Annotated in this window: 43 protein-coding genes; 24 read left to right on the forward strand and 19 right to left on the reverse strand. The window is 70.9% G+C overall.

Annotated features, from left to right (window positions below):
- Nucleotides 1-288 precede the first annotated feature (288 nt).
- Both ACFC0D_RS24285 and ACFC0D_RS24290 read left to right on the forward strand, forming a co-directional pair.
- Nucleotides 289-1,875, forward strand: coding sequence for an MFS transporter (locus ACFC0D_RS24285; RefSeq protein ID WP_376439590.1), 1,587 nt, complete (start codon nucleotides 289-291; stop codon nucleotides 1,873-1,875).
- A 209-nt stretch (nucleotides 1,876-2,084) separates the two neighbouring features.
- Nucleotides 2,085-5,390, forward strand: coding sequence for a BTAD domain-containing putative transcriptional regulator (locus tag ACFC0D_RS24290; RefSeq protein WP_376439593.1), 3,306 nt, complete (start codon nucleotides 2,085-2,087; stop codon nucleotides 5,388-5,390).
- A gap of 458 nt (nucleotides 5,391-5,848) precedes the next feature.
- Here the strand turns inward: ACFC0D_RS24290 and ychF are convergent, their stop codons facing one another.
- Nucleotides 5,849-6,937, reverse strand: coding sequence for a redox-regulated ATPase YchF (gene ychF / locus ACFC0D_RS24295; protein WP_376439596.1), 1,089 nt, complete (start codon nucleotides 6,935-6,937; stop codon nucleotides 5,849-5,851).
- 172 nt (nucleotides 6,938-7,109) lie between these two features.
- Between ychF and ACFC0D_RS24300 the strand changes: the two genes are divergently transcribed.
- Complete coding sequence (locus ACFC0D_RS24300) at nucleotides 7,110-7,715, forward strand: DUF6542 domain-containing protein (RefSeq protein WP_376439598.1); 606 nt, start codon at nucleotides 7,110-7,112, stop codon at nucleotides 7,713-7,715.
- 57 nt (nucleotides 7,716-7,772) lie between these two features.
- On the opposite strand, the gene ppgK is transcribed toward ACFC0D_RS24300, so the two are convergent.
- Nucleotides 7,773-8,516: a polyphosphate--glucose phosphotransferase gene (gene ppgK, locus ACFC0D_RS24305; RefSeq protein ID WP_376439601.1), complete on the reverse strand. Its 744-nt coding sequence runs from the start codon at nucleotides 8,514-8,516 to the stop codon at nucleotides 7,773-7,775.
- Nucleotides 8,517-8,579: 63 nt separating this feature from the next.
- The gene (locus ACFC0D_RS24310) at nucleotides 8,580-9,608 is read right to left on the reverse strand and encodes a 4-hydroxy-3-methylbut-2-enyl diphosphate reductase (RefSeq protein ID WP_376439604.1); all 1,029 of its coding nucleotides are present in this window, start codon (nucleotides 9,606-9,608) and stop codon (nucleotides 8,580-8,582) included.
- Nucleotides 9,609-9,689: 81 nt separating this feature from the next.
- Here ACFC0D_RS24310 and ACFC0D_RS24315 point away from each other — a divergent pair, with 81 nt between their 5' ends.
- The 4 genes from ACFC0D_RS24315 (at nucleotide 9,690) to ACFC0D_RS24330 (ending at nucleotide 13,348) form a co-directional block, all read left to right on the forward strand.
- Complete coding sequence (locus tag ACFC0D_RS24315; protein WP_376439607.1) at nucleotides 9,690-11,033, forward strand: APC family permease; 1,344 nt, start codon at nucleotides 9,690-9,692, stop codon at nucleotides 11,031-11,033.
- Nucleotides 11,034-11,118: 85 nt separating this feature from the next.
- The gene (gene xseA / locus ACFC0D_RS24320; protein ID WP_376439610.1) at nucleotides 11,119-12,339 is read left to right on the forward strand and encodes an exodeoxyribonuclease VII large subunit; all 1,221 of its coding nucleotides are present in this window, start codon (nucleotides 11,119-11,121) and stop codon (nucleotides 12,337-12,339) included.
- Between the two features lie 10 nt (nucleotides 12,340-12,349).
- Complete coding sequence (locus ACFC0D_RS24325) at nucleotides 12,350-12,583, forward strand: exodeoxyribonuclease VII small subunit (RefSeq protein WP_376439613.1); 234 nt, start codon at nucleotides 12,350-12,352, stop codon at nucleotides 12,581-12,583.
- A gap of 174 nt (nucleotides 12,584-12,757) precedes the next feature.
- Nucleotides 12,758-13,348 (forward strand): malonic semialdehyde reductase, encoded by a 591-nt coding sequence (locus tag ACFC0D_RS24330; RefSeq protein WP_376439616.1) that lies wholly within the window; start codon nucleotides 12,758-12,760, stop codon nucleotides 13,346-13,348.
- 83 nt (nucleotides 13,349-13,431) lie between these two features.
- Here ACFC0D_RS24330 and ACFC0D_RS24335 read toward each other — a convergent pair whose 3' ends face one another.
- Nucleotides 13,432-13,965 carry a DUF4245 domain-containing protein gene (locus ACFC0D_RS24335; RefSeq protein WP_376439619.1) on the reverse strand — a complete coding sequence of 178 codons (534 nt, stop codon included), beginning with the start codon at nucleotides 13,963-13,965 and terminating at the stop codon, nucleotides 13,432-13,434.
- 117 nt (nucleotides 13,966-14,082) lie between these two features.
- Between ACFC0D_RS24335 and glpX the strand changes: the two genes are divergently transcribed.
- Nucleotides 14,083-15,114, forward strand: coding sequence for a class II fructose-bisphosphatase (gene glpX / locus ACFC0D_RS24340; protein WP_376439622.1), 1,032 nt, complete (start codon nucleotides 14,083-14,085; stop codon nucleotides 15,112-15,114).
- A 93-nt stretch (nucleotides 15,115-15,207) separates the two neighbouring features.
- Here the strand turns inward: glpX and ACFC0D_RS24345 are convergent, their stop codons facing one another.
- Both ACFC0D_RS24345 and ACFC0D_RS24350 read right to left on the reverse strand, forming a co-directional pair.
- On the reverse strand, nucleotides 15,208-15,579 hold the full coding sequence (locus tag ACFC0D_RS24345) for a WhiB family transcriptional regulator (RefSeq protein ID WP_376439625.1): 372 nt from the start codon (nucleotides 15,577-15,579) through the stop codon (nucleotides 15,208-15,210).
- A gap of 173 nt (nucleotides 15,580-15,752) precedes the next feature.
- Complete coding sequence (locus tag ACFC0D_RS24350) at nucleotides 15,753-16,451, reverse strand: DUF1707 domain-containing protein (protein ID WP_376439629.1); 699 nt, start codon at nucleotides 16,449-16,451, stop codon at nucleotides 15,753-15,755.
- A 91-nt stretch (nucleotides 16,452-16,542) separates the two neighbouring features.
- Between ACFC0D_RS24350 and ACFC0D_RS24355 the strand changes: the two genes are divergently transcribed.
- The 4 genes from ACFC0D_RS24355 (at nucleotide 16,543) to ACFC0D_RS24370 (ending at nucleotide 20,606) form a co-directional block, all read left to right on the forward strand.
- Nucleotides 16,543-16,908 (forward strand): DUF1304 domain-containing protein, encoded by a 366-nt coding sequence (locus ACFC0D_RS24355; RefSeq protein WP_376439632.1) that lies wholly within the window; start codon nucleotides 16,543-16,545, stop codon nucleotides 16,906-16,908.
- Nucleotides 16,905-17,471 carry a TetR/AcrR family transcriptional regulator gene (locus ACFC0D_RS24360; RefSeq protein ID WP_376439634.1) on the forward strand — a complete coding sequence of 189 codons (567 nt, stop codon included), beginning with the start codon at nucleotides 16,905-16,907 and terminating at the stop codon, nucleotides 17,469-17,471. The genes ACFC0D_RS24355 and ACFC0D_RS24360 overlap by 4 nt, the downstream gene beginning before the upstream one ends.
- A 143-nt stretch (nucleotides 17,472-17,614) precedes the next feature.
- On the forward strand, nucleotides 17,615-19,282 hold the full coding sequence (locus ACFC0D_RS24365; RefSeq protein ID WP_376439637.1) for a fumarate hydratase: 1,668 nt from the start codon (nucleotides 17,615-17,617) through the stop codon (nucleotides 19,280-19,282).
- 697 nt (nucleotides 19,283-19,979) lie between these two features.
- Entirely contained in the window at nucleotides 19,980-20,606 is a 627-nt protein-coding gene (locus ACFC0D_RS24370; RefSeq protein ID WP_376439640.1) for a lipoprotein, read from the forward strand.
- A 173-nt stretch (nucleotides 20,607-20,779) separates the two neighbouring features.
- On the opposite strand, the gene ACFC0D_RS24375 is transcribed toward ACFC0D_RS24370, so the two are convergent.
- Nucleotides 20,780-22,318: a ricin-type beta-trefoil lectin domain protein gene (locus ACFC0D_RS24375; RefSeq protein WP_376439642.1), complete on the reverse strand. Its 1,539-nt coding sequence runs from the start codon at nucleotides 22,316-22,318 to the stop codon at nucleotides 20,780-20,782.
- A 105-nt stretch (nucleotides 22,319-22,423) separates the two neighbouring features.
- Between ACFC0D_RS24375 and ACFC0D_RS24380 the strand changes: the two genes are divergently transcribed.
- From ACFC0D_RS24380 to ACFC0D_RS24390, 3 genes are all read left to right on the forward strand, one after another.
- Nucleotides 22,424-23,896, forward strand: coding sequence for a class II fumarate hydratase (locus tag ACFC0D_RS24380; RefSeq protein WP_376439645.1), 1,473 nt, complete (start codon nucleotides 22,424-22,426; stop codon nucleotides 23,894-23,896).
- Nucleotides 23,897-23,940: 44 nt separating this feature from the next.
- Entirely contained in the window at nucleotides 23,941-24,606 is a 666-nt protein-coding gene (locus ACFC0D_RS24385; protein WP_376439648.1) for a DUF402 domain-containing protein, read from the forward strand.
- A gap of 485 nt (nucleotides 24,607-25,091) precedes the next feature.
- Nucleotides 25,092-27,167 carry a SpoIIE family protein phosphatase gene (locus ACFC0D_RS24390; RefSeq protein ID WP_376439703.1) on the forward strand — a complete coding sequence of 692 codons (2,076 nt, stop codon included), beginning with the start codon at nucleotides 25,092-25,094 and terminating at the stop codon, nucleotides 27,165-27,167.
- A 180-nt stretch (nucleotides 27,168-27,347) separates the two neighbouring features.
- On the opposite strand, the gene ACFC0D_RS24395 is transcribed toward ACFC0D_RS24390, so the two are convergent.
- Nucleotides 27,348-29,522, reverse strand: coding sequence for a transglycosylase domain-containing protein (locus tag ACFC0D_RS24395; protein WP_376439650.1), 2,175 nt, complete (start codon nucleotides 29,520-29,522; stop codon nucleotides 27,348-27,350).
- Nucleotides 29,523-29,797: 275 nt separating this feature from the next.
- Between ACFC0D_RS24395 and ACFC0D_RS24400 the strand changes: the two genes are divergently transcribed.
- Genes ACFC0D_RS24400 through ACFC0D_RS24410 form a run of 3 tightly spaced genes read left to right on the forward strand, consistent with a single transcriptional unit; the run spans nucleotide 29,798 to nucleotide 33,347 of the window.
- A complete protein-coding gene (locus ACFC0D_RS24400) occupies nucleotides 29,798-30,322 on the forward strand; it encodes a PadR family transcriptional regulator (RefSeq protein ID WP_329116555.1) in 525 nt (174 codons plus the stop codon).
- Nucleotides 30,319-31,002 carry an ABC transporter ATP-binding protein gene (locus tag ACFC0D_RS24405; RefSeq protein ID WP_376439654.1) on the forward strand — a complete coding sequence of 228 codons (684 nt, stop codon included), beginning with the start codon at nucleotides 30,319-30,321 and terminating at the stop codon, nucleotides 31,000-31,002. Before ACFC0D_RS24400 ends, ACFC0D_RS24405 begins: the two co-directional genes overlap by 4 nt.
- On the forward strand, nucleotides 30,999-33,347 hold the full coding sequence (locus ACFC0D_RS24410) for an FtsX-like permease family protein (RefSeq protein ID WP_376439657.1): 2,349 nt from the start codon (nucleotides 30,999-31,001) through the stop codon (nucleotides 33,345-33,347). The genes ACFC0D_RS24405 and ACFC0D_RS24410 overlap by 4 nt, the downstream gene beginning before the upstream one ends.
- Nucleotides 33,348-33,400: 53 nt before the next feature.
- On the opposite strand, the gene ACFC0D_RS24415 is transcribed toward ACFC0D_RS24410, so the two are convergent.
- Nucleotides 33,401-34,342, reverse strand: coding sequence for a hydrogen peroxide-inducible genes activator (locus ACFC0D_RS24415; protein ID WP_376439706.1), 942 nt, complete (start codon nucleotides 34,340-34,342; stop codon nucleotides 33,401-33,403).
- Between the two features lie 166 nt (nucleotides 34,343-34,508).
- Between ACFC0D_RS24415 and ACFC0D_RS24420 the strand changes: the two genes are divergently transcribed.
- Nucleotides 34,509-35,063: a peroxiredoxin gene (locus ACFC0D_RS24420; protein ID WP_376439660.1), complete on the forward strand. Its 555-nt coding sequence runs from the start codon at nucleotides 34,509-34,511 to the stop codon at nucleotides 35,061-35,063.
- Nucleotides 35,064-35,069: 6 nt separating this feature from the next.
- Entirely contained in the window at nucleotides 35,070-35,603 is a 534-nt protein-coding gene (locus ACFC0D_RS24425) for an alkyl hydroperoxide reductase (protein ID WP_329116564.1), read from the forward strand.
- Nucleotides 35,604-35,664: 61 nt separating this feature from the next.
- Here the strand turns inward: ACFC0D_RS24425 and ACFC0D_RS24430 are convergent, their stop codons facing one another.
- From ACFC0D_RS24430 to ACFC0D_RS24450, 5 genes are all read right to left on the reverse strand, one after another.
- Entirely contained in the window at nucleotides 35,665-36,372 is a 708-nt protein-coding gene (locus ACFC0D_RS24430) for a hypothetical protein (RefSeq protein ID WP_376439664.1), read from the reverse strand.
- Entirely contained in the window at nucleotides 36,369-37,904 is a 1,536-nt protein-coding gene (locus ACFC0D_RS24435; RefSeq protein WP_376439668.1) for an AI-2E family transporter, read from the reverse strand. Before ACFC0D_RS24435 ends, ACFC0D_RS24430 begins: the two co-directional genes overlap by 4 nt.
- Nucleotides 37,905-38,019: 115 nt before the next feature.
- A complete protein-coding gene (locus ACFC0D_RS24440; RefSeq protein WP_376439671.1) occupies nucleotides 38,020-38,709 on the reverse strand; it encodes a transglycosylase SLT domain-containing protein in 690 nt (229 codons plus the stop codon).
- Nucleotides 38,710-39,085: 376 nt separating this feature from the next.
- Nucleotides 39,086-40,408 (reverse strand): PhoH family protein, encoded by a 1,323-nt coding sequence (locus tag ACFC0D_RS24445; RefSeq protein ID WP_376439674.1) that lies wholly within the window; start codon nucleotides 40,406-40,408, stop codon nucleotides 39,086-39,088.
- A 351-nt stretch (nucleotides 40,409-40,759) separates the two neighbouring features.
- A complete protein-coding gene (locus ACFC0D_RS24450) occupies nucleotides 40,760-41,521 on the reverse strand; it encodes an isoprenyl transferase (RefSeq protein WP_376439677.1) in 762 nt (253 codons plus the stop codon).
- A gap of 110 nt (nucleotides 41,522-41,631) precedes the next feature.
- On the opposite strand from ACFC0D_RS24450, the gene mgrA reads away from it, so the two are divergent.
- Nucleotides 41,632-42,669 carry an L-glyceraldehyde 3-phosphate reductase gene (gene mgrA / locus ACFC0D_RS24455; RefSeq protein ID WP_376439680.1) on the forward strand — a complete coding sequence of 346 codons (1,038 nt, stop codon included), beginning with the start codon at nucleotides 41,632-41,634 and terminating at the stop codon, nucleotides 42,667-42,669.
- A 444-nt stretch (nucleotides 42,670-43,113) separates the two neighbouring features.
- Here mgrA and ACFC0D_RS24460 read toward each other — a convergent pair whose 3' ends face one another.
- On the reverse strand, nucleotides 43,114-43,467 hold the full coding sequence (locus ACFC0D_RS24460; RefSeq protein WP_376439682.1) for a winged helix-turn-helix transcriptional regulator: 354 nt from the start codon (nucleotides 43,465-43,467) through the stop codon (nucleotides 43,114-43,116).
- Between the two features lie 77 nt (nucleotides 43,468-43,544).
- Here ACFC0D_RS24460 and ACFC0D_RS24465 point away from each other — a divergent pair, with 77 nt between their 5' ends.
- A complete protein-coding gene (locus ACFC0D_RS24465; protein WP_376439685.1) occupies nucleotides 43,545-44,693 on the forward strand; it encodes a winged helix DNA-binding domain-containing protein in 1,149 nt (382 codons plus the stop codon).
- Between the two features lie 235 nt (nucleotides 44,694-44,928).
- On the opposite strand, the gene ACFC0D_RS24470 is transcribed toward ACFC0D_RS24465, so the two are convergent.
- Both ACFC0D_RS24470 and ACFC0D_RS24475 read right to left on the reverse strand, forming a co-directional pair.
- On the reverse strand, nucleotides 44,929-46,473 hold the full coding sequence (locus ACFC0D_RS24470; protein ID WP_376439688.1) for a DUF2079 domain-containing protein: 1,545 nt from the start codon (nucleotides 46,471-46,473) through the stop codon (nucleotides 44,929-44,931).
- 11 nt (nucleotides 46,474-46,484) lie between these two features.
- On the reverse strand, nucleotides 46,485-47,372 hold the full coding sequence (locus tag ACFC0D_RS24475) for a prepilin peptidase (RefSeq protein ID WP_376439691.1): 888 nt from the start codon (nucleotides 47,370-47,372) through the stop codon (nucleotides 46,485-46,487).
- 40 nt (nucleotides 47,373-47,412) lie between these two features.
- On the opposite strand from ACFC0D_RS24475, the gene ACFC0D_RS24480 reads away from it, so the two are divergent.
- Entirely contained in the window at nucleotides 47,413-47,796 is a 384-nt protein-coding gene (locus tag ACFC0D_RS24480; protein WP_376439694.1) for a DUF192 domain-containing protein, read from the forward strand.
- Here the strand turns inward: ACFC0D_RS24480 and ACFC0D_RS24485 are convergent.
- Together ACFC0D_RS24485 and ACFC0D_RS24490 are read right to left on the reverse strand one after the other, a co-directional pair.
- A complete protein-coding gene (locus tag ACFC0D_RS24485; RefSeq protein WP_376439697.1) occupies nucleotides 47,768-48,874 on the reverse strand; it encodes a glycosyltransferase family 39 protein in 1,107 nt (368 codons plus the stop codon). The genes ACFC0D_RS24480 and ACFC0D_RS24485 overlap by 29 nt on opposite strands.
- A 116-nt stretch (nucleotides 48,875-48,990) precedes the next feature.
- Nucleotides 48,991-49,356, reverse strand: coding sequence for a hypothetical protein (locus ACFC0D_RS24490; protein ID WP_376439699.1), 366 nt, complete (start codon nucleotides 49,354-49,356; stop codon nucleotides 48,991-48,993).
- Between the two features lie 269 nt (nucleotides 49,357-49,625).
- On the opposite strand from ACFC0D_RS24490, the gene ACFC0D_RS24495 reads away from it, so the two are divergent.
- On the forward strand, nucleotides 49,626-50,405 hold the full coding sequence (locus ACFC0D_RS24495) for an endonuclease domain-containing protein (RefSeq protein ID WP_376439701.1): 780 nt from the start codon (nucleotides 49,626-49,628) through the stop codon (nucleotides 50,403-50,405).
- The last annotated feature ends 1,406 nt before the right edge of the window (nucleotides 50,406-51,811 follow it).

The following is a 51,811-nucleotide window of genomic DNA, read 5'->3' on the forward strand; positions in this document are numbered from 1 at the left end:
ATTCACGATCCCGGGCACCCGCACCCCGTTTTCGCGTTGCACCGCCGGTACCGAGAGGGGACCGAGAGCGGACCGAGAGAGCACCGCGAGCGGCACCGCGCACCGTATGAGGTGCACGAACCGAGCCCGAGGGTCCGCGGCCGAGGCCATGGTCGACCAACTCGCGTGGTGGGGCCACGCCTTGCGCGACGACCGCGCCCTGCAGCCGTATCCCGCCCAGCGCAGCCCATCGACCGAGCCCGCACCCCACCACGTCGGATCACGCACCAGACTCGAGGAAGGAATTCCATGTCATCGAACGCCCCCGAGGCACCTGCCCTGAAGGCCGGGACCCGGGAATGGGTGGGACTCGCGGTGCTGGCCCTGCCGACCCTGCTGATCTCTCTCGATCAGAGCGTGCTGTACCTGGCACTGCCCCACCTCGCCGAGGGGCTGAAGCCGACCGGCACACAGACGCTGTGGATCATGGACATCTACGGCTTCCTGATCGCCGGCTTCCTCATCACCATGGGCACGCTGGGCGACCGGATCGGCCGCCGCAGACTGCTGATGATCGGCGCGACGGCCGTCGGCATCACCTCGGTGGCGGCCGCCTGCTCCACCAGCGCGGAGGCCCTGATCGTCACCCGCGCCCTGCTCGGCGTCGCCGCCGCAACGCTGATGCCGTCCACCCTCGCCCTCATCAGCAACATGTTCGAGGACCCGTACCAGCGCGGCCGCGCCATCGCGGTGTGGGCCGGCTGCTTCATGGGAGGCACCGCTCTCGGCCCGGTCATCGGCGGCGCGATGCTGGAGTCCTTCTGGTGGGGCTCGGTGTTCCTGCTCGGGGTGCCCGTCATGCTGGTGCTGCTGATCGCCGCGCCCCTCGTGCTGCCGGAGTACAAGAACCCCCGCGCCGGCAGGATCGACCTGTTCAGCGTCGTGCTGTCGCTGGTGTCGATCCTGTCGATCATCTACGGACTGAAGGAACTCGCGCGCTACGGCTTCGAGTCGGTACCGGTCGTCGCGATCGTCGTCGGCGTGGCCGTCGGCGCCGTGTTCGTGTCGCGGCAGGGCAAGCTGGCCGATCCCCTGCTGGACCTGAAGCTCTTCAAGGTCGGCGCGTTCACCGCTGCGCTGTTGATCCTGATGGTCTCGATGCTCGGGACCGGCGGCGGCTATCTCTTCATCACCGGGTTCGTCCAGATGGTGGAGGGCTATTCGCCGATGGAGGCGGGTCTGTGGATGGTGCCCGCGGCCGTCGCGTCGATCGTCGCCGCGCAGCTGGCGCCGATCTTCGCCGAGCGGCACCCGCTCAGCACCGTCATCGGGGTGAGCCTGCTCATCGGCATGACCGGCTACCTGCTGCTCGTCTTCGTCGGCCCGGTCGGCGGGATGCCGTTGCTGCTGGCAGGCTTCGTGATCACTTTCATCGGCGTCGGCACCTTCGGGGCACTCGGCACCAACCTGGTCGTCGGGTCCGTTCCGCCGGAGCGGGGCGGCTCCGCGGCGGCGCTCTCCTCCATCAGCGGTGACCTCGGCACCGCGCTCGGCATCGCCACGCTCGGCAGCCTCGGCACCGCCGTCTACCGAAGCTCGCTCGACGTGCCCGACGGCACCCCGGCGGCCGCCGCCGACTCCGCCGCGGGAAGCATGGAGGGCGCCGTCACTGCCGCCCGGAGCCTCTCCGCCGAGGCCTCCGACGGACTGCTGACCGCCGCCAGGGACGCGTACACCAGCGGGCTGAACTCGATCGGTGTCGCCTGCGCCGTCGTCACCGCGATCAGCGCGACCATCGCGTTCACCTTCCTGCGCAAGAGCCACGGGGCCACGCCGTCCGGCGACGCCCCGAAGCAGCGGGAGGCCGAGGCCGAGGGCTCGTTCTCGACCACCTGACGCCTCTCCGCCCGACACCTCCGACAGGAACGAGCGGCAAGAACGCCGGCTCGGGCCCGCAGCCCGCGCCGGCGTTCTTCCGGACTTTCCAGTTCCCTTCGGGTGCGTAACTCCCCTGACGACGACGCCGTGCACACACGTGTCATCAGGCTGACCGCCGGGCCGATACCGCGCTGCCATCGCCCGCCGCACTGGGCTAGCGTGATCACATGCGTTTCGGGATTCTCGGTTCGTTGGGGGTGTGGACGGAGGACGGACGACCGGTCCGGGTGCCCGAGCTCAAAGTCCGCGCTCTGCTGGCCAGCCTTCTGGCGCACCAGGGAAGACCGGTCTCCGCGGACAGGCTGATCGACGACCTGTGGGGCACGAGGCTGCCCAGCAACCCGGTGGGCGTGCTGCAGAACAAGGTGTGGCAGCTGCGGCGGGCACTCGAGGACGCCGAGCCGGGCGGTCGGGACCTCGTGGTGTCCCTCTCGCCGGGATACCAACTGCGGCCCGGAGCCGACGCGGTGGACGCGGACCGGTTCCTCGGCCTGATGACGCGGTCGCGGGCGACCGACGACTCCCGGGTGCGCGCCGCTCTGCTGGCGGACGCGCTGGCAGTGTGGCGTGGGCCCGCGTTCGCCGACTTCGCCGACGAGGAGTTCACCCGCGCCGCGCGGGACCGGCTGGAGGAGCAGCGGCTGACCGCGCTGGAGGAGCAGGCCGAGGCACGGCTGAACCTCGGCGAGCACGCGTTGGTGGCCGACGAACTCGGGGACCTGGTCGCCCTGCACCCCCTCCGGGAACGACTGCGGGCCGCTCAGCTGCGCGCGCTCTACCGTGCGGGCCGACAGAGTGCGGCGCTCAGCAGCTACGCCGACCTGCGCGGACGCCTGGCCGAAACTCTGGGCCTGGATCCCAGCCCCGAACTGGCAGCCCTGCACCAGGCGATCCTCACCCAAGATGCGTCGCTGACCGCCGTCCCCTGTCCCGACACCGCCGCGGCCCGCCCACCGACGAACGTGCCCACCTCTCTCACCGGCCTGATCGGCAGGGCGGAGGCGATCGGTGAACTCCGGGAGCTGCTGGGCACGAACAGACTGGTGACGCTCATCGGCTCGGGCGGGGTCGGCAAGACGCAGCTGGCCCTGGCGACCGCGGCGCAGGTCGGCGCCGAGTTCCCGGGGGGCGTACGGCTGGTCGAATTCGGTGCGCTCGACCCGTCCCCGTCGGACGACACCCGGGGACAGGGCACCGTGGCTTCGTCGGTCGAGGTGCACGAGGTGCTCGGCGCGGTACTCCGCGTCCGGGACGACACTGCTTCGGGACTCGGATCCGGGGGTGTGCCACCCTCGCTGACCGACCGGGTCGCCCAGGCGCTGGGCGACCGGCCGGCCCTGTTGGTGTTCGACAACTGCGAGCACGTGGTCGGCCCGGTCGCCGAGTTGACCGAGCGGCTGCTCAAAGCCGTACCCGCCCTGAGGATCCTGGCCACCAGTCAGGTCCCGTTGGGCATCACCGGTGAACACCTCCAGGAAGTGCCCCCACTGCGACGACCAGGACCCACGACGGAGCTCAGCCCCGCGTCCGTACACCGCTACAGCGCGGTGGAGCTGTTCGTGGCACGGGCGACCGCGGCGGCACCGAACTTCGTACTCGACGCGACCAACGTCGAGGCGGTCGTCTCGATCTGCCGGCGGCTCGACGGCATTCCGCTCGCCCTGGAGATGGCCGCCACCCGGGTACGGGTGCTGGGGGTACGTGAGTTGGCCGCGCGCCTCGACGACCGGTTCCACCTCCTCGCGGTGGGCGCGCGCAGCGCCCCGGCACGGCAGCGCACCCTGAGGGCGGTGATCGACTGGAGCTGGGAGCTGCTCGGCGAGCAGGAGCGGGTGGTGCTCCGGCGGCTGGCCGTGCACGCCGACGGCTGTACTCTCGCCGCCGCCGAGGAGATCTGCGCCGCGGACGGCCTGGACCGTACGGACGTACTCGACGTGGTCGCCCGGCTGGTGGACTGGTCCCTGGTGGTCATGACGGACGGCACGGACGGGCCCCGGTACCATCTGCTCGAATCGGTCACCGCCTACTGCGTCGAACGCCTCCACGAGGCGGGCGAGTTCGAAGAACTCCGGCGCAGGCACCGCGACCACTACACCGGTCTGGCCGAGCGGGCCGACCCTCACCTACGGGGTCATGGCCAGCGGCAGTGGCTGCACCGCCTGGACACCGAAGCCGCGAATCTGCGTACCGCGTTCGATTGTGCGGTGCAGCTCGGTGACGCCGACTGCGCGTTGCGCCTCGCGAATGCGCTCAGCTGGTACTGGTACCTGCGCGGCCGGAGCAACGAGGCCAAGCGGTCCCTGACCGTGGCGCTGTCGCTCGACGGCGCGCCGCCCGCCGCGGCGGCCGAGGCCACGGCCCTGCTGGGCGGCTTCAAGCTGGTGCTCGGCGGCATCGCCGATCCGGTGGCGGAGTACCGCACCGCGTTGCAGCCGTACGAGGAGCTGGACGACCCGGGCGGGCGTGCCCGGGCCCAGTGGTTCCTCGGATCCAGCCTCTACGGCATCGGCGACCTGGGGCCGAGCGAGGACCTGGTGCACCGGGCACTGACGACGTTCAGGGCACTCGACGATCGCTGGGGCATGGCCGCGGCCCTGGGCAGCCGGACCTTCCACGCCAATCAGAGGGGCGATCTCGGCGCGTTGCGGCGGGACGGTGAGCAGAGCCTGGAGCTGTTCCGCGAACTGGGCGACCAGTGGGGGCAGCTGCAGGCCTCGGTGCCGCTCGGGACGCTGGCCGAGACCGTCGGGGACTACGAGCGGGCCGGGCGACTGTACCGGGAAGGACTGCGGATGGCGGAGGACCTGGGGCTGTGGCCCCAGGCCTCCTTCCAGCTCTCGGGACTCGGCCGGGTCGCGCTGCTCACCGGGGACCTTCCACGGGCCGAGGAGTTCCACGAGCGCGCCGCACGGCTCGCTGCCGAGCAGTCGGACCGCTTCGGGGAGCAGTACGCCGAGATCGGCCTCGCGCTGGGGGCGCGCCGGGCGGGTGACCTCGACGCGGCCGAGCGGCATCTGGTCCGGGTGCTCGACCTGCACCGTCAGATGGGTTACGAGCCGGCCAGGCCCTCGGTGATCCTGGTCGAGCTGGGGTTCGTCGCGGAGTGCAGGGGCGACGCGCCGGCCGCACTGGCGCTGCAGCTGGAGGCCTGCACGGCGGCCGGCGAGACCGGCAATCCACGGGCGGTCGCGCTGGCTCTGGAGGGCCTGGCGGGGGCGCAGTCACTGGCCGGCCACTCCGAGCACGCGGCCCGGTTGCTGGGGGCGGCCACCGCGGCCAGGCAGTCGGTCCAGGCACCACTGCGGGGTGGCGAACGCTTCGACGTGGACCGCATCGCCACCCGGCTCAGGGACGCACTGGGCGAGGCCCACTACGACGCGGAGTTCGCGCGGGGCGGCGCACTGAGGCCGGAGGAACTCCTGCAGACCCCGGAACGCGGAAAGCCGGACTCGGCGGAGCCCTTGAGCACATGACGCAGCCGCTGCCCATAAAGTCCATCCGCGATGTGCGTGCCCACCTCGCCGAGGTCGTGGAGCGCGCCGAGCGCTTCCGACGCAGTACTTGACGTACGTCTGGAAGGACTCGGCCGCCTCGCCGGAGTGCGCCTTGCTCGCGGTCAGGGCATAGGTCTGCGCGTCTTCCAGGAACCGCTGCATGAGCGATCCCGCATGCCGCCAGGACGTGGCGACATCGCGGATCTTCTCGGTCGAGCCCCGGAATCGGTCGCTCCGCCCCGCCGGAGCGTACTTGTCGTACCAGGCGCTTTCGCCGACCACCTCGGGAAGCTCCTGTCCGAGGCCGAGGTAGTTCTCCGTGCAGTCGGCCCCTGGATCGCCCATACCCACCGCGGGCCCGAGTTCTGCGGACCGCCGCGGACAGCAAGACGCCCTGACCCGCGTTCTCGCGGGTCAGGGCGCCTCTGCCGGTCCGGTCAGACGTTGAAGCGGAACTCCACCACGTCGCCGTCCTGCATCACGTACTCCTTGCCCTCCATGCGGGCCTTGCCGGCCGCGCGGGCGTCGGCCACCGAGCCCGTTTCCACGAGGTCGGCGAAGGAGATGACCTCGGCCTTGATGAAGCCCTTCTGGAAGTCGGTGTGGATCACACCGGCCGCCTCCGGGGCCGTCGCGCCCTTCTTGATCGTCCAGGCGCGGGATTCCTTCGGGCCGGCCGTCAGGTACGTCTGGAGGCCGAGGGTGTCGAAGCCGACACGGGCCAGGATCGCCAGGCCCGGCTCCTCCGCGCCCACGGACTGGAGGAGCTCCATGGCGTCCTCCTCGTCCAGCTCGGCGAGGTCCTGCTCCAGCTTGGCGTTGAGGAAGATCGCCTCCGCCGGGGCGACCAGCGCGCGCTGCTCGTCCTTGAAGGAGTCGTCGGTCAGCTCGTCCTCGTCGACGTTGAAGACGTACAGGAACGGCTTCGTGGTGAGGAGGTGCAGGTCGTGCAGGAGCTCGGCCTTGTCCGAGCCCTGGAGGATGCCCTGCGAGAAGAGCGTGTCGCCCCGCTCCAGGATCTCCTTCGCCGCCTCGACCGCCGCGACCTTCGGGGCCACGTCCTTCTTGATACGGGCTTCCTTCGCCAGCCGCGGCAGGACCTTCTCGATGGTCTGCAGGTCGGCGAGGATCAGCTCGGTGTTGATCGTCTCGATGTCGTCCTTCGGCGAGACCTTGCCGTCGACGTGCACGACGTTCTCGTCCTTGAAGGCGCGGATGACCTGGCAGATCGCGTCCGACTCGCGGATGTTCGCCAGGAACTTGTTGCCCAGGCCCTCACCCTCGCTCGCGCCGCGGACGATGCCCGCGATGTCCACGAAGTCGACCGTCGCCGGCAGGATCCGCTGCGAGGCGAAGATCTCCGCCAGCTTCGTCAGACGAGCGTCGGGAACACCGACGACGCCGACGTTCGGCTCGATCGTGGCGAACGGGTAGTTGGCCGCCAGGACGTCGTTCTTGGTCAGGGCGTTGAACAGGGTCGACTTGCCGACATTCGGCAGACCGACGATTCCGATCGTGAGCGACACGGTGGCGACTTCCTGGAGTACGGATGGGGGTGCGGTGGTGGGCCGATCCCCCAGTTTACGGGGGGTCCGAACCGGCCTGCGACGCCGACCTTCGGCCGATCTCGACGGCAACGTCACCCAAAGGGCGTGTCCTGTACCGTCCCTGCGCCCCTTCCCGACCTACGTTGGTGTAGTGGAGCAGCAACGGACAAGTCAGCCTCAAGGCCGCCGACGGCCCCAAACACCTCTCACGCCGCCCGGCGCGCTCGTGGAGGGCGCCTCCGTCTACCGCGTCGCCGCCCATCCGGGCCGCCCCGGCAGCGGCCGGGTCGAGCGGGCCGTGCCCGTACGCCGGCCCGCGCCGCCCGTCGTCGTCGCGCTGCGGCGGCTGCCCAACCCGCGGCTGACCGGCCTCGGCGCCGGGCTCTTCGCCTCCGCCACCATGCTGATGCTCGGCCTCCTCGACCAGCTGCTCCTCGACGGCTCCCCACTCGCCTACGGCCTGCTGTTCCTGCCCGTCAGCGCCCTCACGGCGCTCTGGGTCCGTACCGCCGACCTCGTCACCGCACCGATCAGCGTGCCCATCGCCTTCGCGGTCGGTGTCGTGCCGATCGCCGGCGGCACCGGGGGCTTCGGCGGGCAGGCGATGGCCGTCGTCACGGCCCTCGCCGTGCAGGCCGGGTGGCTGTACGGCGGCACCCTCGTCGCCGGTCTGATCACCTGCGTCCGGAAGGTACAGCACATGGCTCGCCGCCAGCGCCTCGCGGCCCGCGCGCCCCAGAGGGTCCGCCGCCCGTAGTCCGCAGAGCCCCGCAGGGGCCCGCCGCCGACTCGCCGCCCTCAGGCGCCGAAGTCTCTACCGCGCCCGCGCCGCCATCGCCGCGCCCACGATCCCCGCGTTGTTCTCCAGCTCCGCCGGCACGATCTCCGCCTTGATGCCCTCGATCAGCGGCAGGAACTTGTCCGCCTTCCGGCTCACTCCCCCGCCGATGATGAACAGCTCCGGCGAGAACAGCATCTCCACATGGGCCAGGTACTTCTTCACCCGCCGCGTCGCCCAGTGCTCCCAGCTGAGGTCCTCGTCCTCCTTGGCCTTCGTCGAGGCCCGCTTCTCGGCATCGTGGCCCTTCAGCTCCAGATGGCCCAGCTCCGTGTTCGGCACGAGCCGGCCGTCCACGAAGAGCGCCGATCCGATGCCCGTACCGAACGTCAGCAGGATCACCGTGCCTTTGCGGCCCCGGCCCGCGCCGAAGGTCATCTCGGCCACACCGGCCGCGTCCGCGTCGTTCAGGATCGTCACCGGGAGCCCGCCCAGGCGTTCGCCGAGCAGCCTGCCCGCGTCGACGTCGATCCAGGACTTGTCGACGTTCGCGGCGGTACGGATCGTGGAGCCCGTCACGACACCCGGGAAGGTCACCCCGACCGGGCCGGACCAGCCGAAGTTCTCGACGACCTCGACGACACATCCCGCCACACCTTCGGGTGTGGCGGGATGCGGGGTCAGTACCTTGTGGCGGGGCTCGGCGAGCTCTCCTCGCTCCAGGTCCACCGGAGCGCCCTTGATGCCCGAGCCGCCGATGTCCACTCCGAAGACGTTCATGGACCCCACGGTAAGGGCTGTGGCCGGGAGTTACTCCTTGAACGCCACCCTCGGAGGAGTGTCCTACTCCTGTACGAGCTTCGCCGCCTCGGCGCGCAGGTCCTTGTTCCGGAGCTCCTTCGGGAGCGAGAAGGTCAGCGACTCGTCGGCCGTCTTGACGATCTCCACGTCCGCGTAGCCACGCTCGGTGAGCCAGGCCAGGACCTCCTGGACGAGGACGTCCGGGACGGAGGCGCCCGACGACAGGCCGACCGAGGTGACGCCCTCCAGCCAGGCCTCGTCGATCTCGCTCGCGAAGTCGACCAGGTACGCGGCCGGCACGCCGGCCTGCTTGGCGACCTCGACCATGCGGATCGAGTTCGAGGAGTTCTTCGAGCCGACGACGATCACCAGCTCGGCCTGGCCGGCGAGCTCCTTGATGGCCAGCTGCCGGTTCTGCGTGGCGTAGCAGATGTCGTCGGACGGCGGGGAGATCAGGTTCGGGAACTTCTCCTTCAGCGCGTCGACCGTCTCCATCGTCTCGTCGACCGAGAGCGTGGTCTGCGAGAGCCAGACGACCCGGTCCGGGTCGCGGACCTCGACCTTGGCCACGTCGCCGGGGCCGTCGACGAGCTGGATGTGGTCGGGAGCCTCGCCGGAGGTGCCGATGACCTCCTCGTGGCCCTCGTGACCGATCAGGAGGATGTCGAAGTCCTCCTTGGCGAACCGGACGGCCTCCTTGTGCACCTTCGTAACCAGCGGGCAGGTCGCGTCGATGGTCTTCAGGCGACCCTCGCGGGCCTCCTCGTGCACGGTCGGGGCCACGCCGTGCGCGGAGAACATCACGATGTTGCCCGCCGGCACCTCGGTCGCCTGGTCGACGAAGATCGCGCCCTTCCGCTCCAGGGTCTGGACGACGTACTTGTTGTGGACGATCTCGTGGCGTACGTAGATCGGCGCGCCGTACTGCTCCAGGGCCTTCTCCACGGCGATCACGGCACGGTCCACGCCCGCGCAGTAGCCGCGGGGAGCGGCGAGCAGGACACGCTTCGGGCGGTTCGTCGTGGTCGCGGTCTCGGGCGTCGACGCGGGCGTAGCAGTCATGCGTCCCATCGTAAGGCCGCGTGATACCGCGGTCGGCTACGGCCGCGTCGGTGCGGCAGCTGATCCGGACCGTGGCCGAGACTTGTGCGCATGGCCGAGGAAGCACAGGTGGCGGCACACACCGGACTGCGGCGGACCCTCGGGTTCCGCGACCTTGTCGTCTACGGGCTGCTCTTCATCGCACCGATGGCTCCTGTCGGCGTCTTCGGCACTCTCGACGCCAAATCGCACGGCGCGGTGGCGCTCGTCTACATCGTCGCCACCGTCGCGATGGCCTTCACCGCTTTCAGCTACGCACAGATGGTGCGGGTCGCCCCGCTGGCCGGCTCGGTCTTCACGTACGCCCGCAAGGGCCTGGGCGAGGGGCCGGGGTTCGTCGCCGGGTGGATGGCGATGCTCGACTACATGCTGATCCCGGCCGTGGCCTACCTCTTCGCGGGCATCGCGATGGAGGCGCTGGTCCCGGAGGTGGACCGGTGGGTGTGGACCGCGATCGCGGTGGTCGTCACGACGCTGCTCAACCTCTGGGGCGTACGGGCGGCCGCCCGGGTCGGCTTCGCGGTGCTCGCCATGGAGATCGTGGTGCTGCTGATCTTCGTTGTGTCGTCGGTGGTCGTCCTCGTCCAGGACGGGGCACGGCGCGACTGGTGGTCACCGCTGGGCGGGGACGGGACGTTCTCGACGGCGGCCGTGGTGGGCGCGGTGTCGGTCGCCGTGCTCTCGTACCTGGGCTTCGACGCGATCGCCTCGTTCGCGGAGGAGGTCACCGGAGGGTCGGAGAAGGTGGCGCGGGCGGTGCTGTTCTGCCTGGCGCTGGCGGGCATGCTCTTCGTGGCCCAGACGTACCTGGTGGCACTGCTGGAACCGCTGTCGTCGGCCGAGCTCGCGGCCGATCCGGGGAAGCAGGGGTCCGCCTTCTACGACGCGGTGGACGTCTCCGTGGGTACCTGGCTGCACGACCTGGTGGCGGCGTCGAAGGCGATCGGCGCGGCGTTCGCGGCGCTCGCCGGGCAGGCGGCGGCCGGACGACTGCTCTTCGCGATGGCCCGGGAACGACGGCTTCCGCATCTGCTGGCCCGTACCGACTCGGGCGTACCGCGGGTGGCGCTGCTCCTCGCCGCGGCGGTGACGATGGTGGCGGCGGTGTGGGCGGCACAGCGCGACGACGGTCTCGACCACCTGGTGTCGGTGGTCGACGTCGGGGCCCTGACGGCCTTCGTGCTGCTGCACGCGAGCGTGGTGGGGTGGTTCGCGGTGCGCCGGATGGAGGGGCCGCCGCACTGGCTGTGGCATGTGGTGATGCCGGTGGTGGGCGCGACGATCCTGATCGCCGTGATCGTGGAGGCGTCGGTGTCGGCACAGCTGGTGGGCGTGATCTGGCTGGGGGTGGGGCTGGTGGTGCTCGCGCTGCAGGGGACGACGCGGGTGCAGTGACCCCCTAGGTCGCGGGCATTCGTTTCGCCGGCGCGGAACGGGTGGGCACAACGGAGTGTCCGTGTCCGCCGCTAGTCTCGGCCGCATGGGTCTCAATACGTCCGCCGAAGCGCCGCTGCCCGTCGGGGAGGTCTCCCGGCTGATCGGGGGGTGGATCGACCGGCTCGGTGCCGTGTGGGTCGAGGGGCAGATCACGCAGTTGTCCCGGCGGCCCGGGGCCGGGGTCGTCTTCCTGACGCTGCGGGATCCCTCGTACGACATCTCCATCGGCGTGACCTGCTACCGCCAGGTCTTCGACGCCGTCGCCGATGTCGTCTCCGAGGGCGCCCGGGTCGTCGTGCACGCGAAGCCCGAGTGGTACGCGCCGCGCGGGCAGCTGTCCCTGCGGGCCGTGGAGATCAAGCCGGTCGGCATCGGGGAGCTGCTGGCCCGACTGGAGCAGCTGAAGCGGAGCCTGGGCGCCGAGGGGCTCTTCGCGCTCGACCGCAAGAAGCCCCTGCCGTTCCTCCCCCAGCTCGTCGGCCTCGTCGTCGGCCGCGCCTCGGCCGCCGAGCGGGACGTCCTGGAGAACGCGCGGCGCCGCTGGCCCGCCGTCCGCTTCGAGGTCCGTAACGTCGCCGTGCAGGGCGTGAAGGCCGTGCCCCAGGTCGTCCAGGCGGTGAAGGAGCTGGACGCGCACGACGGGGTGGACGTGATCATCGTGGCGCGGGGCGGCGGCAGCGTGGAGGACCTGCTGCCGTTCTCGGACGAGCAGCTGATCCGGACGGTCGCCGACTGCCGTACGCCGGTGGTCTCCGCGATCGGCCACGAGCCGGACTCGCCACTGCTCGACCTCGTCGCCGACCTGCGCGCCTCCACGCCGACCGACGCCGCCAAGAAGGTCGTACCGGACGTCGGCGAGGAGCTGGACCGGGTGCAGGGCCTGCGGGACCGGGCGCTGCGGACCGTACGGGGGTTGCTCGACCGCGAGGAGCGTGGGCTCGCGCACGCGCTGGCGCGGCCCGTCATGGAGCATCCGCAGCGGATGGTGGAGCTGCGCGAGGACGAGCTCGACGCGCTGCTCGCCCGCAGCCGGCGGACGCTCGGGCATCTGCTCGACCGGGCCGACTCGGAGCTGTCGCACACCCGGGCGCGGGTCAGGGCCCTGTCGCCCGCCGCGACGATGGAGCGTGGGTACGCCGTGCTCCAGCGGGCGGACGGATCGGTCGTGCGCTCCCCGGAGGAGGTCGCGGTGGGCGAGGAGCTGCGGGCCAGGGTCGCGGCGGGCGAGTTCGCGGTGCGGCGCGTTGTCGGACCGGACGCATAGGGTGGTTTCCATGGCAGCCACCACGGAAGAGGCGCTCGGTTACGAGCAGGCACGCGACGAGCTGATCGAGGTCGTTCGGCGTCTGGAGACGGGCGGAACGACCCTGGAGGAGTCGCTCGCGCTCTGGGAGCGTGGAGAGGAATTGGCAAAGGTCTGCCGGCGTTGGCTGGAAGGCGCTCGGGCACGGCTCGACGCCGCGATGTCCTCTTCCGAGGGCGACGAGGCCGAGGACGCCGCCGAGTAGCGGCTTCCGAGGCAGCGGCCTCGGAAGCCCGCAGCCTCGGAGATCCGGCGGCTACGGACACCACAACGATGTGAAGCGGATCACTATCCGCATAGATTAGTTGAAAGTTAACCAATCACCGTCGTACGGTGAAGGCATCGCTAGACCCCCGCAGCAGTTCGGAAGGTACGCAGCATGTCCCTCGCTCTTGACTCCGCCGCCCAGGACCTCCTCTTCCGTGAGGCCCGCACCGCCAACACCTTCACCGACGAGCCGGTGACCGACGAGCAGGTCCAGGCGATCTACGACCTGGTGAAGTACGGCCCCACCGCCTTCAACCAGACCCCGCTGCGCATCACCCTGGTCCGCTCCCCCGAGGCCCGCGAGCGCCTGGTCAAGCACATGGCCGAGGGCAACCAGCCCAAGACCGCCGCCGCCCCGCTGGTCGCGATCCTCTCCGCCGACAACGAGTTCCACGAGGAGCTCCCGGCCCTGCTCCCGCACTTCCCGCAGGCCAAGGACATGTTCTTCGCCGAGCGCCCGGTCCGCGAGGGCTCCGCCCTGGTGAACTCCGCCCTCCAGGCCGCCTACTTCATCATCGGCGTCCGCGCCGCCGGCCTCGCCGCAGGCCCGATGACCGGCCTCGACTTCGCCGGCATCCAGAAGGAGTTCCTGGACGACGACCACACCCCGCTGATGGTCATCAACATCGGCAAGCCCGGCGAGGACGCCTGGTTCCCGCGCTCCCCGCGCCTGGCCTTCGACGAGGTCGTCACCACCGTCTGACCCGTACGGCATACGGCGGAACCCCCGGACTCCATGAGTCCGGGGGTTCTCGCGTTTCCGGGGCCCGTTTCCGAGCCGCGCGCCTACGCCTTCTTCGACTGCAGCGCGCCCGCCATCTCGGCCAGCCGCTCGAAGGAGGCCGTCCCGGTCACCACCGTCGTGGCGCCGCCTTCCGTGCGCACCAGGGCGTCGTACTTCGGCCCCTCCCAGCGCTGCCAGACCTGACCGGCGACCGTCTGGGTCTTTCCGGAGTTCTCGGCCTGCTGGGTGACGTCGGGGACGTACTTCTTCGGCTCCTCCGTCGACTGGTGGATCGCCACGTACTGGGTGTCCGGGGAGAGGAAGCCCAGCTGCCAGGCGTCGTGCTGCTCGCGCTTGTACGAGACCACGGTCGCCTTCCAGTCCTCGCCGAGCCCCTCGGGGGCCAGCACCGGGTACGGCGCCGCCCGCTGCGCCGTCAGGAGCTCGACCCGGTAGTCCTTCGCCTGGACCGGGTTCGCGTCCTCGTCGTGCGGGATGAAGAGATACATCACGCCCGCGGCGACCATGATCACACCGAGGGACTGGAACATCCCGCGTACCGTCTGCCTGCCTCGCATACCTGCCACGCCCCCCATGGTCGCATCATGGTGTTGTGCTCATACGTGGGCCCCTCTGCTCAATTTGTCGACGTACCGATAGAGTCGCAGCACCCTCTTTATTCCGGCCGTCGCCGTACAGAAAGGTGCGCTCCGATGACCGAGCATTCCCTGCCGTCCGAGCTCGAGGTCTCCCCCGAGGCCCCTGACCGCAACCTCGCCCTGGAGCTCGTCCGGGTGACCGAGGCCGCCGCCATGGCAGCCGGCCGCTGGGTCGGGCGCGGTGACAAGATCGGCGCGGACGGCGCCGCGGTCAATGCGATGCGGACGCTGATCTCGACCGTCTCGATGAACGGCGTCGTCGTCATCGGCGAGGGCGAGAAGGACGAAGCCCCCATGCTGTTCAACGGCGAGCGGGTCGGTGACGGGACCGGCGCCGAGGTGGACATCGCCGTCGACCCGATCGACGGCACCACGCTGAACGCCAAGGGCATGCCGAACGCGATCGCCGTCCTGGCCGCCGCCGACCGCGGCACCATGTTCGACCCGTCCGCGGTCTTCTACATGGACAAGCTGGTCACCGGCCCCGAGGCCGCCGACTTCGTCGACATCAACGCGCCCGTCTCGGTCAACATCCGCCGGGTCGCCAAGGCCAAGAACATGTCCCCCGAGGACGTCACGGTCGTGATCCTGGACCGCCCGCGTCACGAGGGCATCGTCAAGGAGATCCGCGAGACCGGCGCCCGGATCAAGTTCATCACCGACGGCGACGTCGCCGGCTCGATCATGGCCGTCCGCGAAGGCACCGGCGTGGACCTGCTCCTCGGCATCGGCGGCACGCCCGAGGGCATCATCTCGGCATGCGCCATAAAGTGCCTGGGCGGTGTCATCCAGGGCAAGCTGTGGCCCAAGGACGAGGCCGAGCGCCAGAAGGCGATCGACGCGGGGCACGACCTGGACCGTGTGCTGTCCACGAACGACCTGGTCAGCGGCGAGAACGTGTTCTTCGTCGCCACCGGCATCACGGACGGCGAGCTGCTGCGCGGCGTCCGCTACCGCTCGGAGACCGCCACCACCTCGTCGCTGGTGATGCGGTCCAAGTCCGGCACGATCCGGCAGATCGACTCCACGCACCGGCTGTCGAAGCTGCGTGCCTACAGCAAGATCGACTTCGACCGGGCGAAGTAACCCCCGGAGCGAGCGACAGCGGTACGAAGAGGGGCGCCCCCATGTGCGGTGGGGGCGCCCCTTCCCGTACGGCCGAAGCCGGGACCTGAGCCGTCAGCCCGCCGCGGCGATCCGGTCCGCCGCCGCCGTCTTCTTGAGCTCCACCTCGCGCCGCCGGCGCCGGGCGAGGACGACACGGCGCTCGGCCGCGGTCAGCCCGCCCCAGACTCCGTACGGCTCAGGCTGGAGCAGTGCGTGCTCCCGGCACTCGACCATCACGGGACAGCGGGCACAGACCTGCTTGGCGGCCTCCTCACGCGACAGTCTGGCGGCGGTCGGCTCCTTGGAGGGGGCGAAGAACAGCCCGGCTTCGTCCCGGCGGCACACCGCCTCCGTGTGCCAGGGGCCGGCCTCGTCCTCCCGCGCGGGGGCGCGCTGGGGGGGCACGGCGGCGACCTGGAGGGGCTGATGCGGCAGTTGCAGCACGGTCTACTCCTGACGACGGCTTCGCGAGCGAGAGACGATGCACCAGCCCTACCCGCTGTGCGCACGCCTATGCACTGCGTGCCGCCGAGTTCCGGAGTGCGGAACGTCAGGAGCGAAATCCGGTCAGGGGCACCCGCGGATCCGGTCAGCGGCCGCGGCGCTCACGGAGCGGGTCAGTGGCCGAGGTGCTTGCGGATCTTGCCCTGGAGGTCGGTGATCCACTTGCCGCGCTTGGGCTTCGCCTCGACGTTGCCGAAGACCGAGTAGCCGTTGATCACGACGACCGGCGCCTGCGGGTCGGCGCCCTCCAGGTTCACGACCTCGAAGTTGCCGAAGATCCCGGTTCCGTTGCCGCGCAGGCTGATGTTCTCCGGGACCCGCACCTCGACGTTGCCGAAGATCGACGTGGCGTTGATGGTGGTCAGCCGCTGGGCGAAGAGCGCCTCGGTCAGGTCGATCTCGATGTTGCCGAAGAGCGCGAAGGCGTTCGTCCTGCGGCCCACCCGCCAGCGGCCCTTGCGGGTGGTGCTGGAGAAGACGGCGACCAGGTTGTCCGCGGGGCCCGAGTCGTCGTCGGGGCCGTACGAGTAGGACCGCTCGGGCTCCCGACGGGCACCGGCGCCGGCCGGGAGGTCCCGGACGATCGGCTCGAGCTCACCGACGGTCTTGGCGCGGTAGACCGCGTCGATCCGCTCCGAGTGCTCCTCGGGGTCGAGCCGCCCCTCGGCCAGGGCGTCGCGGAGGATGTCCGCGATCCGGTCCCGGTCGGCGTCCGAGGCACGCAGGGAGTCCCCCGGAGCGGCGGGAGCCGGCGGAGCGGGAGCCGGCTCGGCGGGAGCGACCGGCTGCTGGGGCTGCTTTTCGAGGTCCACGACGCCAGCGTAGCGAAACGCGATAGATCGCGACTAGGGGGCACGACGGGGAGTCGCCACTCCTGGACATGTGTCCATGTAATCTGGACACATGTCCACCATCCTTGCGAACGTCGCCGTCGGCCTGGTCGCCGCCCTGCACGCCTACATCCTGGTCCTGGAGATGTTCCTCTGGGAGCGCCGTCCCGGCCGCGAACTGTCCGGTTTCGACGCCACCATGGCCCGCGCGACCGCGCCCCTCGCCGCCAACCAGGGCCTCTACAACGGCTTCCTCTCCGCCGGTCTGGTGTGGGGCCTGATCGCCGACGACCCCACCGGGTACCGGGTCCAGATCTTCTTCCTCTCCTGCGTCGTGATCGCCGGGGTGTACGGAGGCCTCACCGCCAACCGTCGGATCCTGCTCGCCCAGGCCCTGCCCGGGGCCCTCGCCCTCGCCGCCGTACTGTGGGCGGGGTGACCAGCCCGACCACCGACCCTCGCGCCGCCCGGACCCGCGCCAAGCTGCGCGCCGCCCTCCTGGAGGAGTGCGCCGAACGCCCCCTCGACGAGGTCGGCGTCGCCTCGCTGGTCCGCCGGGCCGGGATCGGCCGGGCCACGTTCTACCTGCACTACACCGACCTCCAGGCCCTCGCCGTCGACGCCTGCGCCGATGTCGTACGGGAAGCGGTCGACGCCCTGCACGCCTGGCGCGGCACGCCCGCCCCGGACTCCCCGCCGGCCGCCCTGCCCGCCTTCTTCGCCGAAGTCGCCCCGCACGCCCCGCTCTACCGGAGCCTGCTGCGACCCGGGGGCGGCGGCCCGCTCGGCGAACTGCTCCACCGGGAACTCCGCGCCTACAGCCGCCGCGAGCGCGAGCTGGCCGGGGCGCCCGAGCCCGGTCTCGTGGCATCGGCGGTGGCCGCGACCTTCGCCGGCCTGCTGGCGGACTGGCTGCACGGCCTGATCGAAGCGACGCCGGAGGAGATCGCGGCCCGCACCTGGCGCCTGCTGATCGCCCTGCACCGCACCCCACTGGGGTGAAGGGCGTACTCCACATCGGCAGGGTCCGCGTTCCAAGTGAGCCTTACCTCACAGGATCGGGCCCCGGCCCGCGCTCTACGCTGGAAGGCGCGCCGCCAATGGAGGTGGCGCTGCTGTCTGCCGAGTGAGGAATGGCTGCCGTCATGCCAGAGTTTGCGTACTCCGATCTGCTCCCGCTGGGAGAGGACACCACGCCCTACCGCCTGGTGACCTCCGAAGGTGTCTCCACCTTCGAGGCCGACGGCCGTACGTTCCTCAAGGTCGACCCGGAGGCCCTGCGCCAGCTGGCCACCGAGGCGATCCACGACATCCAGCACTACCTGCGCCCGGCCCACCTGGCCCAGCTGCGCCGGATCATCGACGACCCGGAGGCGTCGAGCAACGACAAGTTCGTGGCGCTCGACCTCCTCAAGAACGCGAACATCGCCGCCGCGGGCGTCCTCCCGATGTGCCAGGACACCGGCACCGCGATCGTCATGGGCAAGCGCGGCCAGAACGTGCTCACCCAGGGCGGCGACGAGGAAGCCCTGTCGCGCGGCATCTACGACGCGTACACCAAGCTCAACCTGCGGTACTCGCAGATGGCCCCGCTGACCATGTGGGACGAGAAGAACACCGGCTCGAACCTGCCCGCGCAGATCGAGCTGTACGCGACGGACGGCGGCGCGTACAAGTTCCTCTTCATGGCCAAGGGCGGCGGCTCCGCCAACAAGTCCTTCCTCTACCAGGAGACGAAGGCCGTGCTCAACGAGGCGAGCATGATGAAGTTCCTGGAGGAGAAGATCCGCTCGCTCGGCACGGCCGCCTGCCCGCCGTACCACCTGGCGATCGTCGTCGGCGGCACGTCGGCCGAGTTCGCACTGAAGACCGCGAAGTACGCCTCCGCGCACTACCTGGACGAGCTGCCGGCCGAGGGCTCCGAGCTCGGCCACGGCTTCCGGGACAAGGAGCTGGAGGACAAGGTCTTCGAGCTGACGCAGAAGATCGGCATCGGCGCGCAGTTCGGCGGCAAGTACTTCTGCCACGACGTCCGCGTCGTCCGTCTGCCCCGCCACGGCGCCTCGCTGCCCGTCGCCATCGCCGTCTCCTGCTCGGCCGACCGCCAGGCCGTAGCGAAGATCACCGCCGAGGGCGTCTTCCTGGAGCAGCTGGAGACCGACCCGGCCCGCTTCCTGCCGGAGACGACGGACGAGCACCTCGACGAGGCCTCCGACGTCGTCAAGATCGACCTCAACCAGCCGATGGACGAGATCCTCGCCGAGCTCACGAAGTACCCGGTGAAGACCCGCCTCTCGCTGACGGGCCCGCTGGTCGTGGCGCGCGACATCGCGCACGCCAAGATCAAGGAGCGGCTGGACGCCGGCGAGGAGATGCCGCAGTACCTGAAGGACCACCCGGTCTACTACGCCGGCCCGGCGAAGACCCCCGAGGGGTACGCCTCCGGCTCCTTCGGCCCGACGACGGCCGGCCGGATGGACTCGTACGTCGAGCAGTTCCAGGCGGCGGGCGGCTCGAAGGTCATGCTGGCCAAGGGCAACCGCTCGAAGCAGGTCACGGACGCGTGCGGCGGCCACGGCGGCTTCTACCTCGGCTCGATCGGCGGCCCGGCGGCGCGTCTCGCGCAGGACTGCATCAAGAAGGTCGAGGTCGTCGAGTACGAGGAGCTCGGCATGGAGGCGGTCTGGAAGATCGAGGTCGAGGACTTCCCGGCGTTCATCGTCGTGGACGACAAGGGCAACGACTTCTTCCAGAACCCGGCCCCGGAGCCGACGTTCACCCACATCCCGGTGCGCGGACCGGGCCTGGGCTAGGCCAAAGGGGGCCCAAGGGTCCCAACCGGCTGTCCGGGCGGCAGGACCGTCCGGACAGCCACCCTTTCACCACCCTGCGGGTCGCCGACAAACCGCGAGCCCACGCAATCGCCCGCCCACCGGCCCACGCCTCCGGCCCGCGCACCTAACCCCACCGTACTGTCGGTAACTTCCCCGGATCGGGCCCCTTGGGACCCGCCGAGGGCGAGTTGTGGAGCCTTGGGGTCACGCACACCGATCAACCCACCGGCAGTGACCAGCGGGGCATGAATCCCAGCCGTCCACAGGCCGTCACACGCTAAGCGCCGCCAGGCCGCCACATTCAACTGCCGCGCAACACCACCCACGCACCCGCAGGCGCCGACCCCGCCCAGGACCGAGGGAGTTGTCGCGCGGCCACGCCCCCGGGCCGCCCTCCGAGTGTGAAAAGGCGACCGGAGGCGGTGGGTCAAGGGTGAAGCGAAGCGCAATCGGCGAAGCCGACGCGACGCAGGAGCGCCCTTGACGCACCGTCTCCGGTCGCCACACTCGGAACGAGGGCGGCCGAACCGGAAGCCCACAAGAACCGCCGGGCCAGGCCCCTCAGAGACCTGAAGCCGGCCACCCCCAGGGCAACGCGTAAGCCGGATCGGGCGTCGGAGATCATGTCCGCATGTCAGTGAAGAATCCCCGAGACGAACAGGCTGGACGGACACGCGTGAGACCCCCGATACGGGTGCGGACCCTGGTCCCCGCCCTCGCCGCGTTCGCGGCCGCCGGGCTGCTGACCGGCTGCCTGGGTACCGAGCCGGCGCCCGACAAGCCGACCGACAAGACGGCCGCCACGCCCGGGGCGAAGGGCGCCGGATCCCTCGGCGCCCCCGGCACCGCCTGCGCGCTGCCCGTGTCCTTCGAGCTCGCCGAGAACTGGAAGCCCAAGGCCGTCACCGTCTCCGACGACGAGATCTCCGCCGCCCTCGGCAAGCAGGGCCCCGCCACCATGGTCTGCGAGGTCGACGCGAAGCCGGCCGGCAACATCGGCTTCCTGCGCGTCTGGAGCGCCGGCAAGGGCCCCGCCCACGCGGCGCTCGAAGGGTTCGTGAAGGCCGAGAAGAACGCCTCCAAGGTCGTCTACAACGAGATCGCGGCCGGTGGGATGCCCGCCACCGAGGTGACGTACACGGTCTACAACAAGATCATGGAGGAGTCCAAGGAGGAGCGCGCCTTCGCCCTCTCCACCCCCAAGGGCACCGTGATCATCCACCTGGGCGGACTCGACACCCAGGAGCACCGGGAGATGCTTCCCGCGTACGAGCTGGCCCGCTCGAGCGTCAAGGCGCTCTGAGAGCACACCACTCAAGCCTCAGGGCCCAGGGCTCAAGCCCAACCCCCACACCCCCAAACCCCCAAAGCTCAACGCGCAACGCGCAACGCCATGGCCCCCGCCCACACCAGGCAGGCGGGGGCCAACCGCGACCCGAAGGCCCGCGAAGACCCCCCGAAGCCCCCCGAAGCCCCCTACACGAACCGCTGCCCCGCCGACCCGTCGCAGCTCTGCAGCCGGATCGGCTGACGCGCCGCCGACTGCGTCAGGCACAGGCCCATCGCCGCCGCCGGCCTGATCGTCGCCCCGTCACGTACGAACTTCTGGTTCGCCGTACCCGAGCAGTTCCAGACGATCATCCCCGTACCCGCCTGGTACTTGGCCGCCGGCACGTCCAGGCACCGGTCCTGGGTCAGCTCCGTGTGGACGGTCTGGCGTGCGGGGTCGTACCACCAGCCCTGGTTGCGGCCGCCGTGGCAGTCCCAGCCGAGCACGGCGGTGCCGTTCTTCGACGTGGCCGCGTCGACGTCCACGCAGTTCCCCGTGGCCTGGTTCTTCAGCGGCTTGTAGGCGTCGTCCCAGGCGTACGGGACGAGGGTCGGGGTGCCCGACGAATTCACGTCCGCACAACTGGCCTCACGCAGACCCGAGTTGTAGATCTGCGTCAGACAGGACGCAAAGGCCGCATGACCGCGCGCGTTGGGGTGGAAGGACTGCCGGACGGAGTTCTCGTCCGGGGTTCCGGGCTTGGAGAGGTCGATGTACAGGCCCCGGGCCCAGGGGTCCTCCATGCAGACCTCGTGGCCGTGGAAGAGCCGCGAGTTGTCGAGGTAGGTCGCCCCGGTACTGGCCGCCGCCCTGCGCATCCCGCGCTCGAATGCGGGCACCGCGGTGTTGCGGCCCCAGACGGTGTCGGAGTCGTAGCCGAGACCGCCGCAGGCTAGCTTGCCGGGGAAGTTCGGGTTGTCGTGGAAGTCCGGGCCGATGGGGCTCGGGTAGCCCATGACGACGAGCTTGTAGTCGCCGTCGGCGTATCCGGCGTCGCGCATCACGGTCTTCAGGTCGCGCACGGTCTGCTCGACCTTGGGGACGAGCCCGTCGACGCGGGCCTGCCAGCCGGGGGCGTACTTGGGCTCGCAGGCGCCCTGCAGGGTCAGGTACCGCGTGACGCAGTCCGTCATCACCGGGCCGAACTGCAGGTCGTCGTTGGCGCCCGCCACCAGCAGCACCATCTTGATGCGGGTGTTGCGGGCCTTGATGGCGAGGTTGTCGCTCTGGACGAGTTCGTCGGCGTACTGCTTCGAGCCGCCGATCCTGATGTTGCCGCTGTAGGCGCCGGAGCAGGACACGTTGAACGTGAGGTCCGCGGGGATTCCGGTGCGGTGGACGGCGGCGTCGGGTGAGCGGTGGCACCAGTTGGTCGGCCCGTTGGTCGGCGGCTCGTAGGTGCCGACGCCCTCGCCGGAGATCTCGCTGTCGCCGAGCGAGATCAGGCCGGTCTTGCGCTGGGCGAGCGGTCGTTCATCGGGGCTGCCGTAGATCTTGGTGGCCTCGGCCGCGCGGATGGCCTCCAGCTCGGGCGAGAGGGGTACGGACGCCGCCGTACGGGTGCCCGTTCCGGTGTCGGCCGCGCCGGCGGGGGCTGCGGCTGCCATGGTGCCGAGGGCCGCGGCGGCCGCGGCCGTGGCCGTGGCCGCGATCGTCCAGCGGAGTCTGTACCTGGTGCGCCTCATTGCGCCTCCTGGAAGTGGGGTTACCCACGGTTTCTACTGGCCGGTACGTGCAATGGGAATAGCCGGAACAAGACAAGTGCTCAACTTTGTATGGAGGTTGACGACATGACCGACACCAGCGGCGGCACGGCCGACGACAAGAAAACCGACAACAACGAGGCCTCACCCGCCCCCTCCCCCGACGCCTACCGCATCGAGCACGACTCGATGGGCGAGGTGCGCGTCCCCCGGCACGCCAAGTGGCGGGCGCAGACGCAGCGGGCCGTGGAGAACTTCCCCATCTCGGGGCAGCGGCTCGAACGGGCTCATATCGAGGCTCTCGCCCGGATCAAGGCCGCGGCCGCCAAGGTCAACGCCGGGCTCGGGGTGATCGACCAGGATCTCGCCGCCGCCATCCAGGAGGCGGCCGCAGAGGTCGCCGAGGGCCGCTGGGACGAGCACTTCCCGGTCGACGTCTTCCAGACCGGCTCGGGCACCTCGTCCAACATGAACGCCAACGAGGTCATCGCCACCCTCGCCACCGAGCGGCTGATCGGGCTCCCCGGGGACCGGAGCGTCCACCCCAACGACCATGTGAACGCGTCCCAGTCGTCCAACGACGTCTTCCCGTCGTCGATCCACATCGCCGCCACGGCCGCCGTCACCCGCGATCTGATCCCGGCCCTCGATCATCTGGCTGAATCCTTGGAGCGGAAATCAGCCGAATTCGCGGACGTGGTGAAGTCCGGCCGTACGCATCTGATGGACGCCACACCGGTGACACTCGGACAGGAGTTCGGCGGCTACGCGGCCCAGGTCCGGTACGGGATCGAGCGGCTGCGCGCCTCGCTGCCCCGGCTCGCCGAACTCCCCCTCGGCGGTACGGCGGTGGGCACCGGCATCAACACGCCGCCCGGCTTCTCCGCCGCGGTCATCGCCGAGATCGCCGACGCCACCGGTCTGCCGCTCACCGAGGCCCGCGACCACTTCGAGGCGCAGGGCGCCCGGGACGGCCTGGTGGAGACGTCCGGGCAGCTCAGGACCATTGCCGTCGGCCTCACGAAGATCTCCAACGATCTGCGCTGGATGGCGAGCGGCCCGCGCACGGGCCTCGCCGAGATCAACCTCCCCGACCTCCAGCCCGGCTCGTCGATCATGCCGGGCAAGGTGAACCCCGTCGTCCCCGAGGCGGTCCTCATGGTCGCCGCGCAGGTGACCGGGAACGACACCACGGTGGCGGTCGCCGGCGCGGCCGGGAACTTCGAGCTCAACGTGATGCTTCCGGTGATCGCCAAGAACCTCCTGGAGTCCGTACGGCTGCTCGCCAACGCGTCCCGTCTCCTCGCGGACCGGACGGTCGACGGCATCACCGCCAACGTCGAGCGGGCCCGGGAGTACGCCGAGTCCTCGCCGTCCGTCGTCACCCCGCTGAACAAGTACATCGGATACGAGGAGGCCGCGAAGGTGGCCAAGAAGTCCCTGGCGGAGCGGAAGACGATCCGGCAGGTGGTGCTCGAGTCCGGCCATGTGGAGAAGGGCGACCTCACCGTCGAACAACTCGACGAGGCGCTCGACGTGCTGCGTATGACTCATCCGTGACCTGTACCGCAGCGACGAACGGGGCCCGCCCCTAAGATCTGCGCATGACAGGATCGGGCGGCCCTCAGCACTGGGCGCCGGGGGAGCACATCCTCTGGCGCTACCGCGGCAACGGCTCCGGCGCGGTGCACATCTGCCGGCCGGTGACCGTCGTCGAGGACACCCCCGAGCTGCTCGCCGTCTGGATGGCCCCGGGCACCGAGTGCGTCAAGCCGGTGCTCGCCGACGGAACCCCCGTGCACGAGGAGCCGCTCGCCACCCGGTACACCGCCCCGCGCACCACCGCCCGCGCGCGCTGGTTCGGCACGGGGGTACTGAAACTGGCCAGACCGGGGGACCCCTGGTCGGTCTGGCTGTTCTGGGATCGCGGCTGGCGCTTCCGCAGCTGGTACGTGAACCTCGAGGAGCCGCGCACCCGGTGGTCCGGCGGCATCGACTCCGAGGACCACTTCCTCGACATCTCCGTCTACCCCGACCGCAGCTGGCTGTGGCGGGACGAGGACGAGTTCGCGCAGGCCCAGCGGGCCGGGCTGATGGACGCGGCGCAGGCCGCGCGGGTGCGGGCGGCGGGCCGCGCCGCGGTCGAGGTGATCGGGGCGTGGGGCGCGCCGTTCTCCGACGGATGGGAGGACTGGCGGCCCGATCCCCGGTGGACCGTGCCCGAGCTGCCCTCGGACTGGGATCGCACTCCGGCGCACACGGCACCGTGAGACCCTTGATGCGCCCCCGGGGTGCAAACGTAGGATCGTCCTCCGCAAGGCGGTGATCAACCGAACGAGGCGTCAACCACAGAGCACAGCGCAGGACCTGACCGTAAGTCATTCTTGAGGGGGAGAGCAGTGCCGGACGTGTGCCCGGGTGTGCCGACCCCTGTCGTTGCCGCTGCTCGCGGGGCATTCACATCCACCGCGTGCCAGGGGTTTATCCCCGGTGAAGGCGCGGCATCGGCGAGAAGAGCGAGTGCATCGCACCACCGGCCCGGACGGACGGAATCCCACGCGTGACGGAGCATCCCACCTCCCACGAAGGCCGGCAGCCGCTGGCTGCCCGGTCGCACGAGCGCACCCGCCCTCGCCAGGAAGCGGCCGAGGCCCCGGTGCCGGCGCAGCCCGGCGCGGCCGGTCACCGGTCCGGCGCCGCGGACGGTCGCTCCGGCGACGCCTCGGGCTCGGGCCGCGCCGGTACGGGAGCCCCCGTGCCCGCTCAGGTGCCGCCGCCCACGTCGGGCCCCGCCGGAGGCACATCGGCCGGACATGACGGCGCGTCGGCCGAGCACGGCGGCACGACGCCCGGCCAGGCAGGCGAATCGACGGCGCACGGCGGCGGATCGACCGGCCATGGAGCCGGTTCCGCCTCCCACGGAGCCGGAGCCACCGCACACGATGCCGGGGCCACCGCACACGGAGGCGGTCCCGCCCCGCAAGGACCCGGTCCCGCCCCACAGGGCCCCGGTCCCGCCCCGCAAGAACCCGGATCCGCCCCCCAGGGCCCCGGGTCCGTCGGGCAGTCCGGAGCACCTGCCGCCGCGATGGCCGTGAACGTCGCGCCGGGAGCGGCGGCCCCGCAGGATGTGCTGGCGGCCCGGCGTGAGGGCGACCGGCTGCGGTTCGTGGGCGCGGCGACCCGGCGGATCGCGCGCGGGATAGACCTCGACGAGATCGTGCTCGGTCTCTGCCGGGCGACCGTACCGACCTTCTCCGACGCGATCCTGGTCTATCTGCGCGATCCGCTTCCGGTGGGCGACGAGCGGCCGGTGGCGCCGTTCGTGCTGCGGCTGCGGCGCACCGACCGGCTCCGTTTAGCGGAGGTGGAGGGCGAGGAGCTCGCGCTCGTCCCCGACCCCGACCCGACTCCGGCCGCCGAGCTGTGCGAGGTCCGCTCCGGCGGCGCGCTCGCCGAAGTGCTGCGTGGGGTGCGGCCGGTCTTCGGCGACTCCGCCGCCGCCCGCGCCGCGCTGCCCGAGTTGCTCGGGCCCGAGCATGTGCTGCCCGGTGGGCATCGGGCGATCCTCGCCCCGCTGCGGGGCCGGCGCCGCGTCATCGGCGCCGCGGTCTTCCTGCGCCGGCCCGAGCGGCCCGGCTTCGAGCCCAACGATCTCCTGGTCGCGGCCCAGCTGGCGACCCACACCGCGCTCGGCATCGACAAGGCCGTGCTGTACGGCCGCGAGGCGTACATCGCCGACGAGCTCCAGCGCACGATGCTTCCGGACTCGCTGCCGCAGCCGACCGGTGTCCGGCTCGCCTCCCGCTATCTGCCGGCCGCCGAGACCGCCCGCGTCGGCGGCGACTGGTACGACGCGATCCCGCTGCCCGGCAGCCGGGTGGCACTGGTCGTCGGGGACGTGATGGGTCACTCCATGACGTCGGCGGCGATCATGGGCCAGCTGCGGACCACGGCGCAGACCCTGGCCGGGCTCGACCTGCCGCCGCAGGAGGTGCTGCACCACCTGGACGAGCAGGCCCAGCGGCTCGGCCAGGACCGGATGGCGACCTGCATGTACGCGGTGTACGACCCGGTCTCGCACCGGATCACCATCGCCAACGCCGGTCATCCGCCACCGATACTGCTCCACCTCGGCGGCCGCGCGGAGGTCCTGCGCGTACCGCCGGGGGCGCCGATCGGCGTGGGCGGGGTCGACTTCGAGGCGGTGGAGCTGGACGCCCCGGCGGGCGCCACGCTGCTGCTCTACACGGACGGCCTGGTCGAGTCCCGGCTGCGGGACGTGTGGACCGGGATAGAGCAGCTGCGGGAGCGCCTCGCGGCGACGGCCCAGCTGACCGGTCCGGATCACTCGCCGCCTCTGGAGGCGCTGTGCGACGACGTCCTCGACATGCTCGGCCCGGGCGATCGGGACGACGACATCGCGCTGCTCGCGGCCCGTTTCGACGGGATCGCGCCCAGCGACGTGGCGTACTGGTTCCTGGAACCTGAGGACGCGGCCCCGGGGCGCGCCCGGCGGCTCGCGCGGCGGGCGCTCGCCCGCTGGGACCTGGAGGAGCTGTCGGACTCGGTCGAGCTGCTGATCAGCGAGGTCGTGACGAACGCCGTGCGGTACGCGGAGCGGCCTGTGACCCTGCGGCTGCTGAAGACCGATGTCCTGCGCTGCGAGGTCGGCGACGACTCCCCTCAGCTGCCCCGGCAGCGCCGGGCGCGCGACACCGATGAGGGCGGGCGTGGGCTGTTCCTGGTGAACCGGCTGGCCCGGCGGTGGGGGGCGACGCGGCTCTCGGGCGGCAAGGTCGTCTGGTTCGAGCTGCCCACGCGGTTGTAGAGCACGGCTCGAGGTCGGAGCTGCCCACGCGGTTGCAGAGCCGCTCAGCTCGAGCTTCGGGCTGCCCACGCGGGTTGCAGAAGCCGCACAGCTCGAGCTTCGAGCCACCCACCCGGTTGCAGAACCGCACAGCTCGAACACGGCGAAGGCCGGACCCCGAGGGGTCCGGCCTTCGTCATGTCACCGCTCGGGACGCTCGTCCCCGCCGAAGTCCGGCGGTTCGATCGTCGGACCGGTCGGGTCCGTCGTCTCGGTCGGCTGGGGCGGCACCGTGATCGTGTCCGTCGGCAGCGGCGGCGTGGTCGCCGTCGAGGTCGGCGGCGGCGTCGGGTCCGGGGAGCCCGTGGTGGGCGGCGGGGTCGACGTCGGGGCCTCGGTGGTCTGGGTCGGGGTCGGGTTCGGCTCCAGGATCGAGGAGTCCTCGGTCTCCAGGTCGAAGCGGGTGTCCGAGCCGCCGCCGAGGGCTGCGGTGGTGTAGTCGCCCCAGATCTGGGCGGGGGTCCTGCCGCCGTTGGCGCGGCCCTTGTTGATCGTGTCGGTGAGGGTGACCTGGTTGCCCTTGGGGTCCTCGCCGAAGAGGCCGACGGCGGTGACCAGTTCGGGCGTGTAGCCGACGAACCAGGCGGAGCGGTTGTTCTCCGACGTACCCGTCTTGCCGGCCGCGTCGTAGTCGCCGGCCGCCCGGGTGCCGGAGCCGCTGGTGACCACTCCGGTCATGGCCTTGGTGACGGTGTCGGCGGTCTCGCGGCTGACCACCTGGTCGCCGATCGCCTTCACCGGCTCGACCTTGCGGTCCTTGTGCTCGGCGGACTTCACGATGGTCGGGGTGACCTTCACACCGTGGTTGTCGAGCGTCGCGTAGGCGCCGGCCATGTCCCAGGTGGAGGCGCCCATGGTGCCGAGCGACATCGCGGGGCTCTCACCGAAGTCCGGGCCGTCCTTGAGGCCGAGGTCGAGGGCGGTCCGCTTCACGTGTCCCGGGCCGACGTCCACGATCATCTGGGCGTAGACCGAGTTGATCGAGCTGTTGGTGGCCTTCTGGACGGTGACGGGACCGTAGTTCCTGTCGTCCTCGTTCTCCGGGGCGAAGGGGATGTTGCTGCCCACGACCGGCGTCTGGCTGTCACCGTTGTAGATGGTGCCGAGGCCGATCTGCCGCTCGTCCTGGGTCTTGGCGTCGTTCTCGAGCGCGGAGGTGAGGACGATCGGCTTGAAGGTCGAGGCGGGCTGGTAGTCGCGGCGGGTGGCGTTCGACGTCCAGTGCTCGGTGGCGCCGATGCCTCCGTAGAGGGCGAGGACCTTGCCGGTCTTCGGGTCGACCGAGGTGGCGCCGGCCTGGACGGTGGCGTCCTTCTTGTCGCCCTTGCGGTCGAGCTTCTCCTCCAGCTGTCGGTCGACCGCCGCGACGAGGGCCTTCTGCTTCTTCTCGTCGATGTTGAGGGTGATCGTCCAGCCGCCGGCCTTGATGTCCTCGGCGCTGACGCCCTGACGCATCAGCTCCTGGTTGGCGGCCTCGACGAGGTAGCCGCGCTGGCCCTCCATGCCGGGAGCGGCCTTCTCCTTCTGCGGGACGGGGAACTTCAGCGTGGCGCGTTCCGTGGGGTCGAGCCAGCCCTCCTCGACCATGTTGTCGAGGGTGTAGTTCCAGCGCTCCTCGACGAGCTTGCGGCCGGTCGGGCTGGCGGCGGTCCAGTCGTACTGGTTCGGCGCCTGGAGCAGCGAGGCGAGGTAGGCGCCCTGGGCGACGTTCAGCTTGGAGGCGTCGACGCCGTAGTACGACTGCGCCGCGGCCTGGATGCCGTAGGCGCTGCGGCCGTAGAAGCTCGTGTTCATGTACCCGGCGAGGATCTCGGGCTTCCCCATCTGCTGGTCGACCTTGAGCGCGATGACCATTTCCTTGAGCTTGCGCGTCGCGGTCTGGTCCTGGCTCAGGTAGAAGTTCTTGACGTACTGCTGGGTGATGGTCGAGCCACCCTGCTTGCCCTTGCCGGTGATCGTGGACCAGGCGGCGCGGGTGGTGCCCTTTATGTCGACGCCGTTGTCCTTGTAGAAGGACTTGTTCTCCGCTGCGACGAAGGCGTTCTGGACCGGTACGGGGATCTTCTCCAGGCCCACGATCTCTCGGTTGATCTCGCCGGTCCGGGCGAGGATCTTGCCGTTGGCGTACTTGTAGACGTTGCTCTGCATGGTCGCCTGGGCGTTTGCGATCGGCACCGGGACCATCAGATAGACCACGTAGAAGGCGCCCATCACGAGAAGGCAGCCGACGAAGAACGTGCCCAGGATCTTCTTCCAGGTGAAGAGTCGGCGTATCCGCCCGCCCTTCTTCCCCTGGCTTTTGTCCGCTCGGCCCATGTGCTTCGTCGCTCCGCTCGTCGTGGTCGCAGGTCCGGTGCCCGCGCCGAATCAGCTCAGCAAGCTAACACCGCTGATGCTGACAAAGTGCAATCGATCCGGTCTTTTCCGGACGTGAGAATCAGCACCCGTCCCCGCTGGAACCGACGCTCCTGGAACCGGGATGGTTGCGCATGGTCGGCCACATCACCCGTTATCACTGGTCACATCGCCCGATGTCGCCGAGCCCGAGCAGCTATACATCGTGCGTATACACAGGGTGTAGAGTGACAGGCATGTCAATCGGACACACCCTTCTCGGGCTCCTCGAGTCCGGTCCGCGCCATGGCTACGACCTCAAGCGCGCCTTCGACGAGAAGTTCGGCCACGACCGTCCGCTGCACTACGGACAGGTCTACTCGACGATGTCCCGGCTGCTGAAGAACGGCCTCGTCGAGGTCGACGGCATCGAGGCCGGCGGCGGCCCCGAGCGGAAGCGGTACGCGATCACCGAGGCCGGCGTCACCGATGTCGAGCAGTGGCTGCGACGCCCCGAGAAGCCGGAGCCGTACCTCCAGTCCACGCTCTACACGAAGGTCGTCCTCGCGCTGCTCACCGGACGCGGGGCCGCCGAGCTGCTCGACGTCCAGCGCGCGGAGCATCTGCGGCTGATGCGGGAGCTGACCCGGCGCAAGAAGGACGGCGACCTCGCCGACCAGCTGATCTGCGACCACGCCCTGTTCCACCTCGAAGCCGATCTGCGCTGGCTGGAACTGACCGCCGCCCGGCTCGACCGGCTCGCCGAGGAGATCCGCCGATGACCACGACCCCCCTGCTCCGGGCGAGCGGCCTGGACAAGGCGTACGGACCGACGCCGGCGCTCTCGGGCGCCGAGTTCGCCATCCGGGCCGGTGAGGTCGTCGCCGTCATGGGCCCCTCGGGCTCCGGGAAGTCCACCCTGCTGCACTGCCTCGCCGGGATCGTGCGGCCCGACGCCGGCACCATCGCCTACGACGGGCGTGAGCTGAGCGCGATGTCGGACGGCGAGCGCAGCGCCCTGCGCCGTTCCGACTTCGGCTTCGTCTTTCAGTTCGGACAGCTGGTGCCGGAGCTGACCTGTGTCGAGAACGTCGCCCTTCCGCTGCGTTTGAACGGCGAGCGGCGCAAGAGCGCCGAACAGCGCGCGCGGGACTGGCTCGCGCGTCTGGAGGTCGACGACATCGCCGCCAAGCGGCCCGGTGAGATATCCGGCGGCCAGGGCCAGCGGGTCGCGGTCGCCCGCGCGCTCGTCAGCGCGCCGCGCGTGCTCTTCGCCGACGAGCCGACCGGTGCGCTCGACTCCCTCAACGGCGAGCGCGTCATGGAGCTGCTCACGGACGCGGCCCGGGACACCGGCGCCGCCGTCGTCCTCGTCACCCACGAGGCCCGGGTCGCCGCCTATTCCGACCGCGAGGTCATCGTCCGCGACGGCGCCGTCCGGGACACGGAGTGGGCGGTATGAGGCTCCGTACCTGGGCCCGCGACCTGACGCTCGGCGCGCGGTTCGCGGTCACCGGAGGCCGCTCGGGCCTGCTCCGCACCCTCCTGACCGCGATCGGCGTCGGCTTCGGCGTCACCCTGCTCCTCGCCGCCGCCTCCCTGCCCGGCATGCTCTTCCAGCGGGAGGTGCGGGAGGCGACCCGCTCCGTCGACGGCAGCGAACAGGAGACCGGCCCCCGCGCCGACACCTTTCTCCACCTCGGGCAGACCACGCTCTACCGGGGTGATGCCGTCACCGGGCTCCTTCTGCGCCCCGAGGGCGCGCAGACCCCTCTCCCGCCCGGCGCGGCGAAGCTGCCCGCGAACGGCGAGATGCTGGTCTCCCCCGCGCTCCGCGAGCTGCTCGACTCCCCCGACGGCGCCCTCCTCAAGGAACGAATCCCCTACAAGGCCGTCGGGACGATCGGCGACGCCGGACTCATCGGCCCGGCCGAGCTGCGCTATGTCGCCCAGGTCGACTTCCTCACCACCGACAACTACGACGGGCGCGGATCGCGCTACGGCTGGTCGGTGCCCGCGGAACCGTTCAACGCGTTCCTGATCCTCCTCGTCCTCGTCGCCTCCGTCGTCCTGCTGCTCCCGGTGCTCGTCTTCGTCGCGACCGCCGTCCGCTTCGGCGGCGAGCAGCGCGACCGCCGGCTCGCGGCGCTCCGTCTCGTCGGCGCGGACACCGCGACGACCCGGCGGATCGCGGCCGGCGAGTCCCTGGCGGGCGCACTCCTCGGCCTCGCGGTCGGTGTCGGACTCTTCGCGGTGGCCCGCCAGTTCGCCGGTACGGTCACCGTCTGGGACGTCAACGCCTTCCCGTCCGACGTCGTGCCGATGCCCGCCCTCGCCGCGCTCGTCCTCCTCGTCGTACCGGTCGCCTCGGTCGTCGTCACGCTCTTCGCGCTGCGAGGAGTGGCGATCGAGCCGCTCGGCGTCGTCCGGTCCGCCGCACCGCGCCGCCGCCGACTGTGGTGGCGGGTGCTGCTCCTGGCGGCCGGCGTGGCCATGCTCGTCCCGCTGTTCGGGACGGTGGAGCTGAACCGGACCGCGATCGACACCGTGGGGATCGGAGCGGGCGTCGCCCTCGCCCTGATCGGCCTCACCACCCTGCTGCCATGGCTCGTCGAGGCCGGTGTGAAGCGGCTGCACAGGGGGCCGGTGTCCTGGCAACTGGCCGTCCGCAGGCTCCAGCTGAGCAGCGGAACTGCGGCCCGCGCCGTCAGCGGCATCGTCGTCGCCGCAGCCGGCGCGATCGCGCTCCAGATGCTCTTCCAGGCGATGGAGAACGACTTCACGCAGGCCACGGGCGAGGACTCCACGCGGGCCCAGCTCGTGGCCGAGACCGAGGCGACGACCGGCGACGAGGCGCGGGAGATGATCACCCGCTTCGAGAAGACCCGGGGCGTCAGCGGGGTGTCCGGCACGATCACGTCCTACACGTGGCGGCCGGGCGCCCTGAAGAAGAGCGAGGAATTCTCCCCGACCACCTCGATCAAGGTCGGCGACTGCGCATCCCTCCGCGAGTTCGCGAACCTGCCCTCCTGCACGGACGGCGACGTCTTCATCGCCCTCGCGCACGGTGCCCAGGGAGCACCGCCCGACAGCTGGGTCACCGAGACCGCGAAGCCGGGCAGGACGGTCGCCCTGCGGGACCCGGAGGAGCACAAGGGCCCGCTCCCCCAGTGGCGGATCCCCACCACCACCCGGATCGTGGACTCCCGCCCCGACCCGACGGGCATGTACGAGTTCGGGATCCTCGCCACTCCGTCGTCCCTCGACGCTGCCCGGCTCGACGATCCCGCCGCGCTCGCCATGGTGCGGCTCGACCCGGCCGTGCCGGACGCCGCCGAGTACGTACGGAACACGGCCGTGGCCCTCGACCCGACCTCGTGGGTCCGCACGCTCAAGAACACCGAGCGGAACGCGCAGTTCAGCAGCGTCCGCACCGGCATCCTCGTCGGCTCCACCCTGACGATGCTCCTGGTGGCGGCCTCGCTCCTGGTGACCACGCTCGAACAGCTCAGGGACCGCAAGCGGCTGCTGTCCTCGCTGGTCGCCTTCGGCACCCGGCGCTCCACGCTGAGCTGGTCGGTGCTGTGGCAGACGGCGGTGCCGATCGTGCTCGGTCTCGTCCTCGCCGTGGCGGGCGGGCTCGGTCTGGGTGTCGTCCTGCTGAAGATGACGGGGCAACAGGTCCTGGACTGGTGGGTCTTCCTGCCCGTCACCGGGATCGGCGTCTCGCTGATCGCGGCCGTGACGCTGCTGAGCATGCCGGTGCTGTGGCGGCTGATGCGGGCGGACGGCCTGAGGACGGAGTAACCCGTCGAGTGTGCGTACGACGCGTGGGCGCGGGTTCCTGAAGCCGGGGGGTTTCAGGAACCCGCGCCCACGACCCGTACCGGAAGGCGCTTCAGTGCGCCCCGCAGCGCCTCGGCCAGCTCCTCGAACTCGGCCTGCCGGGCGGCGCCCGTCCGCATGGCGAGGGCGACCTGCCTCGAGGGCGCGGGCTCGGCGAACGAGCCGGTGAACAGGGCCGTGTTGCGGGCGGTCTCGACCTTCACGGCCGTACGCGGCAGCAGCGTCACGCCGAGGCCGCCCGCCACCAGCTGGACCAGGGTGGAAAGCCCCGCCGCGGTCGTGGTGACCGGTGCCCCCTCGGTACGCCCGGCCTCGCGGCAGATGTCCAGGGCCTGGTCGCGCAGACAGTGCCCCTCGTCCAGGAGCAGCAGGTTGAGCTCCTTGAGCGCCTCGCGCGGTATGTCGTCGCGGCCGGCCAGCGGATGCCCCTCCGGGGCGACCAGCACGAAGTCCTCGTCGAAGAGCGGGAGTTCACTCACTCCGGGGACCCCGAGCGGCACGGCGAGCAGCAGCAAGTCGAGCCGACCGGCCGCGAGCCCCTCCAGGAGCGAGGAGGTCTGCTCCTCGTGGACCTGGAGGTCGAGCTCCGGATAGCGCCGGTGGACCAGGCTCAGCACGGTGGGCAGCAGATACGGGGCGACCGTCGGGATCACTCCGAGCCGCAGCACCCCGGTGAACGGGGCCTGTGCCGCCTCCGCCTCCTCCATCAGCTCCGCCACCGCGTCCAGGACGGACTTCGCCCGCACCGCGAGCCGCTCCCCGGCGGGCGAGAGCAGCACCTTGCGCGTCGTACGCTCGAGGAGCTGGACACCGAGTGCCTCTTCGAGAGCCGAAACCGCGCCCGAGAGCGCCGGCTGGCTCATTCCGATCGCCGCGGCGGCGTCGCGGAAGTGCAGCTGCTCGGCGACCGCAACGAACGCTCTGAGCTGGGAAAGACTGGGCTGCTTGCCGCGCATCGGGCCGATGTGCGGGCTGTACGGAGAGACCACTGATAACCACCTTCGATCAACACGAGGCAGTCTAGCTATTTCACTGATCAATGCACTCCGTGCCAGGATGAGCCCACGTCCAACCCCCCTCGGAAGACCCCAAAAGGGACTTCCTCCTGTGCAAGGAGAGCGCGTGCTCACTGTCGGTGACCAGTTCCCCCTCTACGACCTGACCGCCTGCGTGTCGCTGGAGAGCGGCAAGGAGTTCGGGCAGATCGACCACAAGTCCTACGAGGGCAAGTGGCGTGTGGTGTTTTTCTGGCCCAAGGACTTCACTTTCGTCTGCCCGACCGAGATCGCCGCTTTCGGCAAGCTGAACGACGAGTTCGCGGACCGCGACGCCCAGATCCTCGGCGTCTCCGGCGACTCCGAGTTCGTTCACCACGCCTGGCGCAAGGACCACGCCGACCTGCGTGACCTGCCCTTCCCGATGCTCGCCGACTCCAAGCACGAGCTCATGCGCGACTGCGGCGTCGAGGGCGAGGACGGCTTCGCCCAGCGCGCCGTCTTCATCGTGGACCCGAACAACGAGATCCAGTTCACGATGGTGACCGCCGGCTCCGTGGGCCGTAACCCCAAGGAGGTCCTGCGGGTCCTGGACGCCCTGCAGACCGACGAGCTGTGCCCCTGCAACTGGAACAAGGGCGAGGGCACCCTCGACGCCGCCGCGCTCCTGTCGGGCGAGTGATCTGACATGGCCCTCGACGAACTGAAGTCCGCCATACCGGACTTCGCCAAGGACCTGAAGCTGAACCTCGGTTCGGTGATCGGCAACAGCGAGCTGCCGCAGCAGCAGCTCTGGGGCACGGTCCTGGCCTGCGCGATCGCCTCGCGCTCGCCGAAGGTCCTGGCCGAGCTGGAGCCGGAGGCCAAGGCCAACCTCAAGCCCGAGGCGTACACGGCCGCCAAGTCCGCCGCCGCGATCATGGCGATGAACAACGTCTTCTACCGGACCCGGCACCTGCTGTCGGACCCGGAGTACGGGACGCTGCGCGCCGGTCTGCGGATGAACGTCATCGGCAACCCGGGCGTCGAGAAGGTCGACTTCGAGCTGTGGTCGCTGGCCGTCTCCGCGATCAACGGCTGCGGCCAGTGCCTGGACTCGCACGAGCAGGTCCTGCGCAAGGCAGGTGTCGACCGCGAGACGATCCAGGAGGCCGTCAAGATCGCCTCGGTGATCCAGGCGGTCGGCGTGACGCTGGACGCGGAAGCGCTCATCGCCGAGTGAGGCGAGTGACGTGACGAGAAGGGCCCCGGGGTACGAACCCCGGGGCCCTTCTCCGTCGCTGTCACTGCTTGAGCGCGGCCATCAACGCCCGGGCGTCCTCGACGAGGAAGTCCCCGATCCCCGACAGATCGGCGGACCTCGGCTGCTCGACGGCCTCCCCGGTCGCCGGATCGGTCTCGTACACCCCGATCGTCATGAGTTCGATCCTCACCTCGGCCTGGCCGTCGAGGACATGGATCCAGGCACCGGTGGAGGGTCCCTTCGGCGGCCTGTCCACGTACAGGAACGCCTTCTCACCCAGCCCGTCGACCCGATCGACGTTCTCCTCGTAGCCGGAGTCCTCGATCTGGACCTCGAACTCCGGTTCCGGGTCGGTCGCCCTGTGCAGCGAGTAGGTGACCGCCGCGTCGAAGCCGGTCTCCGGATTCCCCAGCGTCGCATTGCACCGGGCGACGTCCAGCGCGGGATGTTCCGTGGTCAGGCCGTTGGCGTCGGTCGCCTTCTTGCCGAGGGCCGTGGACAGCGCCTTCAGCTCCGACTGCTCGCAGAGGTTCGAGGTGGCCCGGTACCCGCCCAGGTCGGGTCCCCCGTCCTGGGTCCGCTCGTACGCGTAGAGTCCGCCGGCCCACACCGCCGACGCCACCACCGCGCCGCCCAGCGCCCACAACCAGGGAGGGCGCGGACGCGGCCGGCGCGGTGCCGGCTCGTTCCGTACGGTCTCCGCCAAGGGGAACTCCGCACCGCCCGCCAGCTCCGGCTCGGAGATCATGCGTCACCCCGCTCGGGTGAACCGGGCGCCGGGGTCGGCGCCACCTCGTACGCCGTCGCTCCGTGCGGTCCCGGTGAGCTGAGCATGGCCTGTTCCTGACTGTAGGCACGGAGGTAGCCGACCACGGTGTTGGTGACCGCGACCAGCGGCACCGCCACCACCGCGCCACCGATACCGGCGGTCAGACCGCCGGCCGCGACCGCGAGGACGACGGCCAGCGGGTGGACCCGGACCGCGCGGCCCAGGATGAACGGCTGGAGCACATGGCCTTCGATCTGCTGCACGGCGAGGACCACGACGAGGACCATGAGGGCGGTGAACACCCCGTTGGTGACAAGGGCGACCACGACCGCGAGGGCGCCGGAGATGACCGCGCCGACCAGCGGGATGAAGGCGAAGAGGAAGATGAACACGGCCAGCGGGACGGCCATCGGGACATCGAGGAAGTAGAGCCCGAGGCCGATGAAGACAGCGTCGATCAGTGCGACGAGCACCGTGCCCCGCACATAGGCGGTCAGCGTCCGCCAGGCCCGGGGCCCCGCGCCGGCGACGCCCGGGCGGGCCTGCGCGGGCACCAGCTTCAGCGTCCACTGCCAGACCTTCTTGCCGTCGTACAGCAGGAAGAGCGTGGAGAACATCGCGAGCAGGATGCCGGTCAGCGCCTCGACGACGACGGTGACGCCCTGGAGTCCGGCGGAGGTGATCTGCTCGGTGTTGGCGCCGACGGTGTCGCTGAGGTTCTTCGCGATGTCGTTGATCTGCTTCTCGGTCACGTGGAACGGACTGTCGAGCAGCCACTGCTTGAGCTCTTCGATGCCGTCCCTGACCCGGTCGGACAGGTTGTCGATGTTGTCCATGACCTGCCAGACCACGAACCAGCCGACCAAGCCCATGATCACGAAGCCTGAGACGGCGGTGACGGCCGTGGCCAGCCCGCGCGGCAGCCCGGCATGGCGCAGCCACTTCACCGTGGGCTGGAGCAGGGCGGTGACGAGCAGCGCGGCGACGAAGGCGAGGACGACCAGCTGCACGGAGCTGATCACCTTCATCAGCACCCAGACCGTGCCGGCGAGCACGAGCAGCCGCCAGCCGGCCTCGGCGGCGACCCTCATGCCCCACGGGATCGCGGCGACCGGGTCGGGCCGCGCGGCGACGGCGGGGGCGTAGGCCGGCGGGGCCGGTACGGAGACGGCGGTACTGCCGGTCCACGGCGCACGCCGCCCGGGCCACCGCGCGGACTCGAACGTGCCCTTGAGGTGCGGGCCTCCGCCGGACTCCTCCTCGGCCTCGGCGGCGGGTCGGGTGCCGGGGGCTGTGGCCGCATCGGTGCCGGGCTCCTGCCCGGGCGTGGAGGCGGACTCGGGCGTACCGCCCGCGTCTTCGGCGGTCGGGGGCGTCGACCCACTGCCGGTTGTGCCCGATTCGCCCGGTCCGTCCGGCCGTTCCGCGTGCGCCCGGCGCTCGTCCAGCCGGTCACCCATGCGACTCAGGCCCTCGCCCAGCCGGTTCAGCCACCGTGGCAGTCTCGACATGATCTTCCCTCTTCCCCCCGCTCACTCCCCCCGGGAGCCGTGGACCAGAAACCTACACGCATGAAACCCCCCACCGTAGGACGGTGAGGGGCTCCACAAGGTTGAGCTCGCCGGTCTAGTACCAGCGGTTGGCCTGCCAGAAGTTCCACGCGCCGCAGGGGCTGTCGTAGCGGTTGTTCATGTAGCTCAGGCCCCACTTGATCTGGGTGGCCGGGTTCGTCTGCCAGTCGGCGCCGGCCGACGACATCTTCGAACCCGGGAGGGCCTGGACGAGACCGTAGGCGCCCGAGGACGGGTTGGTCGCGCGGTAGTTCCAGCCGGACTCGTGGTCCACGATGTTGCTGAAGCACTGGAACTGCGAGGCCGGAATCATCTGCCGGGCGATCGCCTTGACCTCGGCGATGGAGTACGAGCCCTGGGCGGAGAAGCTCGAAGCGTCGCGGACGGAGGAACGTTCGGCACGCGCTTCGGCGTCCTTGCGCTCCTGCTCCGCCTTGTCGGCGGCCTTCTTCTTCGCTTCGGCGTCCTTGGCGGCCTGAATACGGGCCGCTTCCTCCGCGGACTTCTTCATGGCCGAGTCGGCCGCAGCGGCCTGGACGTCGGCCTGCTCCGAGAGCGAGGAGACCTGTACCTGGGCCTGCTCGCCCGCGGGGATGTCCGCGAGCAGCGTGGTGTCGGCCGCGGTGGCCTCGAAGTTGTCGTCCGAGGGCTGGGTGTTGCCCGAGGCAACACCCACGACGGCGCCGACGGTGGTGACCGCAGTGGCCGAAGCCACCGCGAATCCCCGGACCGAGATCCGGCTCACACGGTTTCCTTCCAGCATCGCCCACGCAGGTGACCAAGCGGGCGAAATCGTGCCCCTTGCGCTGGTCTCCGACGTACTGGGTCACAGAAGACACGGGCCCGTGGTGCTGTGGGCGGCATACGGCGAACGATTGTTGAGTTGTGTGGTGCAGCACCCTTGAGGGTGCACGTGTGCCGTATGCGGGGCCTGACGGAAGCAAGACTCTGCCGGACGGCGACGCCGCAAGGCAATTCTGCGTTGCGTGTGAAAGCTCACACCTCGTAAGTCACAGGGGTTTTGGCGAATTCTGCGGACAGCACGACGCCGCCCGGCTAAGCTCCTGCGCTTTGCCGGGCGGCGCCAACTCCCGTACGGGTACGGGACGGTGCGAAACGGGTCAGATCTGGCCGTCCTCCAGCATCTCGGTCACGAGCGCGGCGATCTGCGAGCGCTCGGAGCGGGTCAGGGTCACGTGGGCGAAGAGCGGATGACCCTTCAGCTTCTCGACCACGGCGACCACTCCGTCGTACCGGCCGACCCTGAGGTTGTCGCGCTGGGCGACATCATGGGTCAGCACCACACGGGAGTTCGCCCCAATACGGGACAGAACGGTCAGCAGGACGTTCCGCTCCAGGGACTGGGCCTCGTCCACGATGACGAAGGCGTCATGGAGGGAGCGGCCCCGGATGTGGGTGAGCGGCAGGACCTCCAGCATCCCGCGGCCCAGCACCTCCTCGATGACCTCACGGCTCGCCACCGCCGAGAGCGTGTCGAAGACCGCCTGAGCCCAGGGGCTCATCTTCTCGGCCTCGCTGCCCGGGAGATAGCCGAGCTCCTGGCCGCCGACCGCGTACAGCGGACGGAACACCATCACCTTCTGGTGCTGCCGGCGCTCCAGGACCGCCTCCAGGCCCGCGCAGAGCGCCAGCGCGGACTTGCCCGTGCCGGCCCGGCCGCCCATCGAGATGATGCCGACGTCCGGGTCCAGGAGCAGATCGAGCGCGATCCGCTGCTCGGCGCTGCGGCCGCGGATGCCGAACGCCTCCCGGTCGCCCCGCACCAGCCGGACGTTGCCCTCGGCCGTGATCCGGCCGAGCGCCTTGCCCCGCTCGGACTGCAGGACCAGGCCCGTGTGCACCGGGAGCTCGGCGGCCTCCGGGACGTACAGCGTGTCCTGGTCGTAGAGGATGTCCACCTGGTCGGCAGAGAGGGCAAGTTCGGACATTCCGGTCCAACCGGAGTCCGTGATGGCGAGCTCCGCTCGGTACTCCTCCGCGAGGAGACCGACCGAGGACGCCTTGATGCGCAGCGGCAGGTCCTTGGAGACGACCGTGACGTCGTACCCCTCGGCCTGGAGATTCCGCGCGACCGCCAGAATCCGTGAGTCGTTGTCCCCCAACCGGTAGCCGGCCGGGAGCACGCCGGGGTCGGAATGGTTCAGCTCGACACGCAGGGTGCCTCCCAGATCCCCGATGGGGAGCGGGGAGTCCAGGCGCCCGTACCTGACCCGGAAGTCGTCCAGGAGGCGCAGGGCCGCCCGGGCGAAGTAGCCGAGCTCGGGGTGGTGCCGCTTGGCCTCCAACTCGGTGACCACGACGATCGGGAGCACGACCTCGTGCTCGTCGAAGCGGGACACGGCGTTGGGGTCGGCCAGCAGGACGCTGGTGTCGAGTACGTAGGTGCGCCTGTCGGACAAGCGGCGCTTAGTGCTGGTCACCACGGAAGGACAGACCCCCTTTGACGACCCTTGTGAGGTCGGGGCGCGACGGAAGCGGTGTCGCTGCGGGATGGGACCGGGCTCTGGCCACGACGCGCGGGCCGAGCTCCGGCCCTCCGCTCCGTCCGTACATGTCCTGCACGGTCGTCCTGGTGCAACGGGCCTCCCGGGTGGCGGTCTCCGTGCCGCTCACTCTGGAAGGGGTATTCCCTCGAACACCCGCCGCCATGCCATGGCATATGACGACGTGTTCATACTGTGCCTTCCGGGGGACGACCCCCGTGTCCCCGGCCCGGACGACCCGCCCCGCGGCGGACTCCCGGCCCCCGTCGGGGCCGTGGCTGCCGGCCTCCGTCAGGTGCCGTAGCGGCGGTGCCGGGCCGCGTAGTCGCGCAGCGCGCGCAGGAAGTCGACCTTGCGGAAGGCCGGCCAGTGGACCTCGCAGAAGTAGTACTCCGAGTGGGCGCTCTGCCACAACATGAACCCGGACAGACGCTGCTCACCACTCGTACGGATCACCAGGTCCGGGTCGGGCTGGCCGCGCGTGTAGAGGTGCTCGGAGATGTGCTCGACGTCGACAATCTCGGCGAGCTCCTCGAAGCTCGTCCCCTTCTCCGCGTGCTCCAGGAGCAGCGAGCGGACCGCGTCCGCGATCTCCTGGCGGCCGCCGTAGCCCACGGCGACGTTGACGAGTATCCCCGTGTTGTCGTGGGTGGACTGCTCGGCTTCCTTCAGCACGGACTGGGTGCGGGCGGGCAGCAGGTCGAGCGTGCCCACGTGGTGCACCCGCCAGCGGCCGTCGGAGGCCAGGGCGCGCACAGCGTCCTCGATGATCGCGAGCAGCGGGACGAGCTGCGCCTCGGGCCGGTTCAGGTTGTCCGTGGAGAGCATCCAGAGCGTGACGACCTCGACGTCGGTCTCGGCGCACCAGCCGAGCAGCTCCTGGATCTTGTCCGCGCCGGCCTTGTGGCCCTGCTCGGGGGTTCCACCGGAGGCCTTGGCCCAGCGCCGGTTGCCGTCGAGGATGACACCGATGTGCTTGGGCACCTGGTCATGGTCGAGGCGGCCTTCCACCCGGCGTGCGTAGAGCCCGTACACCAGGTCGCGCAGGTTCACTGTTCTTAACCCCTCCATGCAGCGGCGGTCCCCGAAGCCGACACATTACTGCGCACGGGTCAAAGGCTCCCAGCCCGGGACTGTCACAAGTCCGTGATAAGCAGAGATACGTGACTGATTCCTCCCCGTACCGCGCCTCCGCGGACCGCTACGAGCACATGGAGTACCGCCGCACCGGCCGCAGCGGGCTCAAGCTGCCCGCCGTCTCCCTCGGTCTGTGGCACAACTTCGGCGACGACCGCGCGCTCGACTCCCAGCGCGCGATCCTGCGCCGCGCCTTCGATCTCGGTGTGACCCACTTCGACCTGGCGAACAACTACGGGCCGCCGCCCGGCTCGGCCGAGCTGAACTTCGGCAAGATCTTCGCGCAGGACTTCGCGTCCTACCGGGACGAGCTGATCGTCTCGACGAAGGCCGGCTATCTGATGCACCCCGGCCCGTACGGGGAGTGGGGCTCCCGCAAGTACCTGATGTCCTCGCTCGACGCCTCGCTGAAGCGGATGGGCCTCGACTACGTCGACATCTTCTACTCGCACCGCTTCGACCCGCACACCCCGCTGGAGGAGACGATGGGAGCGCTCGCCTCCGCCGTCCAGCAGGGCAAGGCGCTGTACGTCGGTGTCTCCTCCTACAACAGCGAGCAGACCGCCGAGGCCGCGCGGATCCTCAAGGAGATGGGTGTCCCGGCGCTCATCCACCAGCCGTCGTACTCGATGATCAACCGCTGGACCGAGGAGGACGCCCTCCTCGACACGCTGGAGGCGGCCGGCATGGGCTGCATCTCCTTCGTGCCGCTGGCGCAGGGGCTGCTCACCAACAAGTACCTGAAGGGCATCCCGGAGGGTTCGCGGGCCACGCAGGGCAAGTCCCTCGACCCGAACCTGCTCTCCGACGAGGTGCTGCGACGGCTGCACGGCCTGGCCGACATCGCCGAGCGCCGCGGACAGTCGCTCGCGCAGCTCGCGCTGTCGTGGGTGCTGCGCGACGAGCGGATGACCTCTGCCCTGATCGGCGCGTCCAGCGTCGGGCAGCTGGAGGAGAACGTGGCCGCGCTCGCCGGGCCGCCGCTGACGGAGGAGGAGCTGAAGGAGATCGACTCCTTCGCCGTGGACACCGAGGGCACCAACATCTGGGCCGGACGGAACTGACCCGTCCGGGTTCCGAAGGCCGGGGGCCTCGTCCCCGGCTCGCGGTCCTGGGGCCTGGTCCCTGGGGCCTGGTCCCTGGGTCCCGGTGCTGGGTCCCGTCCTGGGAAGGCCTGGGTCCCGTCCTCGGAGGGCCTGGGTTCCGTCCTCGGAGGGCCTGGGTTCCGGTCCGAGGAACGAAAAACGGGCCGGTCCGTGGGGGGGATACGGACCGGCCCGAGGGGGGGTTTCCACCATAACCCTTCATCCGCGGTGCTGCGTGCCAAGCGGCGCCAATGGTCTGTCCCGGAATTGCCGGAGCCCAGACAGGACAAGGGCCGTGGAGCCCGTTGGCGGGTTTGCGCCCCGGCGTGGCGGCGGGATCCGTACCTCCCAAGAGGGACCCCCGAGGAGAGGCCCCCGGTTGACGGCGCGCACCTCCGGCACAGGTCAGCGGCCGGGCACAGGTCAGGCGGCCTGCTCCGCCTTGCGGGCGAGGATCTCTGCCATGAAGCGGTCGCCCCACTCCCCCAGCGGCACCAGCGCCGTGTTCAGCGCCTCACCGAATTCCGTCAGGGAGTACTCCACCCGGGGCGGGACCTCCGGGTAGACCTCCCGGTGGACGACTCCGTCCCCCTCCAGCTCGCGCAGCTGCTGGATCAGCACCTTCTCGCTGACACCGGTGAGCTGCCGCCTGAGCTCCCCCAGGCGCGTCGCGCCGTGCGTGTGCAGCGCCCACAGGATCAGCGGCTTCCACTTGCCGCCGACGACGTCGACGGCCGCGTCGAGCCCGCAGTCGTACCTGGTCTTCCCCTTGGCCATCGCCAACTCCTCGATTCGTCCCGACTGTTCGGTCAAGGCGGACAGACTCCGACCTATTCCGGCCCTACCGTCGAACCATGACCGCTACCCCACCACAGGTCGGCTGGGCCCAGGCCGACGCCCGAAGGATCCACCGGCAGTTCCTGGACGAACCGACCGACGCGCCGCCGGCGGCGGTGGCCGCCGCGATGCTCGGGGCGCACGCCCAGGTCCTCTCGGCCGCCGAGCTGTCCCTGGCGCTGCGTACGGCCGAGGCGACGCGGGTCGAGGTGCGCGCGGCAGTGAGGGAGGACCGCACGCTGGTCAAGACGTACGGCCCGCGCGGCACCGTGCACCTGCTGCCGGCCGGCGATCTGCCGCTGTGGACGGGGGCGCTCTCCGCGGTCCCGTGGACGCGCGCCCTGCCCGACGGGCTGCGGCTGACGGAGGCGCAGACCGAGGAGGTCATCGCCGCGATCGGAGACGCGCTGACGGGCACGGAGCTGACCGTGGACGAGCTGACGGACGCGATCGTGGCCCGCACCGGACCCTGGGCGGGCGAGCGGGTGATGGAGGCCTTCCAGGACAAGTGGCCCCGCTGGCGCCAGGTGACCCATCTGGCCGGCTGGCGCGGGGTCCTCGCCTTCGGGGCGGACCGGGGCCGGAAGGTCACGTACACGAACCCCGGGGCACGCCCCATGGAGGGGACGAAGGCGCTGCGCGCGCTGGTGGAGCGCTATCTGTACACGTACGGCCCCGCGACTCCGAAGCACTTCGCGCGCTGGTTGGCGGCCCCGGCCGGCTGGGCGGGTGAGCTGTTCGCCGCGGCGGCCGGGGAGGGACGGATCGAGGAGGTCTCCTTCGAGGGTGCGGCGGCGTGGGTCGTCGCCGGGGACACGGAGTTCCCGGACGCGCCCGCGCGGGGGGTGCGGCTGCTGCCGTACTTCGACGCGTTCTCGATCGCCTCGCAGCCGCGCGAACGGCTCTTCCCGGGGAAGGCGTACGAGCGGGCGCTGGCGGGCGGGCAGGCCGGGAACTACCCGGTGCTGCTGGTGGACGGGGTCGTCGCCGGGGTGTGGCACCAGCGGCGCTCCGGAAAGCGGATCGCGGTGACGGTGGAGCCGCTGAAGCGGCTGACCGCGACGCGAGTGCGAGAGCTGGAGGCGCAGGCCGCCCGGGTCGGGGCGGTCCTGGAGGGTACGGCGGAGCTGACGGTGGGCCGGGTGGAGGTGGGGCCGCACGCGTGAGGGGCACGCGCGCGTGAGGCGGGGCGGACGTGCGGCGGGGCGGGGCGGGGCGGACGTGCGGCGGGGCGGGGCGGGGTGTGCGTGAGGCGAGGTGGGCGGCACGCGCCGGGGGGCGGGGCGGCACACGCGCGTGAGGCGGGGCGGACGTACGTGAGGCGGGGCGGGCGGCACGCGCGCGTGAGGCGGGGCGGGCGGGGTGTGGGCCCCGCCCACCGGAGCCACCCGAGCCGCGCCGTCACATCGTCCGACGGCGCAGGAGCGTCACCCCGTCCCCCTCCGCCACCAGCTCGTACCCGTACACCTGACGCGCCAGCCTCAGCTCCGTCTCCTGCACGTCGAGCCGGTACGGCCACTGCCCCTGCGAGCCCAGCCAGCCCTCCGGCGCCTCCCGGTCGTGGACGATCCATTCCGCGGTGGGCTGCGGCAGGAAGCTCAGCGGGGACCTCGGCGCCTGCTCCTCCACCGGGTACGTCGGGAAGACCACGACCGAGCAGCGCGAAGTGAGCTGCGGTACCAGCCGGTTGGAGGCGGCCACGGTCGCCCCGTCGGGGATCCGCGCCAACAGCGCGCGGGCGGTCGCGACGTGCGGGTCGGTGCGCCAGGTCGACACCGCAGCCACCTGCGCGAGAGGGAAGGACGGCACCAGGATCACCGTCACCGCCAGGACGGTGAGGAGCGAGGCGCGCACCTCACGGACCCGGAGCGGATACGGCTCGCTGCGCCACACGGACAGCGCGTCGATGAGAGCGGCGAAGACGACCGGCATCAGGATCGCGCTGTAGTGGAAGGCCGTGCCCCAGTGGGAGCTGGTCTCGGAGAGCATCCGCCAAGAGAGCGTCGGGACGGCGATCAGCGCGAGCGGCGAACGCAGGGCGAGCAGCGCGGACGGGGCGAAGATCAGGACCAGGGTCACCGCCTTGACCTCGGGCTGCAGCGCGTCGATCGGAAGCATGGCGAGGGTGGCGAGCAGGGAGCCGTCGGTGTCGGGCAGGTTGCCGCCGTAGAAGTACTCCCCGGCGGGGTTCACGGCCGGCAGCAGCACCTTGATCGCGAGGACCGAGCCGAGCAGCCCGCCGACCGCGGTCACGGCGCCGAGCCTGCGCGGGCCCTTGACGGCGATGTACACGCCGATGGCGGCCACGGTGAGCCCCAGGTCCTCCTTGACGAACAGCAGCGGTACGGCCCAGGCGACCGCGGCGCCCCACCGCTGACGGCCGAGCGCTTCCAGGGAGAACGCCAGCAGGGGTACGGCGAAGGCGACCTCGTGGAAGTCGAAGACGACGGCGGAGGCGATGCCCCAGCTCAGCCCGTATCCGGCGGCGACCGCATGAGCCGCCCAGGTGCCGAGCACCCGCTGGGCCCAGCGCGCGAGCGGCACGACGGCGAGGGCGAGCAGGGCGGACTGGGCGACGAGCAGACACGTCGCGGAGGGCCAGATCCGGTAGAGCGGCGCGAGGACGGCGAGGAGCGGGTGGAAGTGGTCGCCGAGGAGGTTGAAGTCCTCGCCGCGCAACGGGGCGACCGGGGCGCGGACTTCGGAGTAGGCGCGCACGGCCTGCTCGAAGATGCCGAGGTCGTACCCCGTGGTGCGCAGGAGGAAGTGTCGGCGCAGGGCGACGGTCGCGTACAGGAGGCACAGACCGGCGGCCCAGGCCCAGGGCAGGAGGGAGCGCTTGCGGAGCACGGGGGCGGCGGGCCGCTCGGGGACTGGCGGGGTCTTCGCGGTCGGTTCGGACGAATCACCTGGCAGGTCCGGCAGATCACCGGTCTTTTTCCACATATATGCGGATGCTAGGGCGTAGCGACGAACGCTCCCATGAGCACGCCGAACAGCGCGCCGCCGATCATGAACGGCCCGAACGGGATCGCCGACTTACGGCTCCCCCGCCGCGCAAGGACGAGGCCGAGCCCGTACAGCGAGCCGAGGAGGAACCCCGAGAAGGCTCCGACGAAGAGGATCCCCCAGCCGTACCAACCGAGGGCGGAGCCGAGCGAGAGCGCGAGCTTGACGTCACCGAGGCCCATGCCGTTCGGGTGGATCAGGAACAGCACGAGATAGCCGCCGCCCAGAGCGAGCCCGCCGAGCAGCGCGTGGAGCCAGGAACCGGCGTCGTACGGCAGGAGTTCGGCCCCGAGGAGGAGCAGGGGCGTGGCGGCGGCGAGCGGGAGCGTGAGCTGGTCGGGCAGCCGGTGGACGCGTACGTCGACGGTCGCGAGGAGCACGGCGAAGGGCGCGTAGAGGAGCCAGACCGCGAGCTCGGGGCGGGGGCCGGTGACGGCGGCGAGGGCGGCACAGGCGAGGGCGGTGAGGAGGGAGGGGGTGAGGCGGGAGGAGAGGGACGGGCCGAGGGAGGGGGGCGCGGGGTGCGGGGGCGCGGGGTGCGGGGGCGCGGGCTGGGGGCCGGGGTGCGCCGTACTTTCCGCACTCGCCGTACCGACCGAACGGACGCCGGGCGTACGGTCGCCGGGCGTACGGTCGCCGGGCGTACGGTCCGCGCAGGCGGCGCAGCCCGGGCCGCCGAGCCAGCCGCGCGCGGGGCCGACCAGGGCGTGTCCCGCCTCGCAGCTGTCCCGCCACCGCTCCTCCGGATGGACCGACAGCCGGTACGCGGCGCGTGGCACGAGCAGTCCGGCTGTTGCACCCCACAGGGCGGCGACGACGATCAGCGTGGCGTACACGCGCGGCACCCTACCCAGCCGGGCCGCTACCGTCTCCCCTATGGGGAGACCGGGGAAATGGCGTGACGGAGCGGGAAGTCTGCTCGTCGGGGAGACCTCCGCCGGAGGGGACCCACTCCCGCTGGAGATCGCGGCGTCCTACAGGGCGCGGCGGCGCGGCCTGCTCGGCCGGGACGGGATCGGGGGCGCCCTGCTCATCACCCCGACGAACAGCGTGCACACCTTCGGTATGCGCTTCGCGATCGACGTGGCCTACCTGGACCGTTCGTTCACCGTCCTGGACGTGGTCACGATGAGACCGGGGCGGCTCGGGATGATCCGCCTGCGGGGCCGGCACGTGCTGGAGGCCGAGGGCGGCGCGATGGCCGGCTGGGGTCTGCGGCCGGGCGTACGGGTCAGGGTGGTCCCGAGCCGAGGAGAGTGAAGGCTCCGTACACGCCCGACGCGAGCGCGAGCCCGGCGAGGACGAGGATCCGGTTGCGTACCCGGAGCCGTACGAGCGCCACCGCGGCCGGCAGCAGCAGTCCGAACGCGGGCATCATCAGTCGCGGTCGGGAACCGAAGTAGGCGGCTCCGATGAGGGAGACGACCACGACGGCGATCGTGTACACGAGCAGCGGCAGGGGCTGCTTCTGTCGTACGCAGAGGACCACCAGCCATGCGAGCAGACCGAGCGCCGCGCAGAGCCCGAGGGCGGCGAGCGGCGGCAGGCCCCAGATGAAGCGGGCGAGCGCGACCCCACCGTCGATGGAGTTGCCCCAGGCGGCCTGGACGTCGAAATAGGCGGTGGGACTGCCCTCCCGTACCCCGACGTAGACGATGTACGCGAGCCAGCCCAGGGGAGCGATCAGCACACCGCCCACCATGCGGGCGCGCAGCTTGCGTTCGCGGACGACGGTGACGATCGCGGTGATTCCGATGGCCGCGATGAGCGCGGCGGCGGTCGGCCGGGTGAGCCCGGCGAGCACGCAGAGCGCACCGGCCAGGATCCAGCGGTCGCGCAGCACGGCCAGGATCGACCAGGCGGCGAGGGCGGTGAAGAGCGTCTCCGTGTACGCCATCGACTGCACGAACGCTGTCGGGTACACGCCCCAGAGGACGGCGAGGGCGACTCCGGCCTGCCGGCCCGCCGCATGGCTGCCGACTGCGTAGATCCCCCAGGCGGCGGCGAGCGAGGCGGCCCAGGAGACGAGCAGACCGGCGGTGGCGGCGTCGACGGGGAGGACGGTGGACAGGGCCCGTTCGAGGGCCGGGAAGAGGGGGAAGAAGGCGAGGTCGGAGTGGACGCTCCCGTTGGGGAGGGTGACCTGGTAGCCGTACCCGTTCTCCGCGATGCGGACGTACCAGACGGCGTCCCATCGACCCGTCAGCCGGTGCAGCCCGTCCTTGCCGGCCACGGCAGCGGCGACGGCGAGGACCGCGAGGCCGATGACGCGGGTGGCGGCGTAGCCCCCGAGGGCGGCGGCGAGGGATTCCGGGGGACGGGGTCGGTCTGGGGACATGCGCTCGATTATGTCGGGGGCACTTGGGGGGTCGGTCAGGAGGACGGCGGGAAGGACTGCGGGAAGGCGGTACGCCTCCCCTGTCCACCCGTCCTCCGCTCCCCCTCCCGCGGTTCTCACCCACCGGGCCGGATCCTCCCGAACCGTGCGGCCATGACGGGACCGAGCTGGAGGACGATGGCGTGGCCGGGCTCGTCGGGGTAGGGCAGGTCGTTGAGGAACGAGGTGACGATGACCTCGTCGATGCCGAGGACTCCACGTCCGCTCTGCTCCTCGAGGAAGTCGAGGGTGCGGCGCCAGTCGGCCGTGCCCGGGGCCTCGCCGAGGAACGAGCGCACGGTGTCCTGGACGACGTCCCAGAAGAACACGTGGGGCAGTACGCCGCCCTGGTTGAAGACGTGGGTGTCGAAGGCGTCCCGGAATTCGGGGATGTGGTTCACGAGGTCGCTGACCAATTGCACGCTCGGCGTTGTCGTCGTCATCAGCAGTCCACTCCGGAGGAGTCCTGGTGCCCGTTTCGACCAGGATGCGGCATGAGGGCGAGGGTTATCCACAGGGGGTGCGAACTGTCGGGTCTCCGTGGATCGTTGGAGCCATGCACGACTTGGCGAGACTGGCGCGTGGCGGGGTGCTCCTGACCGCGTGGGCGTACGCGGCGGGTTGGCCAGGGGGCGGCCGACTGGGGAGGCGACTGCGCCATGAGGGGTGGCAGCGGATCGGTCGGGGCGTGTGGGCGGTCCCGGGGAAGGAGGTGGATTGGAAGGTCAGGGCGAGCGCGGTCCAGCTGCTGCGTCCGGAGCTGGTGTGCAGCCACGGCACGGCGGCGGCGCTGCACCGGGTCGAGGTCCTGGACGCGAAGGAGGAGGTGGGGGAGGTACTGGAATTCACCGCGAGCCGAGGGGGCGGCGGTGGATCCGCCCGGACGGACCTGAGGGTCCACAGGACGGGCGGGCTCACCGAAGGGGACACCTGCGTCCGGGCAGGCCTCCGGGTGACGAGCCCGGCGCGGACGGTCGGCGACCTGATGCGGAGCTGCGGCACGCGCGAGGGGGCGGTGGTCGCGGCGGACTCGGCTCTGTCCCGCCGCACGGTCCGGGGCATACGCCGCGAGCCGATCGTCCACCACGAGGCCCTGGCGGCCGAACTGACCGCCCGCAGACCGGGCGCGCCCCGGGCGCGCCGCTGGCTCCCTCTGACGAACGCGGCCTCGGGCTCCCCGGCGGAGACGATCGCCCGCCTCCGCATGCACGACGCCGGCCTCCACCCGGAATGCCAACCCCTCCTCCACTCCCGCTCGGGCCGCACCCTCCGCCCGGACTTCCTCTTCCGCGAGGCGGGCCTGGCGATCGAGATCGAGGGCTACGCCTTCCACGGCACCCGCCAGGCCCATGCCCGCGACATCCGCCGCTTCAACGAACTCACGAACTGCCCGGCGATCCACAGAGTCCTCCGCTTCACGGCGACGGACGTCTTCCACCACCCGGACCACATGATCAAAACGATCCGCTCGGCGCTGGGAAACTTGGGGTGAGCGGGCCGGTCGGCATCGGGCGCTACGGCGCCGGGGGCCACCGGCCCTCGTCGACCTCTGGAGACGGGGCCTCGGGCAGCATCGGGGCTACGGGACCTGGGGCCACCGGCCCGCGTCGGCCTCTGGCTGACGGCAGCTGAGGCGAGCGGTCCCGTCAGCATCGGGGCTACGGGGCCCGGGGCCACCGGCCCGCGTCGGCCTCTGGCTCACAGCACCCGAGACGAGCAGGCCCGTCAACATCGGGGCTACGGGGCCCGGGACAAGCCCCCAGCGGGCACGTGCCTGGCGGAGCCTGAGGCGAGCGGGACCGTCCGCATCCGGGCTCCGGCACCAGGGGCCACCGGCCCTCGTCGGCCTCTGGCTCACAGCACCCGAGACGAGCAGGCCCGTCCGCTTCGGGTGCTCCGGCACCCGGGGCCACCGGCCCTCGCCAGCCTCTGGCTCGGCCGCCCTCGCTCCGAGTGTGGCGCCCTCCGCCGGGCCCTCAAGGGCGCTCCCTGCGGTCGCGTCGCTGCGCGATGGCCTCCGGCCACCCTTGACCGCCCGACTCCGGACGCCCTTTCACACTCGGAGGGCGGCCCGGGGGCGTGGCCACGCGGGGAGGCGGGATCGCGGCTGGGCTCGGCTCAGCGCCTGCCGCCGAGTGGGTGGGGCTGCGCAGCAGTTGAATGGGGCGGCCCGGCACCGGCTTAGCGTGTGACGGCCGGCGGGTAGCCGGGGCTCATGCCCCGCTGGTCACTGCCGGTGGGTGGAGAGGTGAGTTGATCAGCGCGAGCGACCCTAAGCCTCCACAACTCACCTTCGGCGGGGCCCAAAGAGCCCCATCCGGGGAAGTTACCGCGAGTAGTGGAGAGCTAGGGACACCAGCCACGACCAGAAGGCCCCACGCCTCCGCCTTTCGCTTCCAGCACCGGGAGGGGACGGAACTGCAGCAAGTCCGCCCACCCGTGCCCAGGACGTGTCTTCGCCACACCCACTCTCAGCCCCAGCTCCGGCTCCCACCTGCGGACTCCTTCCGCACCCCATCCAGGCCCGACCCCCTCTTGGACCCCCAACGCACTCAGCCTCAGCCCCCAGCACTCGCCTTCGGCCTTTCCCCTCGCCTCCTCGACCCCGTCAGGGTTTCGGGAAGGGGCGGGGTGGGGGAATGTCACCACCCACCCAGAGTGACCAGCAGGGCATGAATCCCTGCCACCCACCCATCGCAACACGCTAAGCCGGTGCCTGGACGCCCCATTCAACTGCCGCGCAACACCACCCACGCACCCGCAGGCGCCGAACCCGCCCAGGACCGAGAGAGTTGTCGCGCGGCCACGCCCCCGGCCGCCCTCCGAGTGTGAAAAGGCGACCGGAGGCGGTGGGTCAAGGGTGGGCGAAGCCCATCGCGCAGCGACGCGACCGCAGGG

The sequence above is a fragment of the Streptomyces sp. NPDC056222 genome (genome assembly GCF_042264065.1).
GTDB lineage: Bacteria > Actinomycetota > Actinomycetes > Streptomycetales > Streptomycetaceae > Streptomyces.

Coding starts and splice junctions, on each gene's coding strand:
- ACFC0D_RS24365 (WP_376439637.1), top strand. CDS start 17,615: ATGCCAGAGTTTGCGTACTCCGATCTGCTCCCGCTGGGAGAGGACACC.
- ACFC0D_RS24470 (WP_376439688.1), bottom strand. CDS start 46,473: ATGTGGAAAAAGACCGGTGATCTGCCGGACCTGCCAGGTGATTCGTCC.
- ACFC0D_RS24395 (WP_376439650.1), bottom strand. CDS start 29,522: ATGGGCCGAGCGGACAAAAGCCAGGGGAAGAAGGGCGGGCGGATACGC.
- ACFC0D_RS24285 (WP_376439590.1), top strand. CDS start 289: ATGTCATCGAACGCCCCCGAGGCACCTGCCCTGAAGGCCGGGACCCGG.
- ACFC0D_RS24310 (WP_376439604.1), bottom strand. CDS start 9,608: ATGGGACGCATGACTGCTACGCCCGCGTCGACGCCCGAGACCGCGACC.
- ACFC0D_RS24405 (WP_376439654.1), top strand. CDS start 30,319: ATGACCACGACCCCCCTGCTCCGGGCGAGCGGCCTGGACAAGGCGTAC.
- ACFC0D_RS24480 (WP_376439694.1), top strand. CDS start 47,413: ATGGGGAGACCGGGGAAATGGCGTGACGGAGCGGGAAGTCTGCTCGTC.
- ACFC0D_RS24290 (WP_376439593.1), top strand. CDS start 2,085: ATGCGTTTCGGGATTCTCGGTTCGTTGGGGGTGTGGACGGAGGACGGA.
- ACFC0D_RS24330 (WP_376439616.1), top strand. CDS start 12,758: ATGTCCCTCGCTCTTGACTCCGCCGCCCAGGACCTCCTCTTCCGTGAG.
- ACFC0D_RS24430 (WP_376439664.1), bottom strand. CDS start 36,372: ATGATCTCCGAGCCGGAGCTGGCGGGCGGTGCGGAGTTCCCCTTGGCG.
- ACFC0D_RS24485 (WP_376439697.1), bottom strand. CDS start 48,874: ATGTCCCCAGACCGACCCCGTCCCCCGGAATCCCTCGCCGCCGCCCTC.
- ACFC0D_RS24400 (WP_329116555.1), top strand. CDS start 29,798: ATGTCAATCGGACACACCCTTCTCGGGCTCCTCGAGTCCGGTCCGCGC.
- ACFC0D_RS24335 (WP_376439619.1), bottom strand. CDS start 13,965: ATGGGGGGCGTGGCAGGTATGCGAGGCAGGCAGACGGTACGCGGGATG.
- ACFC0D_RS24385 (WP_376439648.1), top strand. CDS start 23,941: ATGACAGGATCGGGCGGCCCTCAGCACTGGGCGCCGGGGGAGCACATC.
- ACFC0D_RS24355 (WP_376439632.1), top strand. CDS start 16,543: ATGTCCACCATCCTTGCGAACGTCGCCGTCGGCCTGGTCGCCGCCCTG.
- ACFC0D_RS24435 (WP_376439668.1), bottom strand. CDS start 37,904: ATGTCGAGACTGCCACGGTGGCTGAACCGGCTGGGCGAGGGCCTGAGT.
- ACFC0D_RS24410 (WP_376439657.1), top strand. CDS start 30,999: ATGAGGCTCCGTACCTGGGCCCGCGACCTGACGCTCGGCGCGCGGTTC.
- xseA (WP_376439610.1), top strand. CDS start 11,119: ATGGGTCTCAATACGTCCGCCGAAGCGCCGCTGCCCGTCGGGGAGGTC.
- ACFC0D_RS24425 (WP_329116564.1), top strand. CDS start 35,070: ATGGCCCTCGACGAACTGAAGTCCGCCATACCGGACTTCGCCAAGGAC.
- ACFC0D_RS24375 (WP_376439642.1), bottom strand. CDS start 22,318: ATGAGGCGCACCAGGTACAGACTCCGCTGGACGATCGCGGCCACGGCC.
- ACFC0D_RS24460 (WP_376439682.1), bottom strand. CDS start 43,467: ATGGCCAAGGGGAAGACCAGGTACGACTGCGGGCTCGACGCGGCCGTC.
- ACFC0D_RS24490 (WP_376439699.1), bottom strand. CDS start 49,356: ATGACGACGACAACGCCGAGCGTGCAATTGGTCAGCGACCTCGTGAAC.
- ACFC0D_RS24315 (WP_376439607.1), top strand. CDS start 9,690: ATGGCCGAGGAAGCACAGGTGGCGGCACACACCGGACTGCGGCGGACC.
- ACFC0D_RS24465 (WP_376439685.1), top strand. CDS start 43,545: ATGACCGCTACCCCACCACAGGTCGGCTGGGCCCAGGCCGACGCCCGA.
- glpX (WP_376439622.1), top strand. CDS start 14,083: ATGACCGAGCATTCCCTGCCGTCCGAGCTCGAGGTCTCCCCCGAGGCC.
- ACFC0D_RS24325 (WP_376439613.1), top strand. CDS start 12,350: ATGGCAGCCACCACGGAAGAGGCGCTCGGTTACGAGCAGGCACGCGAC.
- ACFC0D_RS24415 (WP_376439706.1), bottom strand. CDS start 34,342: ATGCGCGGCAAGCAGCCCAGTCTTTCCCAGCTCAGAGCGTTCGTTGCG.
- ppgK (WP_376439601.1), bottom strand. CDS start 8,516: ATGAACGTCTTCGGAGTGGACATCGGCGGCTCGGGCATCAAGGGCGCT.
- ACFC0D_RS24380 (WP_376439645.1), top strand. CDS start 22,424: ATGACCGACACCAGCGGCGGCACGGCCGACGACAAGAAAACCGACAAC.